This is a genomic window from Enterococcus ratti, from assembly GCF_001886195.1.
Classification (GTDB): Bacteria; Bacillota; Bacilli; order Lactobacillales; family Enterococcaceae; genus Enterococcus_B; species Enterococcus_B ratti.
This window is the reverse complement of sequence record NZ_JXLB01000003.1, coordinates 57,672-115,342: the sequence shown is the minus strand read 5'-3', so window position 1 is coordinate 115,342 and position 57,671 is coordinate 57,672. Positions and strand designations below refer to the sequence as shown.

The 57,671-nt window shown below is 32.7% G+C and carries 53 protein-coding genes and 7 pseudogenes (2 of these 60 cut by a window edge); 52 read left to right on the top strand and 8 right to left on the bottom strand.

Annotated features, from left to right (window positions below):
* Together RV14_RS02250 and RV14_RS12175 are read left to right on the top strand one after the other, a co-directional pair.
* Positions 1 to 179: the end of a ZIP family metal transporter gene (locus tag RV14_RS02250; protein ID WP_071854706.1), read on the top strand. 640 nt of this gene lie to the left of the window's left edge; only the last 179 of its 819 coding nucleotides appear in the window; the start codon falls outside the window, past its left edge; the stop codon is at positions 177 to 179.
* Positions 180 to 945: 766 nt separating this feature from the next.
* A complete protein-coding gene (locus tag RV14_RS12175) occupies positions 946 to 1,086 on the top strand; it encodes a hypothetical protein (RefSeq protein ID WP_167359831.1) in 141 nt (46 codons plus the stop codon).
* A gap of 474 nt (positions 1,087 to 1,560) precedes the next feature.
* Here RV14_RS12175 and RV14_RS12395 read toward each other — a convergent pair whose 3' ends face one another.
* Positions 1,561 to 1,845, bottom strand: a complete 285-nt coding sequence (locus RV14_RS12395) for a hypothetical protein (protein ID WP_245785438.1) — start codon at positions 1,843 to 1,845, stop codon at positions 1,561 to 1,563.
* Positions 1,846 to 2,497: 652 nt separating this feature from the next.
* Between RV14_RS12395 and RV14_RS02235 the strand changes: the two genes are divergently transcribed.
* The 15 genes and pseudogenes from RV14_RS02235 (at position 2,498) to RV14_RS02170 (ending at position 15,940) form a co-directional block, all read left to right on the top strand.
* Entirely contained in the window at positions 2,498 to 3,940 is a 1,443-nt protein-coding gene (locus RV14_RS02235; protein WP_071854704.1) for an AcpB/EbpR/MafR family transcriptional regulator, read from the top strand.
* 452 nt (positions 3,941 to 4,392) lie between these two features.
* Positions 4,393 to 4,473 (top strand): annotated as a pseudogene (locus RV14_RS12975) (Cof-type HAD-IIB family hydrolase); the annotation flags it as partial.
* Positions 4,474 to 4,480: 7 nt separating this feature from the next.
* Positions 4,481 to 4,762, top strand: a complete 282-nt coding sequence (locus RV14_RS12530; protein WP_071854703.1) for a 3,4-dihydroxy-2-butanone-4-phosphate synthase — start codon at positions 4,481 to 4,483, stop codon at positions 4,760 to 4,762.
* Positions 4,763 to 4,797: 35 nt separating this feature from the next.
* A pseudogene (locus RV14_RS12890) lies at positions 4,798 to 5,322 on the top strand (GTP cyclohydrolase II).
* A pseudogene (ribH, locus tag RV14_RS02215) lies at positions 5,309 to 5,754 on the top strand (6,7-dimethyl-8-ribityllumazine synthase). Before RV14_RS12890 ends, ribH begins: the two co-directional pseudogenes overlap by 14 nt.
* Before the next feature lie 917 nt (positions 5,755 to 6,671).
* A complete protein-coding gene (locus RV14_RS02210) occupies positions 6,672 to 7,481 on the top strand; it encodes a toll/interleukin-1 receptor domain-containing protein (RefSeq protein ID WP_071854700.1) in 810 nt (269 codons plus the stop codon).
* Between the two features lie 439 nt (positions 7,482 to 7,920).
* Positions 7,921 to 9,141 carry a TRAFs-binding domain-containing protein gene (locus tag RV14_RS02205; RefSeq protein WP_071854699.1) on the top strand — a complete coding sequence of 407 codons (1,221 nt, stop codon included), beginning with the start codon at positions 7,921 to 7,923 and terminating at the stop codon, positions 9,139 to 9,141.
* A gap of 517 nt (positions 9,142 to 9,658) precedes the next feature.
* Positions 9,659 to 9,829: a hypothetical protein gene (locus RV14_RS12970; protein WP_167359830.1), complete on the top strand. Its 171-nt coding sequence runs from the start codon at positions 9,659 to 9,661 to the stop codon at positions 9,827 to 9,829.
* A 505-nt stretch (positions 9,830 to 10,334) separates the two neighbouring features.
* Positions 10,335 to 11,294 (top strand): AAA family ATPase, encoded by a 960-nt coding sequence (locus tag RV14_RS02200; RefSeq protein ID WP_071854698.1) that lies wholly within the window; start codon positions 10,335 to 10,337, stop codon positions 11,292 to 11,294.
* Positions 11,295 to 11,812: 518 nt separating this feature from the next.
* Positions 11,813 to 13,801, top strand: a complete 1,989-nt coding sequence (locus RV14_RS02195) for a S8 family peptidase (RefSeq protein WP_245785437.1) — start codon at positions 11,813 to 11,815, stop codon at positions 13,799 to 13,801.
* Between the two features lie 356 nt (positions 13,802 to 14,157).
* On the top strand, positions 14,158 to 14,676 hold the full coding sequence (locus RV14_RS02190) for a Cys-Gln thioester bond-forming surface protein (RefSeq protein ID WP_071854697.1): 519 nt from the start codon (positions 14,158 to 14,160) through the stop codon (positions 14,674 to 14,676).
* Positions 14,616 to 15,233: pseudogene (locus RV14_RS02185) on the top strand (replication initiation factor domain-containing protein); the annotation flags it as partial. The gene RV14_RS02190 and the pseudogene RV14_RS02185, both read left to right, overlap by 61 nt.
* Positions 15,230 to 15,523, top strand: coding sequence for a hypothetical protein (locus tag RV14_RS02180; RefSeq protein WP_071854696.1), 294 nt, complete (start codon positions 15,230 to 15,232; stop codon positions 15,521 to 15,523). The pseudogene RV14_RS02185 and the gene RV14_RS02180, both read left to right, overlap by 4 nt.
* Before the next feature lie 64 nt (positions 15,524 to 15,587).
* On the top strand, positions 15,588 to 15,722 hold the full coding sequence (locus RV14_RS02175; protein WP_071854695.1) for a DUF3789 domain-containing protein: 135 nt from the start codon (positions 15,588 to 15,590) through the stop codon (positions 15,720 to 15,722).
* Positions 15,719 to 15,940: a hypothetical protein gene (locus RV14_RS02170; RefSeq protein ID WP_071854694.1), complete on the top strand. Its 222-nt coding sequence runs from the start codon at positions 15,719 to 15,721 to the stop codon at positions 15,938 to 15,940. Before RV14_RS02175 ends, RV14_RS02170 begins: the two co-directional genes overlap by 4 nt.
* A 208-nt stretch (positions 15,941 to 16,148) precedes the next feature.
* Here the strand turns inward: RV14_RS02170 and RV14_RS12160 are convergent, their stop codons facing one another.
* Entirely contained in the window at positions 16,149 to 16,325 is a 177-nt protein-coding gene (locus RV14_RS12160) for a hypothetical protein (RefSeq protein ID WP_167359829.1), read from the bottom strand.
* A 103-nt stretch (positions 16,326 to 16,428) separates the two neighbouring features.
* Between RV14_RS12160 and RV14_RS02165 the strand changes: the two genes are divergently transcribed.
* From RV14_RS02165 to RV14_RS02135, 7 genes and pseudogenes are all read left to right on the top strand, one after another.
* Positions 16,429 to 16,929, top strand: a complete 501-nt coding sequence (locus RV14_RS02165) for an antirestriction protein ArdA (protein ID WP_071854693.1) — start codon at positions 16,429 to 16,431, stop codon at positions 16,927 to 16,929.
* Positions 16,930 to 16,979: 50 nt separating this feature from the next.
* Complete coding sequence (locus tag RV14_RS02160; RefSeq protein ID WP_071854692.1) at positions 16,980 to 17,504, top strand: GNAT family N-acetyltransferase; 525 nt, start codon at positions 16,980 to 16,982, stop codon at positions 17,502 to 17,504.
* Between the two features lie 65 nt (positions 17,505 to 17,569).
* A complete protein-coding gene (locus RV14_RS02155) occupies positions 17,570 to 17,965 on the top strand; it encodes a conjugal transfer protein (RefSeq protein ID WP_071854691.1) in 396 nt (131 codons plus the stop codon).
* A pseudogene (gene tcpF, locus RV14_RS02150) lies at positions 17,949 to 20,398 on the top strand (conjugal transfer ATPase TcpF). The gene RV14_RS02155 and the pseudogene tcpF overlap by 17 nt, the downstream one beginning before the upstream one ends.
* Positions 20,398 to 22,644 (top strand): CD3337/EF1877 family mobilome membrane protein, encoded by a 2,247-nt coding sequence (locus RV14_RS02145; protein ID WP_071854690.1) that lies wholly within the window; start codon positions 20,398 to 20,400, stop codon positions 22,642 to 22,644. Before tcpF ends, RV14_RS02145 begins: the two are co-directional and overlap by 1 nt.
* Positions 22,641 to 23,645 carry a bifunctional lytic transglycosylase/C40 family peptidase gene (locus tag RV14_RS02140; protein ID WP_071854689.1) on the top strand — a complete coding sequence of 335 codons (1,005 nt, stop codon included), beginning with the start codon at positions 22,641 to 22,643 and terminating at the stop codon, positions 23,643 to 23,645. The genes RV14_RS02145 and RV14_RS02140 overlap by 4 nt, the downstream gene beginning before the upstream one ends.
* Positions 23,646 to 23,661: 16 nt before the next feature.
* A pseudogene (locus RV14_RS02135) lies at positions 23,662 to 24,577 on the top strand (conjugal transfer protein).
* A gap of 429 nt (positions 24,578 to 25,006) precedes the next feature.
* Here the strand turns inward: RV14_RS02135 and RV14_RS02130 are convergent.
* Together RV14_RS02130 and RV14_RS02125 are read right to left on the bottom strand one after the other, a co-directional pair.
* Entirely contained in the window at positions 25,007 to 26,029 is a 1,023-nt protein-coding gene (locus RV14_RS02130) for a lanthionine synthetase LanC family protein (protein ID WP_071854687.1), read from the bottom strand.
* Positions 26,030 to 26,055: 26 nt separating this feature from the next.
* Positions 26,056 to 28,503 (bottom strand): lantibiotic dehydratase, encoded by a 2,448-nt coding sequence (locus tag RV14_RS02125; RefSeq protein ID WP_245785442.1) that lies wholly within the window; start codon positions 28,501 to 28,503, stop codon positions 26,056 to 26,058.
* Here RV14_RS02125 and RV14_RS02120 point away from each other — a divergent pair.
* From RV14_RS02120 to RV14_RS02060, 13 genes and pseudogenes are all read left to right on the top strand, one after another.
* A complete protein-coding gene (locus RV14_RS02120) occupies positions 28,430 to 28,849 on the top strand; it encodes a helix-turn-helix transcriptional regulator (protein ID WP_143139721.1) in 420 nt (139 codons plus the stop codon). The genes RV14_RS02125 and RV14_RS02120 overlap by 74 nt on opposite strands.
* A gap of 112 nt (positions 28,850 to 28,961) precedes the next feature.
* Positions 28,962 to 29,195 carry a hypothetical protein gene (locus tag RV14_RS02115; protein ID WP_071854684.1) on the top strand — a complete coding sequence of 78 codons (234 nt, stop codon included), beginning with the start codon at positions 28,962 to 28,964 and terminating at the stop codon, positions 29,193 to 29,195.
* A gap of 65 nt (positions 29,196 to 29,260) precedes the next feature.
* Complete coding sequence (locus RV14_RS02110) at positions 29,261 to 29,473, top strand: hypothetical protein (protein WP_071854683.1); 213 nt, start codon at positions 29,261 to 29,263, stop codon at positions 29,471 to 29,473.
* A 20-nt stretch (positions 29,474 to 29,493) separates the two neighbouring features.
* On the top strand, positions 29,494 to 30,468 hold the full coding sequence (locus RV14_RS02105) for a nucleotide disphospho-sugar-binding domain-containing protein (RefSeq protein ID WP_071854682.1): 975 nt from the start codon (positions 29,494 to 29,496) through the stop codon (positions 30,466 to 30,468).
* Between the two features lie 33 nt (positions 30,469 to 30,501).
* Positions 30,502 to 31,230 carry a flavodoxin family protein gene (locus RV14_RS02100; protein WP_071854681.1) on the top strand — a complete coding sequence of 243 codons (729 nt, stop codon included), beginning with the start codon at positions 30,502 to 30,504 and terminating at the stop codon, positions 31,228 to 31,230.
* A gap of 5 nt (positions 31,231 to 31,235) precedes the next feature.
* Positions 31,236 to 33,326 carry a peptidase domain-containing ABC transporter gene (locus RV14_RS02095; RefSeq protein WP_071854680.1) on the top strand — a complete coding sequence of 697 codons (2,091 nt, stop codon included), beginning with the start codon at positions 31,236 to 31,238 and terminating at the stop codon, positions 33,324 to 33,326.
* Positions 33,301 to 34,131 carry an HAD hydrolase family protein gene (locus RV14_RS02090; RefSeq protein ID WP_071854679.1) on the top strand — a complete coding sequence of 277 codons (831 nt, stop codon included), beginning with the start codon at positions 33,301 to 33,303 and terminating at the stop codon, positions 34,129 to 34,131. Before RV14_RS02095 ends, RV14_RS02090 begins: the two co-directional genes overlap by 26 nt.
* 103 nt (positions 34,132 to 34,234) lie before the next feature.
* A complete protein-coding gene (locus tag RV14_RS02085; RefSeq protein WP_425429248.1) occupies positions 34,235 to 34,519 on the top strand; it encodes a PadR family transcriptional regulator in 285 nt (94 codons plus the stop codon).
* Positions 34,512 to 35,093, top strand: a complete 582-nt coding sequence (locus RV14_RS02080) for a DUF2812 domain-containing protein (RefSeq protein WP_071854677.1) — start codon at positions 34,512 to 34,514, stop codon at positions 35,091 to 35,093. The genes RV14_RS02085 and RV14_RS02080 overlap by 8 nt, the downstream gene beginning before the upstream one ends.
* Positions 35,094 to 35,559: 466 nt before the next feature.
* The gene (locus RV14_RS02075; protein WP_281245790.1) at positions 35,560 to 35,961 is read left to right on the top strand and encodes a sigma-70 family RNA polymerase sigma factor; all 402 of its coding nucleotides are present in this window, start codon (positions 35,560 to 35,562) and stop codon (positions 35,959 to 35,961) included.
* Positions 35,951 to 36,181 carry a helix-turn-helix domain-containing protein gene (locus tag RV14_RS02070; protein WP_071854676.1) on the top strand — a complete coding sequence of 77 codons (231 nt, stop codon included), beginning with the start codon at positions 35,951 to 35,953 and terminating at the stop codon, positions 36,179 to 36,181. Before RV14_RS02075 ends, RV14_RS02070 begins: the two co-directional genes overlap by 11 nt.
* A 464-nt stretch (positions 36,182 to 36,645) precedes the next feature.
* Entirely contained in the window at positions 36,646 to 36,867 is a 222-nt protein-coding gene (locus RV14_RS02065; protein WP_071854675.1) for a DUF3173 domain-containing protein, read from the top strand.
* 4 nt (positions 36,868 to 36,871) lie between these two features.
* Positions 36,872 to 38,109 (top strand): annotated as a pseudogene (locus RV14_RS02060) (tyrosine-type recombinase/integrase).
* 506 nt (positions 38,110 to 38,615) lie between these two features.
* Here RV14_RS02060 and RV14_RS02050 read toward each other — a convergent pair.
* Positions 38,616 to 40,244, bottom strand: coding sequence for an ABC transporter transmembrane domain-containing protein (locus tag RV14_RS02050; protein WP_071854673.1), 1,629 nt, complete (start codon positions 40,242 to 40,244; stop codon positions 38,616 to 38,618).
* 60 nt (positions 40,245 to 40,304) lie between these two features.
* On the opposite strand from RV14_RS02050, the gene RV14_RS02045 reads away from it, so the two are divergent.
* Together RV14_RS02045 and RV14_RS02035 are read left to right on the top strand one after the other, a co-directional pair.
* On the top strand, positions 40,305 to 41,351 hold the full coding sequence (locus tag RV14_RS02045) for a radical SAM protein (RefSeq protein ID WP_143139720.1): 1,047 nt from the start codon (positions 40,305 to 40,307) through the stop codon (positions 41,349 to 41,351).
* Between the two features lie 16 nt (positions 41,352 to 41,367).
* A complete protein-coding gene (locus tag RV14_RS02035; RefSeq protein WP_071854671.1) occupies positions 41,368 to 41,799 on the top strand; it encodes a hypothetical protein in 432 nt (143 codons plus the stop codon).
* A gap of 69 nt (positions 41,800 to 41,868) precedes the next feature.
* Here RV14_RS02035 and RV14_RS02030 read toward each other — a convergent pair whose 3' ends face one another.
* Positions 41,869 to 42,486 (bottom strand): helix-turn-helix domain-containing protein, encoded by a 618-nt coding sequence (locus RV14_RS02030; protein WP_071854670.1) that lies wholly within the window; start codon positions 42,484 to 42,486, stop codon positions 41,869 to 41,871.
* 133 nt (positions 42,487 to 42,619) lie between these two features.
* On the opposite strand from RV14_RS02030, the gene RV14_RS02025 reads away from it, so the two are divergent.
* The 5 genes from RV14_RS02025 to RV14_RS02005 all read left to right on the top strand — a co-directional run bounded on the left by RV14_RS02025 (position 42,620) and on the right by RV14_RS02005 (position 46,200).
* The gene (locus RV14_RS02025) at positions 42,620 to 43,084 is read left to right on the top strand and encodes a hypothetical protein (protein ID WP_071854669.1); all 465 of its coding nucleotides are present in this window, start codon (positions 42,620 to 42,622) and stop codon (positions 43,082 to 43,084) included.
* A gap of 215 nt (positions 43,085 to 43,299) precedes the next feature.
* Entirely contained in the window at positions 43,300 to 44,205 is a 906-nt protein-coding gene (locus RV14_RS02020) for a replication initiation factor domain-containing protein (protein WP_245785436.1), read from the top strand.
* Between the two features lie 249 nt (positions 44,206 to 44,454).
* The gene (locus RV14_RS02015) at positions 44,455 to 44,673 is read left to right on the top strand and encodes a DUF3173 domain-containing protein (protein WP_071854668.1); all 219 of its coding nucleotides are present in this window, start codon (positions 44,455 to 44,457) and stop codon (positions 44,671 to 44,673) included.
* Positions 44,657 to 45,844: a site-specific integrase gene (locus RV14_RS02010; RefSeq protein ID WP_071854667.1), complete on the top strand. Its 1,188-nt coding sequence runs from the start codon at positions 44,657 to 44,659 to the stop codon at positions 45,842 to 45,844. The genes RV14_RS02015 and RV14_RS02010 overlap by 17 nt, the downstream gene beginning before the upstream one ends.
* Positions 45,844 to 46,200 carry a hypothetical protein gene (locus tag RV14_RS02005; protein WP_071854666.1) on the top strand — a complete coding sequence of 119 codons (357 nt, stop codon included), beginning with the start codon at positions 45,844 to 45,846 and terminating at the stop codon, positions 46,198 to 46,200. Before RV14_RS02010 ends, RV14_RS02005 begins: the two co-directional genes overlap by 1 nt.
* 267 nt (positions 46,201 to 46,467) lie before the next feature.
* On the opposite strand, the gene guaA is transcribed toward RV14_RS02005, so the two are convergent.
* The gene (guaA, locus tag RV14_RS02000; protein ID WP_071854665.1) at positions 46,468 to 48,033 is read right to left on the bottom strand and encodes a glutamine-hydrolyzing GMP synthase; all 1,566 of its coding nucleotides are present in this window, start codon (positions 48,031 to 48,033) and stop codon (positions 46,468 to 46,470) included.
* Between the two features lie 57 nt (positions 48,034 to 48,090).
* Positions 48,091 to 49,014, bottom strand: coding sequence for a type I pantothenate kinase (gene coaA, locus RV14_RS01995; RefSeq protein ID WP_071854664.1), 924 nt, complete (start codon positions 49,012 to 49,014; stop codon positions 48,091 to 48,093).
* A gap of 687 nt (positions 49,015 to 49,701) precedes the next feature.
* Between coaA and RV14_RS01985 the strand changes: the two genes are divergently transcribed.
* The 8 genes from RV14_RS01985 to RV14_RS01950 all read left to right on the top strand — a co-directional run.
* Complete coding sequence (locus RV14_RS01985) at positions 49,702 to 50,307, top strand: class I SAM-dependent methyltransferase (protein WP_071854742.1); 606 nt, start codon at positions 49,702 to 49,704, stop codon at positions 50,305 to 50,307.
* Between the two features lie 63 nt (positions 50,308 to 50,370).
* Positions 50,371 to 52,275 (top strand): hypothetical protein, encoded by a 1,905-nt coding sequence (locus tag RV14_RS01980; RefSeq protein ID WP_071854663.1) that lies wholly within the window; start codon positions 50,371 to 50,373, stop codon positions 52,273 to 52,275.
* Between the two features lie 213 nt (positions 52,276 to 52,488).
* Positions 52,489 to 53,505 (top strand): LacI family DNA-binding transcriptional regulator, encoded by a 1,017-nt coding sequence (locus tag RV14_RS01975; protein WP_071854662.1) that lies wholly within the window; start codon positions 52,489 to 52,491, stop codon positions 53,503 to 53,505.
* A gap of 139 nt (positions 53,506 to 53,644) precedes the next feature.
* Entirely contained in the window at positions 53,645 to 54,946 is a 1,302-nt protein-coding gene (locus RV14_RS01970; protein WP_071854661.1) for a pyrimidine-nucleoside phosphorylase, read from the top strand.
* Positions 54,947 to 54,960: 14 nt separating this feature from the next.
* Positions 54,961 to 55,623 (top strand): deoxyribose-phosphate aldolase, encoded by a 663-nt coding sequence (gene deoC / locus RV14_RS01965; RefSeq protein ID WP_071854660.1) that lies wholly within the window; start codon positions 54,961 to 54,963, stop codon positions 55,621 to 55,623.
* 23 nt (positions 55,624 to 55,646) lie between these two features.
* Positions 55,647 to 56,045 (top strand): cytidine deaminase, encoded by a 399-nt coding sequence (locus RV14_RS01960; protein WP_071854659.1) that lies wholly within the window; start codon positions 55,647 to 55,649, stop codon positions 56,043 to 56,045.
* A gap of 67 nt (positions 56,046 to 56,112) precedes the next feature.
* Entirely contained in the window at positions 56,113 to 57,192 is a 1,080-nt protein-coding gene (locus tag RV14_RS01955) for a BMP family lipoprotein (RefSeq protein WP_071854658.1), read from the top strand.
* A 282-nt stretch (positions 57,193 to 57,474) separates the two neighbouring features.
* Positions 57,475 to 57,671: the 5' end (the start) of an ABC transporter ATP-binding protein gene (locus tag RV14_RS01950; RefSeq protein ID WP_071854657.1), read on the top strand. 1,366 nt of this gene lie beyond the right edge of the window; 197 of the gene's 1,563 nt are visible here — the first part of the coding sequence; its start codon is at positions 57,475 to 57,477; its stop codon lies off the right edge, out of view.

The window sequence follows — 57,671 nt, the reverse complement described above, 5'->3', positions numbered from 1 at the left end:
GAGTAACTCTCTTACTGCCGTATGCTTTAGCATTTGCAGCTGGTGCAATGATTTATGTGGTAGTTGAAGAGCTGATTCCGGAGGCACAACAAATGTTATCAAGTAAACGACATTTTGCAGTGTTTGGTGTGATGTTGGGTTTCATCATTATGATGATTTTAGATGTTGCATTAGGTTAAATATAAAATGATATATCATTTTTAAATTCTTAAAAAAATCGAAGAGCAGATCAAGATGTAACGATGTCTTGGTCTGCTTTTGGATGATGTAAGATTAATAAGGTTTTCTATAATGACGTCTGTTGCTATTAGAGATTGTACGAATAAGCCAGATTACAATAGCTAGAGGAAGCAGTATTTTGATTGTTAACCATAAAATGCTGTTTAAAATTCCTACAAAAAAGCTGATAGAAAAACTAGCTACAACCAATATCAGGAGGATCATAAGTAAATTTACAAAAAAATTTTTTTGCCTCATAGAGACCCCTCATTTCATTTTTATTTTTTTCCGTCGTCTCTGTGTCTGTTCTTTTTAAAAATGTACAGTCTAATATTTATTTGACTAGAGAAAACGAAGTTTAAAGCGAATCATTGTGTTAAGTATAGCAATCGATAGAATATGTTACATCCAACCATAGACTGATTTCATTGCTGTTTTTTTCGGTAATAGAGGAAATAAAGAACAACGAATGGTTAAAAACTTTTACTGAGATATTTAATAAATAGCCGAACGAATCTGATAGAGATATAATTAATTCTTGCTTTTTAGTATAATAAGCATTCTTTTGATGACTGACTTCTTAGTTTGTTGTAGAGTCTACTAAAATCATTCATTTGAAGGTGCAAAATCTCAATGAAGCTAATCAAATAAACGAAAAATTAAGAAAAATATAAAGAAAAAATAGTCGAAATCCTAGAGGAAAATAGACTGCAAAGAGGGAGATTAATGCTAGATAGAAAAAATTTGTCTGTGGGGATGACAACAAGTATTGTAACGACTTTGATTTATTTAGATCAAAATCAATGTGGCTTAACGGTTGTTTTATTATCGATACTCGTTCCATTCTTTGCCGCACTAAAAAAATAAAAATTTTTATTTAAATCCAGTTTTTCAAAAGAATCATTGATAATCTGGATTTTTTTGATTTGTTTAATGAACTTATTTTCTAAATTTTGATCTTCTTGATGCTTTAAAATTGGTTAATGAGAGCAAAATAAGAAGATATACGCCAATAATGTATAAATATTAAATATTTCCAAAAAGGTAAAAAAAAATAAATTTAAAATAACTGAAAATGTTATTTTTATCGTTTTAAATAACGTTCGTACTCTTCGAATTCGCTAGATAAAAAAATAGTTCAAAGTTAATAGGAGAAAGAATGGAACTTAAGAGACTATGTTAAAATATTTGATAATTTTTTATCAAAAAACAAGTGAAAAGGTAGAATCAATGTATAGCTGGTTAATTCTTTTATTAAGACATCAAAAAGTTAGCGAAGACTTATATACCTCTAGTGGGTATATAAGTCTTCGCTAATTATTTACAGGGTTTGTCAGAAAATTAATTTTTTTTATAGGCAAAATAGTGTGTCTCTTTTTTTGCTAAACCAAATGAATCAGAAAGTTGAAGGTTCTGTGGAGAAAATTGGATAGCTGGAATTGAAAATATCTGTTTTTTCTTATCTAAAACAGAAATAGAAAAGTTAATTGTTTCTTGGTCTTCATTGAGTAGGGTAATAGAAGGCTGGTCGTCAAATTTTAATTTTATTATTTGATAAAAACCTAGAAAATCAAGTTTTTCTCCTTCAATTTTCAATAGTTCCTCTTTTGTTGGAACATATTCCATTTTTGGTTCAACCGTACTTTGCATTTCAGCTTTTGAAGTAACGTCTTTTACAGGAGACGTTAAAGACTCAATAATAAAAAATCAAGTAATTATACTTAAGAAACTGCTAACCATAATAATTGCTTTCTTCATCTCCAACACTCCTATTAAACAGTTATGATGTAAAAAAGTACATTTGTGATAAACATAGTTTTTTGACTTGAAAAAATGATATAATACATAATTTTTTTATTTGTTATTAATAAATAACTTTATTGATAGTATAATTTTAAATGAATAAAAAATAAAGTAGAATATACTTTGCTTTTGATAGTATTTTATTAATAATAAAAAAACTGATCTGATTTTTTTTAGGATATTATTTTAGTTATTTTTAATGTTAAAATATTATATTTTTAAACTAATTAATTTTAGTGAAAGTAAGTATTTAAAAGAGATATTCTTTCATTACAGAGAGTAGTTTATATAAAGTAAGTAAGAATTAATAATTTCTCATTCTAGTATTTTTCATACTCATTTTTACAGATTTTTGAAAAAAAGATTCTAAGAAACAAAAAAACTTCTTTAAAATGAATAGTAGAAGTATTTAACTAGATAAAAGTTATTTGACGTGCTTTTTTTTGTGGTTAGATAAAAAGAGGGGAGGAAGTAAATGTTAGATATTTTATCGAAAAAAATGAAACGACAATTACTTCTGTTAGAGTTGCTTTTTGAAGGGGAAACTTATCGCTTTCAAGATTTAGAACATCGATTAAATTGTTCTTCAAAAACACTAAGAAATGATTTAATGGATATCGATTCTTATGCAAAAGAAATTAAAATTCATACGGATCGAGAAAATGGAATATTTGCAGAAATTGCTCCTCATGTGACGGAAGAATACATTTATCGAATTATTATGAATGAGGCGATTGAATATCATTTTTTAGAATCAATCGTATTAAATAAATACACAAATTACTTAGAATTGGCAGAAAAATTATTTATTTCAGAAAGTACACTACGGCGAATGGTTAATCGAATTAATTTTGCTTTGAAACCATACCATTTAAGAATTCGAGGTTTAATTCGATTAACAGGAGAAAAGCAAATGATTGAAAAGTTAACAATTCATCTGTTATTAGAAAAGCATGTTTGTTTAGAAGAAGCATTCAACAAAGAGATTTGTCAAAAAAGTCGCTGGTTGCTCTCAGAATACATACGAAAAAATAGTTTTCAAGAAGTTACAACGGTTCTTGATCACCGAAAACATAAGCAACTATTATTTTTTATTGCAACAAAACTTTATCAATTAGAAAATGAAAAATTATTTAAAGAAAAAGAACATAAAAAAACATTATCTGTTGAATCAAATGAAAAAATAAATTTTTCTTCCAATAAAATTGATGAAGAAAATGAAAAATATTTAGTAAATTTTCTTTTTGAACAGCCGTTTATCCGCTCTATTTTAAAGCCAGAAAAGAATAATCGACAAAAGAAAAGTTGGTTAATAGAAATAGCTTGTGTATTAATTGATTATTTGGAAACCAAATATCAAATGGTGTGCGAAGATCGACAAGAAGTTCTCTATAAAGTAATGAATGATAATGACTATATGGAAAAATTATCATTTATTTTATATGATAAACACCATCAATTTTTAAAACAAATTCTTCCAGAAATAGAAGTTATCCAAATGGGCTTGAAAAAAGAGTTAAAAAATAAACATCTAGAAAATTTGGTGAAACGAATGAAAAATGATGAATTTATTCGTAAGTTAATCGCTTTGGTATTGGTTTGTTGGCCTGCTTTGCTAAAAAAAATTGAAATGAGTAAACAAGTGAGAGCTTTAATTGTAACGAATTCGAAAGAATATGCGAATTATATTGTTGAAAATCTTGAGTTATATTTAGGAGGACGTTATCGTTTTGTAGTAACCCATACACCGCTAGTTACAGAACAAATGATTCATAAAGAAAAGTATGATTGTATTGTGTCGAATACGATGTTAACTAGTCAATTCAATATACCAACGTTTGGGATTTCAATTTATCCTAAAACAAGAGAAATCCAAAACTTAATCTTTTTTTATCAGCAATCAAAGAAGACAACATAAAAAACATTATTTGGATAGTAAAGATACGAAAATAATACATAAAATAAAGTTAATAAAAAAGCATGTAAATGAAATCGATTCTGCAATGGTGATCGTTTCGTTTGCATTTTTTTAAGTCATTAAGTAATCATAACTTGAAAAGATGAATGAATTTTTTGCCCTTTTTCATAAAAGAAAAAGCTAGTTAAACAAACTCTTTTTATGCAACTTTATATATCCCTTGGGTAAAAAAGTCCTTAATCTTGCAAGAGAAATGAATCCATGATGTTTTAGAATTTACTTATTCAATAATACAGTGTTCAGTTTAACCTTTATATGTACATGTTAAAATATCTTAGGAAGCGTTTTTTTTATTTATGATGATAATATAACAAAAAAGAATGAAAAAAAATAAAATGGTGGAAAATCCTTATAATATTAAGTTAGTTGCAGTAGATATGGATGGAACATTTCTGAGAAGTGGTTATTGTGAACGAAGAACTGTAAGTGATGAATTTTTGAAATTAACAAACATTTACTATCACAAGCTCGAATAGGTAGATGATTTTTTACAAGTTGAAGACTCTATTATCTTTAGAAGAAATGACCACTCATAATACAGAAGCGGTGATAGATTTAGCAAAACTAGTGAACAGCGTAGAAGCTGCTTATATCTGCAAAATTCTTTATAAAGATGGTACTATGGCTAGAATGCCTGACCTAACAAAGTTATCTAAACAATGGCAACTTCTCTTAATTACTATTGATGAATTAGTAGAATTTTTAAAAGAAAATAGTCATCCAACGGTTAATTTACCGACAAGTTATGGTGAGTTCAAATAGTCAATTTATGAAAATGAAAAAAACTTGAATATTTATTGTTAGCAAAAGGTGATATTTGTAATAATTCACACCCTTTGTTGGTTCGTATTCATTCTGAATGTTTGATTGGTGACGTGTTCGGTTCTTAACGGTGTGATTGCGGGGAGCAGCTCTATGAAGCAATGAAAAAGAGAAGAAGAAGGTAGGTTTTGGAGCCGTTCTTTATCTATGTGAAGAGGGGCCGAGGGATAGGCTTAAGAAATAAGTTAAAAGCTTGTCAACTTCAAGAATAAGGATTGGACCCATATCAAGCTAACGTAGAATTAGGATTTTCTTCAGATGAACGCAACTATCAATTTACAGCAGATATTTTAAAGCCAATTGGTGCAACAATCATTCGTCTAATGACAAATAATCCAGAAAAAATAAGTGACCTACAACAAGTTGGAATTGATGCAGTCGAACGTATACCAATAGAAACGTCTCCTCAAAAAGAAAATCAAGGATATTTAAAGATTAAAAAAATAAGTTTTATCATTATTTATCAGTATAAAAAGAGAGCAAAAGATGACAATTTTTGAAGGGAATTATTGTTTAAAGGATACTCGTATAGAGTTATTATTGCTCGATTTAATGAATTTATTAATCAAAAATTATTGCAAGGAATAATAGATAATTTAGCAAGGCTTGGAATAAATGAAGAGCAACTTGATATTTATTGGGTATCGGGAGCTTTTGAAATTCCTATTATTACAAAAAATTAGTAGCAGGAAAAAAGTATGATGGCTTACTTACTTTAGGTACTGTTATTAGAGGCGCTACTACTCATTATGAGTTAGTAACAAATGAAGTAGCAAAAGGAGTGGCACATATTAATCTTAAATCAGATATTCCTGTTTAACTACTGAAACCATTGAACAAGCAATACAAGCAATAAAAAGATCAGGACAAAAGCTGGAAATAAAGGGAGTGAAGCGGTACAAGGATTAATAGAAATGGTGTCTCTTTTGTAGCAAATGAAAGACGTTAGCAAAAAGGTTTTCCTTTGATGTAGCGTCTTTTTTTAGTTATTGTTTTTTTCTTTTCAATAAATTAAGATGCTGTGTTAGAAGGAATTAAAATGAGTGCGATCTATTAAAAATATTTCTATTGAACAAATATTTATCGTAAGTGTTGTAGTTCAAAATAGTTAAAAAGTATTGAATATATTAAGTCTAGCTGTTAATAATGGAGTGATTTTTATTTAGAGAAGAAAATAGAACGTGCACCTTTTTTATAAGTAACGATATTTATAAGTGTCGTTTGTATTTGTTGGATGGTATAAATTAAGATTTATTTTACATAAATGTGCTAACTTACTTTGAATAATAGTCTAGTTAGAAACTAGATGATGGATCATATTGAAGCCTCTTTTTAAATCGGAGGGTAACGTCTAAAAATCTGGTGAATTTTTTCTTAAAAAAAGAAATTTTAAGTAAAATGGGGATGTATACGTAAAAATTATGTTAATTCAGTGAATAACTTTTTTCAGGAATCAAGGCAAATTATGAATCAAAGAAATGAAAAGATAGAGAACCATCTTTTTTTGTTATTTAAAAATGTAGCTGTTTAAAAGGATCGATTTAATGAATGATAGGTAACATTTAGAGCTTCCTTTTTTAATTGAAAAAAACATTAAATTTTGTTATATAAAATGATGGGTAAAAATAAGGATTCAATGTTGGTATAAAGCTGTTTCTTATATTTTAAGTATGGATAAAATAGAAATAATTTTTAGTCAATAAACAAAAAAGTATTCCTTATACTTGTCTATAGAATCTTTCTTTAAATGGTTCAAAGGGAATAACTAGTTTCTTTATGTTAGTGTAAAGAAACTAGCTGTATGTTATAATATGAATAAAAAATGGGATAAAAGAAAGGCAGGTTGTCAATGTTTCGAAATATATTCACTCCACAGAAAAAACAATCGATATTTTTGAGTCACAATTCTGTAGATAAACAATATGGAAATGTTTTAAGAGAATTAATGGTATCTATTGGGATTCTTAATTCAGATATAGTTTATACGTCCCATGAAAAAAATAAAATCCCTATTGGAGAAAATATTTATGATTATTTAGGAGACAGAATTGAGAAAAGTAACATTGTTTTATTTTTGCTTTCAGAATCCTATTTTAAGAGCGTAGTTTGTCTTAATGAGATGGGGGCTTCATGGGTGACGAAAAATGAATATTATATGTTTTTTATACCGGGATTTGATAGAAATTTAAAAGCATTTATGGATTGTTGCATTAATCAAAAAAAAATGGGCATTGTTTTAAATGGTGATAACAGTTGCAAAGAAGGATTGCGAGAATTTGTCAAAGAATTATCTTTAAAAATGAAAGTAGATGTGCCTGTTGAAGTTTTATATGACGAAGTTGAAAAAAGCTGTGAGTTGTTAAGAAAATTAACTCCGTCAAATGCTACTTATGTAGCTTCTATAACTGACATTATTAAATATACAGACTATATTTTTTGTAAGATTGATATTTTAATTCCGACGGGAGAAAGTTTTCATGCAGAAGAAAGTCACTGGTTACAACTATATTATAGATTTATTCCGATTGCTCAGGATATAACCATTGGATCAAGAGTAAAATTCAAAGTGAAAGCGATAACTGACTTTGAAGTTGAAAAGTATGGAAACTATAATTTTAGAAATGTGTATGTTTATCCAGATTTCATAAATTTAATTTGAATGAAAATGATGCAAAGATGCCTTATTTAAAAGATTATAGGTTTAGTAATTAGTCATTTTGGAGCTATCAAAAGTATTATGACATGATTAAAAAATGACTTGAGGCTAGTTCATTATTTAGGTGATCGAATTACTCGATATGGGAAGATTGTTCCTTTGATTTTTTGATGGGTAGGGAATTATTTAAAAGAAAACTAACAAGAAAAATTAGTGGTTGCTATGCATTTCTTGTAGCTGTAAGGATGTATACTAACGAGAATAAATGATCGACTATGAATAGAGGAAGTAATGAGATTGGATCCGATAAGTGGGGTAAAAACTTGGGAAGCGAACGAATGCCTCTAAAAATTGCCAATAATGCGAATGTTTTGGTTAATTGGAGTTAATCGGACTAATAATGCTATTGAAATTATGTGAAATAACTATGTGGAGGATAGAAATGAAACAGAAAGTATGCTTTGTTGCGATGGGATTTGGAAAAAAGATGGATTATCAAAATTCCAAAGAAATTGATTTAGATAGGATATATATTAAAGTTATAAAGCCGTTATTTGAAGAAGAGTTGTCAGAATATAAATTAATCAGAGCAGATGAAATAGCTGGCTCTTCAATTATCGATGTGAGTATGTATGCTTTATTATTAAATGCTGACTTAGTTATTGCTGATTTAACGACGCTCAATCCTAACGCTATTTATGAATTAGGGGTACGTCATGCCGTTAGACCTTTTTCAACTATTATGATGGTTCAAAATGATAATAAAATTCCTTTTGATTTAGAGCATTTGCGCTACCTTACATATGAAGAGATCGGAGAAGAATTAGACGAGAATGAAGCAAATAAAATAAAAAGTAACCTAAAAAATTTTATAAAATCAAGTGAAGAGAATATAGTAGATAGCCCGTTATATACTTATTTACCAAAGACAGAACCTCCAAAAATTAGTGAAGAAGAGTATAATAAGTTTATTCAAAATGCAAAAGAAAGTAATGAGACTATTACGAAATTGTTAAATGCAGCAAGAGAGTATATGAAAGTAGGTAACTTCAAGAAAGCTATCTCAAGGTGGCAAAAATTAAGACAAGTACTGCCTAATAATGAATATGTTGTCCAACAATTGGCGTTATCAATGTATAAATCAAAATCACCGAATGAAACAAAAGCTTTAGAAAATGGTTTAGATGTCATTAAAGAATTAAACCCACAAAAATCTCTAGATTTAGAAACTTTAGGGATTACAGGAGCGATATACAAAAATCTCTATAGATTAAATCATAATTTTGATTATTTGGACGAGGCGATAAAACTTTATAAGAAAGGATACGTTATTAAACAAGATTATTACAATGGAGAGAACTATGCCAACTGCTTAGTTTTAAAAACAGAGCAACAAAACATTACAAAGGAAACAAAGAGATATTTGCAATATGAAAGTGAAAAAGTATATTCAGAAGTTATTTCTATCATAGAAACAAGTTTATTGGAAGAAGAGAAAGATTATTGGATGTACGCAACACTTTCTATAGCTTATTTCTATTTAAATAATCAAGAAAATTATAAGAAACATCAAAAAAATTTTTTTGATAGGATAGAAGCCAATTGGGAAAAGAATACTTACAGAAGAACAATAGAGGAGCTTAAAAGAATAAAAATGAATTAAATTTCAGTATAAGGTGAATTATTTCATAGGTAGAAAAGGTACGCTTTTTTCCTATCTTATCTAGTTGTTTATTTTTGTACTAGTTCTGTCATATTAATGCAAGTAGTCGTGTTGGCATATAATAAATAATTAGATGAAATTAAAAAGCACGTATATACTTGTGTGAATTGATATAATTTTTGCATGTGGAAACATCATGAGGAAAAATTAATTTTTTGGAAAAAGTTTGAATAAATTCTTAGATATCAGTCAAGGATTTAACTAAAGAAAAAAATTTGTAAAAAATGACCAGAAAAAACACCAAATCAACGTTAATGATTTGTTTGTACTAAAAAAATAAATAAAAGTGAGTTAAAATGATAGAAAATATCAATTGTGCCTAATATTTAGATATTTTTACTTATAAAGAAAATAAAAATATGAAAGATGCAGCCATTGCTGGTGTTCATATAATTCGAATACACGGTTTGAGACATTTTCGTGCTTTGCTCTTTATTAGTAGGGAGATGAATACTTATTGGTAAAGGATCGCTTAGGACATGAGGATATTCAAGCCACTTTAGGCACTTATGGGCATTTATATCCCAACACGAATTTTACAGTTGCGGAATCTTTAAATAATTATATAAAGATTGACTTACCAGAAGAGAGCCTAGTAAAAGATGTTAAAAATCAATATAAGAAATAAAAGGAATAACTGTGATAAAAGTGTGATAATGAAAAAATAAACAGCCCAAAAACATTGATTTAACAACGTTTGTTGGCTGTTTTTTATTATTCCCACTCTTTTTTCAGAGTGCAGAGTATAAATCAAAATGCAGTAAAATTAAGGGATTTAAAATTAGATAAAACCATATAAAACACAAAATAAAAAGAAAAAAGTGCAAAAACGGTGCAATGGCATTACATCTGGATCAGCATTTCTATTAAAAACAAAATTCTAGATTTCGATATTCTTAGGAAGACGTTCAGATTTTGGACGTCTTTTTATTCAGAAATCTATTTGAAATTAATAATGTATAAGCAATGTGATTTGAACTAAAAACTACACTAAAATCAAATAAGATAGTTTCTACTTTTTCCCGTTGCTTTGAACCTTCTAATCAAGTTAAAAAGTATAGTTTGACTTTGATTTCTTATGATAATACAATTAAGTTGGTGACATAAAGTTCAAGTTAAGGGAGGGAATGGTTATGGCGACTGCCGATCAAATAAAGAATTTGATTAAAGCTCATTTAGATGGAAATGATGAGAAGTTCAAAACTGCTGTGCTACAAATTGCAGCATACGAAGCAAAAAAGAACCATACAACCCTTGCCCGTGATTTAAAGAAGTTAATTGATAAACCTAAAATATCTCGTTCAAATGTTGTTTCACTGAATCAAAAAAATCCGATGCTGCACATGACGTTTCCTGATAGGAAGCTAACTGACTTAATAGTATCTGATGAAATCAAAGAACGAATTACTAGAATATTATCCGAGTATAGAAACAAAAACAAATTGAGAAACTATGGTTTAGATAATAGAAGGAAAATACTAATAGAAGGACCTCCTGGAACAGGAAAAACTTTTACAGCTTCAATAATTGCTGCGGAGCTAGACATTCCCCTCTATACAATACAAGTTGACAAATTAGTAACTAAGTTTATGGGAGAAACTAGCACTAAGCTAAGACAAGTATTTGAGTCTATTGAAAACAATACCGGGGTTTATTTTTTCGATGAATTTGATGCAATTGGAGCAGATAGAAGTCTTGATAATGAAGTTGGAGAAATGAGAAGGATTTTAAATTCATTTTTACAATTTATAGAGCAAGATACTTCTGAAAGTATAATTATTGCAGCTACAAACAATCAAAAATTACTGGATCAAGCTCTATTTCGTAGATTTGATGATGTACTACATTATTCACTTCCAACCGCTGATGAGATTCAAAAAATTTATAAATATAAGTTATCTATTTATCAGAAAAATTTTAGAATCTCGAAAAAACTTATCGTTTCTTCTTTAAATTTAAGCCAAGCAGAATTATTAAGGATTTGTGACGACGCAATAAAAGAATCTATTCTGAAAGATGAAATAATTACTGAAACTCATCTAATCAATTTAGTAAATGAAAGACTTAAAATTTATTCTACTAAGGAGGCGTAAAGTTGGCGATTGGAAAAAAGAATATTTTTTTGAATAACACAAATTCTACGTTTGACTATGTTAGTCCAAAACGAATGGGCGGTCTGAGTATACCTCAGCGTCCAAATTTTAAAAGTCATGGAGAATTTATTCAGTAAAAATTAAAAGCTGCTTATGAAAGATCAAATGTTCAAAAACAAACAGCTGCAATTAAATATCGTTCTGGAACATATTTACAATTCACGAGCGCTACTGGCTACGATTTAGCTTTACAAAAATTAGAAAACAGAACAAAAGGAATAAGGCTACTTAATGTTCAAGAGCAACTTTCATCCGAAGAAGGAGAAGAAGATAAGAAAATAATTAAGGCTACTGTATATGTTCCGGAAGGAAATGAAACCTTTTTTATTGATAGATTCAATGACTATATTAATGAGACAACGAAATCGGGAAAACCTAAAAATAACGATTTGGTTAGTAGTATTGAAGATGTTTCTCTAGCTATTTTGGATTCTTTTTGGATAGGTGATTTAGAAAGCATGCCGAAAGAAGAAGCAAAATGGTGTGAAGTCTGGCTTCGATATGAAGGTGTCTCTAACGAAGAAAATTATAATAATAACAAAAAAAATTCCGTTGAAAACTTGATATCTTGTTGTGAAAACATAGGTATTCTTATTGGCGAAAATGAGATAGTTTTTCCAGAGAGAATTATTAAACTAATTTATGCTAATAAGGCACAACTTCAATCCTTACTTTCAAGTTGTGATTACATTGCTGAGTTTAGAAGATCTCCCGAAAAAATAAATTTCTTCAATAGTATGTCTGGGGTGGAACAACAAGAGTGGGTGGATGACTTGATTGATAGGACATCTTTTATTGATAGCAAAGTTACAGTATGTGTATTAGACACAGGGCTGGCTTCAAAGCACCCACTTTTGTCTCCTGCCATTTTATCAGAAAATTCTATTCAGGCTGTAGATAGTAGTTGGGGCAGTTATGATCATGATGGTCATGGTACAGAAATGGCTGGAGTAGCTTTATATAATGACCTCAAAGAAAAATTTGTTTCAAATGATCCAATAATGATAAATCATAAAATCGAATCTGTGAAAATTTTACCTACACATGGAGAAAATGCAAAAGAATTATATGGTGCCATTACTGAGAACGCTGTATTATTAGCGGAAATTGAAAATCCAGATGCATCAAGAGTCCTTTGTATGGCAATTACAACTTCTGAGTATAATACAGATGACGGTAGCCCCACCTCATGGTCAGCGGCAATAGATAGCTTAACCTCTGGTGCAGAAGGAAATGGAAATAGACGTCTCTTTTTGATCAGTGGAGGAAACGTACATCCCCTTGAACTAATGAATTCTCCATATCCAGATATAAATACTATACGTGGGGTAGAAAATCCAGGACAATCGTGGAATGCCATAACCGTAGGTGCGTATTGTGATTCTGTTGAAATTGATTCAGCTGATTTTTCCGAATACATTCCAGTTGCTGATGTGGGAGAGCTTTCTCCGTACAGTTCAACTTCTCTCAGTTGGAAAAAAGACTGGCCAATTAAACCAGAGATTGTTCTTGATGGAGGAAACATGATAACTAACGGGTTTGATTATGATATATGTGAAGATTTGTCTACACTTACAACAAATCGAGATTTTCTAAACAAACCCTTATCTACTATTTGGGGAACAAGTTCAGCAACAGCGCAAGCTTCTTGGATGGCTTCTCAATTATATAATGAATATCCTAATATATGGCCTGAAACTGTTAGAGCATTGCTCATACATTCTGCAAGCTGGACTCCTAAAATGATTGAACAGTTCTGTAAAGAAGATAAAAAAAGTAAAGGAAGACGGCAACTTCTTCGCACCTGTGGTTACGGAATTCCTAATTTACAAAAAGCTATAGAGTGTGCTAATAATTCTGTTAATTTAATTATTCAGGAGAAAATACAGCCATTTACAAAAAAGAGTATGAATGAAATGCATATCCATGAAATTCCATGGCCAAAAGAAGTTTTAAAATCTTTGGGTGAAATAGATGCAAAAATAAAAGTGACTCTTTCATATTTCATTGAACCTGGACCTGGTGAAATAGGTTGGAAAAATAGATATAGATATCCCTCAGCGGGTCTAAGATTTGATGTTATAAATAGTAATGAGACTTTAGATGATTTTAAAAAGAGAGTGAACACAAAAATGCGTGGGGAAGACCCTAAAGATAATGGCGATGGCAGTAGTCGCAACTGGCATCTTGGCACTAATAATAGAGATGTTGGTTCAATTCATTCTGATTTTTGCTCAGTATCAGCCATAGACCTATGTGACGCAAATTATATAGCAGTATATCCTGTTATAGGCTGGTGGCGTGAGAGAGACTATCTTAAAAAATACAATCAAAAGATGAATTATTCTTTAGTTGTTTCTATAGAAACGCCAGAAACAAATATAGACCTCTATACGCCAATTGTTACTCAAATCAAACAAGAAATTACCGTAGATATTACAACTTGATGAGTTGATTTAATAGCATTTGGTGCTGTATGAAAAGGATAAAAACACTATAAAATGAAATAGTTCTTCGCCAAAATCTTTAATTTGAGCCATTTCTATTTTATGAGGAAGTTTTTTTCTTTCAAAAAATACACGTGCTCATGCTCTGGTAAATGGGTACAGCACTAAAGGAATATTCTATAGAGTAGTTCTATGTATTTGCCCATACACTGTATTTAAAAAAGATCAATTTTTATCTTCAAAAACTTAATATTCATAGAAAGGCGTTCATTCATATGAGCGTCTTTCTTAATGAAATGAAAGGAAAATGATATGAAATCAAAAACGAACATTCTAATAGATCCTTAAGGGTGCTGATGGTCTGCGTGACTTTTATCAGCACCCTTTTTACTTCCTCAATTCCTACCTTTGCCAGTTCATTAAGCCTAGATGAGCCGACCAATTATTATTACACGGGGATTAGCCCTAACACTGGCTATGCCATGACTCATAACATCTACGTGCTGAAAATGGACGGAAAAAAGGTTTTCTGTATTGAATCTGGCATCGTAGCGAATGGCGGCGAAGGCTATACGCCGGAAACGTATATCAATGCCAAAAAAGATAAGCTTTCAAAAATTGCTTATTACGGGTATACAATGACTAGTCAAAGTCACTACGATTATGCCGTCACGCAAGCCATGATTTGGGAAGAATTAGGTGATCAACTCCAAACCACAACAATCCCAAATTATCAACAACGTAAAGCAGAAATCATGGCATTAGTGAATCGGCATGACACTTTACCTTCTTGGAATGGTCAAACGGTGACCGTCAAAGCGAAGAATGTATCTCGCTTTTTCGCAGCTTTAAATACTATCGCAGTGGTGAATTAGTCCACCGTGACGAAAAGGCGGACATGGGCAATACCCTATATGTGGGTTCATTAAAATCAGAAGTGTACTTCTGCATTTATGAAAAAGACTACGAGCAATACGCTAAAAATAATATTCCCTTAGAAAAGGCAGAAGTTAAAAACCGCTTTGAGATTCGCTTGAAAAACGAACGAGCAAGTCATGCGGTCATTGATTTATTGACCCGTCAAGATGTCGAAAAAACTGCCTTTGAAATTATCAATCGCTATATTCGTTTTGTCGATAGAGACGAAAATAAGCGTCGTAGTGCTTGGTCAATGAACCAACAATGGGCATTTTTTATCGGCAAAGATCGCGGTACCCTGCGTTTAACGACTGAACCAGAGCCGTATACGTTTGAGCGCACGCTAAACTGGTTGCGTCATCAAGTCGCCCCAACGCTGAAAATGATCGGCACAATCGACCAATTAAATCAAACAGCCATCTTATCTGAATTGATCCATGAAGCTAAGCTAACCGAAAAGCATGAAAAACTGATCGAACAACAGTATTTAACCCGTGAAGATGTGATTCTATGAGTAGCCGTTTAACGGAAGAACTTGCCGCTCTCGGCTTTCTTTGTGGAATAGAAATGATTGTCTATAGTCAGAATACCGGAGCATATACGATGTTGATCATTGAAGGAAGTCGTGCAGAAAATGAATCGCTCTATCGCTATGATTTTTACAAACAGACCTTTTACCCACATGGTTTAAACAACGTTACTGTATATGGTGAAAAGCTAACAGCCCCACAATTGTTAAGGCGTGTGAAGCAGTATTTGAAAAACCGCAAACACTATTTAGAAAAACAAGCACCATTTAAATAGCAGGATATACCGTGACTTCAAGTATCAGAGGTCGCTTTTTTTAATGAAAGGAGGATTCTTATTGATGTGGTTAGTGTTTAATCGATTCTTACTGATTGGACTTGGTGTCGCCATCGGCATAACAATCATGTGCTTATTTCAAGTCAGCAAACAAGCAGACGAACAAATGACTCAGATGAAACGGAGGAATGAAGAATGAATTTTGGACAAAATTTATATAACTGGTTTTTAAGTAATGCCCAATCACTGGTATTGCTAGCAATCGTAGTGATTGGCTTGTACTTAGGTTTTAAACGTGAGTTTTCTAAACTCATTGATTTTGTGATTATTGCACTGATTGCGGTTGGTTTGGTCTTTAATGCAGGTGGCGTGAAAGATGTGTTACTCAACTTATTCAATCGAATTATTGGGGCTTAATAGATATTCTTGATGATTAGATTAAAGTACTAATCTCGAGGTTTAACACTTAAAAAGTAGAAAGAAAGAGCCTTTGTTAAGCTCTTTCTTTTTCAAATACTAGATCAGTGGTTGCAAGCTTTTCAGGTATCACTGTGACAAAGCAATATCCTTTTTTTACAAACTCGTTGATATTTTTGCCCGAAAAAATCTTTCATTTTTAAAATTATTAGTTCGCTTTTAAAGAAGTCTTATGAGTGAGTCGATAAAGTGTGGCAACAATTAATAGTCCTGTTGTCATACCAGAAACAAAATCTATGAAATTCCCTGAAAATGGAACAAGTGACCTGCGGCTTAAAATAAACAAAAGAAGCGCAAAGAAAAACAAACGATTTGATTTATTCATTATTTAACCTCCATTTTTAATTGTTATAACTAATTATACACCCATTGATTAAGTAACAAGATAATTTTTTTTGAGGATAATTTAAAATAAGGAGGGTTTTTAAATGGAAATGCAAGTTTATATTGCTAATTTAGGCAAGTATAACGAAGGCGAACTAATTGGTGCTTGGTTTACACCTCCCATTGATTATGAAGACATGTCAGAACGAATCGGCTTAAATGAAGAATACGAAGAATATGCCATTCATGATTATGAACTCCCTTTTGAGATTAGCGAATACACACCAATCAGTGAAATTAACCGCCTATGTGAAATGATCGAAGAAATAGAAGGCACACCGATCTATGATGAACTAAGTGAAATTCAAGGTATGTGGTTCAATTCTGTAGAAGAATTGTTGGAACACACCGACGATATCATTTGTTATACCGATTGTGATTCTATGGAAGATGTGGCTGCTTATTACATTGAAGAAACAGGCGCACTTGGAGAAGTACCAGCAGCCCTACAAAACTATATTGACTATCAATCTCTAGGACGTGATATGGAAATTGAAGGTAATTTTTTAGTGACTTCTCACGGCGTATTCGAGTACTATAATTAGTATGGAGTCTTTTATAATTTAAAAGAGGTGATTTTATTAATAAAAAAAGTATGTTTTCAGATGAGTATGTTTCACTTTTTCCAGAAAATTGGTATTCAACTGTAGATCCTATCGTAGAATTGATAGATAAAAATGGTGCTCTAGAGTTTAGCTTTAAAGTGGATGATGATGAATTAATAGAATCCTATAAACTTAAAAATTATGATGGTCTTCCTAACGAGGAGATTTTGGGTTATTGCTTTCCTTCAGTTAAGTACACACATTTGAGATTTGGATATATTTCAATTTCCCCAGAATTTAGGAATAAAGGGATTAGCTCATATATTATGACAAAAATAATTTTGACTGTTATTTCCGAGTATCCTCAAAAAAATTTTTTAATTGATCTAAAAAATACTTCAAGTGAAATAACTAATCCATTGAAATTATACTCATCTCTTTTGATAAAGGAAAACGGAAAATGGCAATATAGATTTTTTTCAATTAGAACTAGATCATTAGACATAGAGAAGTTAACCTATCACCTATACAAAAAGAAAAAGCAACTAGAGTCTCATTTTAATCGCGATAAATAATCGATAAGGAACAATCCTATAACATAGATTGTTCTTTTTCATTTTTCGAGAAAGGACATGATGAAATGAAAAAAATCAGAAGTTATACCAGTATTTGGTCTGTAGAAAAAGTACTTTATGCCATCAATGATTTACAGTTGCCGTTTCCCATTACCTTTACACAAATGACGTGGTTTGTGGTGTCATTACTGGTGGTGATCCTCTTTGGAAATGTACCACCTCTGTCTTTCATTGACGGGGCATTACTAAAATACGTAGGACTACCAGCAGCTCTGACATGGTTTATGAGTCAAAAAACATTTGATGGGAAAAAGCCTTATGGTTTCTTAAAATCAATCCTCAGTTATTGGCTTCGTGTCAAGGTCACTTATGCTGGAAAAACAGTGAAACTACAAAATCAGAAACTAAATGAAGCCATTACAATCGTTAGGAGTGAAATGTATTATGGCGTATCCAATTAAATATATTGAAGACAATTTAGTGTTCAATCATGACGGCGAATGTTTTGCTTACTATGAGCTGATTCCCTATAATTACAGCTTTTTAAGTCCGGATGAGAAATACCAGGTGCATGATAACTTTCGTCAGTTAATCGCTCAGAATCGCGACGGCAAATCCATGCTTTACAACTAGCGACAGAAGCCAGTATCCGAGCCACACAAGAACGGTCAAAAGCCGAGGTCACTGGACGATTAAAAGAGATCACCTACAATAAAATAGATGAACAAACCGAAGCGTTAGTTTCTATGATTGGTGACAATCAAGTAAACTATCGCTTTTTTATTGGCTTTAAACTACTTTTGACGGAACAAGAACTTTCCCTTAAAACTGTGCAGGCTAGTATCACAACCGCTTTTTTAGACTTCTTAAATGGTGTTAATCACAAATTAATGGGTGATTTTGTTTCGATGCCTAAAGCAGAGATTGATCGTTTTGCGAAAATGGAAAAAATTTTAGCGAGTAAAATTTCTCGCCGCTTTAAAGCCCGTGCCTTAGATAAAAATGATTTTGGTTATCTCATTGAACATCTTTATGGCAATCAAGGAACCCCCTTTGAAGAGTATGATTATCATTTGCCTAAGCGGTATCGGGATAAAGAAGTGCTCGTAAAGAAATACGATCTATTGAAACCAACACGCTGTCTCATCGAAGAAAAACAGCGCTACTTGAAGCTGGAACATGAAGACAGTATTACCTATGCTGCTTACTTTACCATTAACTCAATTGTTGGTGAGTTGGATTTTCCAAGTAGTGAAATCTTTTATTACCAGCAACAACAATTTACCTTTCCGATAGATACCAGCATGAATGTGGAAATTGTAGCAAACAAGAAAGCCTTGACGACGGTTCGCAATAAGAAAAAGGAACTTAAGGACTTAGATAGTCACGCATGGGAAAGTGACAATGAAACCAGCACCAATGTAGTAGATGCCTTGGAATCAGTCAATGAACTAGAAGCAACCTTAGACCAAAGCAAAGAAGCCATGTATAAATTGAGTTATGTGGTACGTGTGACTGCGAAAGACCTGGACGAATTGAAACGGCGTTGTGATGAAGTCAAAGACTTTTACGACGATTTGAGTATTAAATTGGTTCGTCCGTTTGGTGATATGCTGGGCTTACATGGCGAATTTATCCCAGCTTCTAAACGCTATATCAATGATTATATTCAGTATGTGACTTCGGATTTTTTGGCTGGACTTGGTTTTGGAGCGACACAAATGCTTGGGGAAAATGAAGGGATTTATGTCGGCTATAATCTCGATACTGGACGAAATGTGTATCTAAAACCAAACCTTGCCAGTCAAGGTGTGAAAGGTTCTGTGACGAATGCCCTTGCGGCGGCTTTCCTTGGCTCCCTTGGCGGCGGAAAATCATTCTCTAATAATATGCTAGTTTACTATGCCGTGCTCTTCGGTGGTCAAGCCGTGATCGTTGATCCAAAAGCCGAACGTGGGAATTGGAAAGACACTTTACCGGAAATTGCCCATGAAATTAATATCGTTAATTTAACAAGCGAAGAAAAGAATAAGGGATTGCTTGATCCCTATGTCATTTTAAAACGCAAGAAAGATGCCGAAAGTTTAGCGATTGATATTTTAACGTTCCTAACTGGTATCTCCAGCCGTGACAGTGAAAAGTTTCCAGTTTTAAGAAAAGCGATTCGAGCAGTAACGCAAAGCAAGCAACGTGGTTTATTACGAGTGATTGACAAATTACGTGAAGAAAACACACCGATTAGTCAGAATATCGCCGATCATATCGAAAGCTTCGTGGATTATGATTTTGCCCAATTACTCTTTAGTGACGGTACTGTGAAGCAATCGATCAGTCTAGAAAAGCAGTTGAATATTATTCAAGTAGCCGATTTAGTCTTACCAGATTCAGACACTGGTTTTGAAGAATATACCACAATGGAATTGTTGAGTGTCGCCATGTTGATCGTGATTAGCACCTTTGCCTTAGACTTTATTCACTCTGACCGTTCTATTTTTAAAATTGTTGACCTTGACGAAGCATGGAGCTTCTTACAAGTTGCACAAGGAAAGACCCTCTCCATGAAGCTAGTCCGTGCTGGACGAGCGATGAATGCGGGGGTCTATTTTGTTACCCAAAATGCCGGAGATTTACTAGATGAAAAAATGAAGAATAATATTGGGTTGAAGTTTGCCTTTCGCTCAACTGACTTAGTGGAAATCAAGAAAACGCTGGAATTTTTCGGCGTTGATTCCGAAGATGAAACCAATCAGAAGCGCCTACGTGACTTAGAAAACGGGCAATGTTTAATGTCTGATATTTATGGTCGAGTTGGTGTGGTTCAGTTCCACCCGATCTTTGAAGAACTCTTACACGCCTTTGACACACGTCCGCCAATCCGAAAAGAGGTGGACTAATGAAGCGTCATGAAAAAGTGGTTCGTTACTCTACTATAGCAGTGATTGGAGTTGCAACAGTTGTTTTTATCCTTGTCAGTATTGGAACAGCAGCCCATGCAGCTGGATTAGTGGATGATACCATCAACACCGCCAATGAGTATTCCAAATATGGACTGGAAAACTATCAGCTCGATTTCTATGTCGATAATTCTTGGGGCTGGTTACCGTGGAATTGGTCAGATGGGCTCGGAAAATCAGTCATGTATGGTTTATACGCCATTACGAATTTCATCTGGACAATCTCTTTGTATTTATCCAACGCCACTGGTTACTTAATTCAAGAAGCTTACCAGTTAGATTTTATCAGTGATACTGCGAATGCGATTGGAAAAAACATGCAGACTCTTGCTGGGATCACTCAAAATGGTTTTTCCAGTTCGGGTTTTTATGTTGGGTTCCTGTTGCTCTTTATTTTAGTTCTAGGAATCTATGTCACTTATACTGGCTTAATCAAACGAGAAACTACAAAAGCTATTCAAGCCATTATGAATTTCTTGGTAGTCTTTCTTTTGTCCGCATCCTTTATTGCTTATGCGCCGAGTTATATTGAAAAGATCAATGATTTTTCTAAGGACATCAGCACTGCTAGCCTTGAAGTTGGCACCAAAATCGTTTTACCGAATAGCAGTAGTCAAGGCAAAGACAGCGTAGATATGATTCGGGATAGTTTGTTTGCGATCCAAGTCAAACAACCATGGCTACTTTTACAGTATGGGGCAACGGATATAGACGAAGCCAGAACAGAAAAATTGTTGTCTGTGAGTCCTAATACGAATAATGGCAAAGACCGTGAAACAGTAGTCATTGATGAAATTGAAAACCAAGACAATGCCAATCTATCACTTGCCAAAGTCATAAATCGGTTAGGCACAGTTTTCTTTTTAGTTGTGTTTAATATTGGGATTTCTATTTTTGTTTTCTTGTTAACTGGCATGATGATTTTTTCCCAAGTGCTCTTTATCATTTTTGCCATGTTCCTCCCCATTAGTTTTCTATTAAGTATGATCCCTAGTTTTGATGGCATGGGGAAACGTGCCATTACAAAATTATTTAATGTGATCATGACTCGCGCTGGTTTAACCTTAGTGGTCACGGTAGCCTTTAGTATTTCTTCTATGCTTTACTCACTAGCTGGTTCCGCACCTTTCTTTATGACCATGTTTTTGCAGGTTGTTACCTTTGCCGGCATTTATTTTAAGCTAGGTGATATTATGAATTTGTTTGCTTTACAAAGCAACGATTCCCAAGGCATGGGCAGGCAGCTACTTAGAAGACCGCGTATGTTTATGACCCGTCAAAGTCGCCGACTTCAACGTACTATGCGGCAAGTCCTGCATGGAAATGCCCGCCAAGCAACAATGAAAGCTGCGATCAACGGAACACAACCAAAAAACAATCCAGCGATCCATGAGCGTGAGAATCAAAATAGCCGGAATACAACTACCCAACCGAATCATTCCGATAATAAACCGAAATCGAACAATCTTGGGGCAAAAACAGGGGCAGCCGTTGGCAATGTGCTTGATATAAAAAATCGAGCATTCAACAAGGCAACCGAACTAAAAGACACGATCAAAGACGCACCAACCAATGCGAAATATGCCCTCTATCAAGGACAACGTGAGTTAGTGCGGAATGCTACTGATTTTTCATCAACCCTAAATGACACCAGAACGCAAAAGCAAACCGAACGAGAACAGCAGCGACACCAGCGACAAGCAATCATTGCCCAACGACGATTAGAGATGGAAAAAGCCAAACAAGCAAGGCGGCAACCAGAACAACCGGTTAATACTGTGCCAAAAGAACAACCAATAAACCCAGCACACAAGCGACCCATGACATCTAGTCCAGCTAACCTAGCACCAGTACTGAAACCAAGCAATGTTCTAAATAAAACGGCAAAAGCTTCCGTAAATCTTAGACCAACTGTTAATCCTGTCGAACCTAAAAAACCGTTCGCCTTACCGGAACCTGCAAAACGTCTAGCGCTAGCAGAACCGAAGCTACCAAGACCTGCAACAAACAAGACGCCTACACCAGCAGAACCAAACATACAAAGAACAACCACGGTATCCAAAAATAACGCTCCAATGAGCAACACACAATACCTATCATCACAAAAGCAACAAACGGTAACGAAAAAACAATCTACAAATAAAACGAAAAAGAGACAAAAGAACAAACCGAGGACAAAACCATGAAAGCCCGTTATATAGCTATTGTGGGTATCGTCTGCTCGTTGTTCTTTAGCTTGTTATTGTTCTTTGTGGTGATTGCGGCAGATTCCGAGGATAGCACGGCTAGTAAAAATTTTGAATCTGGTGGTTTAAACGTGTCAGCGGAAGTCTTAAAACATAAATCAATGGTGGAAAAATACTGTAAGGAATTTGGAATTAAGGAATACGTGAATACCATTTTAGCCATTATGCAAGTGGAATCAGGTGGTACTGCGGTGGATGTTATGCAAAGTAGTGAATCATTGGGCTTGGAGCCGAATAGCCTTAGTACCGAAGATTCTATTAAACAAGGCTGCAAGTATTTTAGTGAGTTATTAGCTACTGCTGAAAAACTTGGATGTGATTCCGATTCAGCCATACAAAGCTATAACTATGGCGGTGGGTTTCTAAATTATGTAGCTGGTCATGGCAAAAAGTATTCCTATGAACTGGCAGAAAGTTTTTCTAAGGAGAAATCGAGTGGAAAAAAAGTGGATTATCCAAACCCAATTGCCATTCCCATCAATGGAGGCTGGCGCTATGCATATGGCAATCAATTTTATATTTTGCTGGTAAAACAATACTTAACCCCTGCCCACTTTGATAATGAGACGGTACAAACCATTATGGACGAAGCTCTAAAATATGAAGGCTTCCCTTATGTCTTTGGCGGTTCCTCACCAAGTACTAGTTTCGATTGTTCTGGATTGGTGCAATGGTGTTACGCCAAAGCTGGCATTCAACTCCCACGCGTAGCCCAAGCGCAATATGACGCAACCACCCATATCCCTTTATCCGAAGCTAAAGCCGGTGATTTAGTCTTTTTCCATTCTACCTATAACGCCGGTTCGTATGTCACTCACGTAGGTATAGTTGTTAACAGTAATCGGATGTATAACGCGGGCGATCCAATTGGCTATGCCGATTTAACAGACAGTTATTGGCAAGCCCATTTGATTGGAGCAGGTCGGATTATTCCTAATTAAGAGAGGATTAGATGAAATGAAAAAAATAAAAATTGAACGAACAAAAGAGCAATCGAAACCCAAAAAACAAAAGAAAAGACCTACGATTAACGTAGGTCTTTTCTTTTGTTTTTTGGGTTGTATTGATTGGCAGTGTCAGTTTCGGTATTTATAAGAATTTTACAGCCATCGATCGGCACACGGTTCATGAAAAAGAAGTGATTGAAACAAAGCTAGTGGATACGAACCGGATTGAAAGCTTTGTGGCGGCTTTTGCGACGGATTTTTATACGTGGCAACAAGACCAAGCTGCCATTGATCGTAGAAATGAGCAATTAAAGAACTACCTTACCGAAGAGCTGCAACAACTCAATCTGGAAATGGTGCGTTCTGATATTCCCACAAGCGCCACCGTTCAGCGTGTTCAAATTTGGCAAGTGACGCAAGAAAAGCAGCGGGACTTTCGTGTTGTCTTTTCAGTGACCCAACAATTAACTGAAAATGAAAAGAGAACGCTCCTTCTTTCTACATACAATGTATTGGTGCATATGGATAAAAACGGTAATTTAGTAATTACGAAGAACCCTACCATGGATAGTGAACCGAAAAAATCGGACTATCAGCCCAAGCAAGTGGAAAGTGATGGTACAGTGGATGCCAGTCAAACAGCAGAGATCAATAGTTTTCTTGAAACATTCTTTAAGCTTTATCCAACGGCAACCGAAAGAGAGCTGGCTTATTATGTCAGTAATGATGCTTTGTCAGTCATACAAAAGAATTATGTATTTGCGGAACTAATAAACCCAATATACTCTAAAAAAGGCAAACAAATAAATATTGCGGTGACTGTGAAATATTTAGATCAAGAAACTAAGACTACACATCTTGCACAATATGAACTAATTCTTAAGAAGCAAGATAATTGGAAGATCATAAAGCAAAGAAACTATTAATAACAACACCATCATTCATATCAAAACGATGACCACTCTGATCATCGTTTTGATATTTTAAATTTTTTCAATCAATTTACGAAAAAACTCATTGTTTGTAAATTTATTGATAATTTAACCTCTAAAAAAGTTTTTATGATGGTTTTTTACTATAGTAGATTGCCTATACTTTTTAATTAATATTATTTGTTTGTTTTAAGATTAAAATGTATATAATATTATCTTCTTTATGTGTTGTTTTACTTGCGACTATAAAAAATAAGGATGCATTATGAATATGAACCTACTAATTCAATTCTATTTCATTGTTAGAGTTTTCAAAAATCCTAAAACCTTCTTGTTCAATTTGTATGAGTGAGTGATAAGGTAACTGATAATCTGTTTTGACTTAAAATTCAATCATTTGATAATGTTTTTTTGTCGTTCGTTCTAGTTCAACAGAAGGATTCTCTCGAACAATAAACTTCTCTTCTGTTTCTCGATACAAAAATTGACAATCCACTTAGAGCATATTCCATCTAAAAAAGAATAATTTTTTTGTTCATTGAAAACGTAATTATAATTTTCTTTATTTGTTACATAACTATCGGTTTTTAAAAGTAGATTCATGTAATCTATAGATGCCTTTCCATGGCAAAAATAAGGATCAACAATGCTATTAATAGGGTATGATTTTATATAGTTTATTAAATCATTTTTTACAAATGTAGTCGAGTCTGTTTGAATAGCCTTACTAGCATTAATTAATGCACTTTTTAATCCAATAGAGCCATAACACCATGAAAATTGATTAAAAGGAAAGAAAACAGCTTTTTTGTTAGATACTTTCGCAGGAATTTTTTCTCCACTGAAGCAGCATAAGAAATCTGAAAGATTTTTTATTATATAATGAGTGTTCGGTGAATTGTATCCTGATAAAGTTGAAATACATAATGATGATAAGATTCCAGCTAAACCATGAGACATGCTTAAATTAAATTCACCTTTCTCATAATTCACAAAATCTTTTAAAATAGATGATTCAAGTCTAATTATTATATTTTTAACTGTTCTATGTTTTTGAATAGAGTCAGGGCTACTAATGGCATACGACAAAATTCCGGATAATCCGTTAATTACTTCACAATCTTGTAATGTATAATTTTTTTTAGTTATTATATTGTTATCGATTGTTTTTAAAATATTCGAATGAATTTCATTTTCTTCCAAGTCTGAAAGTATGTCTTTATTTGCAAGGCTTACAAAACCTAAGAAAGCTAACCTTTCAAAACTCCCTAATCCAGAAAAATAGGCCTCTGGTTTGAGTAGTAATTTGTTCAAAATTCTTCTCCTTATGCCTTCATCAATTCCTAAAATACCACTACATAAGGCAATTGAACCCCAATCTGTGAATCTTTTTTTTGAAAGCAACTGACGGCATATTTGTTCGAATTCATAACTAATATCGGTCATCATTTTCATTCCTTAAAGTAAGATGATTATTTATCTAAATAATGTTTTTTCGCCTTTAATATATTTTTGATATAGAAATACATTCTATTTTCTGAAATTAGATCAATACCCATAACACGATTACAGAACATATGAAATTGACTCTGTACTATCGAGGAGTACTCTTGCTCAGAAATGGCTTTAGTAGCGAGTTGCTTAAGTAAATCTTTGCTATATTTAGCGTAGTCTCCGCTTTGACTATCCAATATGTTGAAAAGCGATGTAAGAGCTGGAGTGGAACGTGTGCATTCCCAATTATTTTTTTTGCTAAAGAATTTAAGAAATTGATTTTTAAATTCCCTGAAATCTTTTGAGAAGATTTTCTTATTAACGTTAACAAAGAAGGAGTCTAATATGGTTGGTGGAATCTCAAATTTTTCGATTATATATATAATTGAAAAAGCGATTTTGAAATCTATAGTAAATTGGGAATCTGAATCTTCAAGAATTGCATATGCTAAGTCTGTACTATGCATGAAAAAAGTTTCGGCAGAATCGATATTATTGAGACCACCATATCTTTCAATTTCTCGATCATAGACATCGAAAGTGATCATTGTATCGTTAAATTTATTTATAGTGTTTGAAATTTTTTTAAGATATGATAGCAGTTCTTTGTGACAATCTATATTTGTGAGTTTAAATCTAAATCTTAGGTGTGTCCCAATTTCATCTGAAAAATTAACAAAATGAAATTTAGTTATTATTTTCTTTTCTAACAGTTTTTTAGTAAGAGGGCGTATAATCCTTAAATTAATTTCTGAAAGTTCATCTTTAGTACCATATATTTTTAAATATACCCACTCACTAAATAAATTCTTGTATCGTTCTTTGGTATCAATTCCTACAGATTGAGCTACTTTATTTACAATTTTTGTTTTGCTTAAATGTTGTATTTCATCTGTACTTTGCTTAAATTGAAATGGAATAACAAATTCGATTGGACGTTTTTGTTTGGATAATTCAGGATCAGTCGCAGCAAATAATGTGATGTTGTTCTTGTGTTCTAACTCTGAATTAATAATTTGAAAATGATCTGGATTTTCTAAATCTATAAGCAATCGATTGTCAATTTCTTGCAAATGTACAAATCTAGGAACATTCATTTTTTTTAATTGTTTCAATAGTTCCCTTTTATTTTTTTCTTTAAAGGAATCAAATTGTAATGTCCACTTTTCTTTCAAGATTGTTATACCATCAACTTTGAGTTGCGGACAGTATAAAAATTTTTCTCCAATATGACGAAGATGCGATACCCCATAAACGATATTTTTATCATTGGATAAAAGAAAGAGCATTCTATATAGATCTGGGCAGATATTTGGATTTATCATACTACCGGATTCAAATATTGCCTTTTTGCCATCAGAAATATTGAATAAGCAAATTCTATTATCTTCGATACCAACTGCCAAATCGGCTAAACAAATTTCTGGATGGTTACCATTAGCGTAACCTAATGATAATTTTTTCGAGTGAAATTGGTGTTTAGATTGAATATTATTTACTTTTGAATTTATATGATTTATAGAAAAATCAAAAATAGATAAGTTATCATTATTTTCTGAAAGATGAATCTGATTTGAGATTTTTTTTACTACTTCTTCTTTTTCTAAATATAAAAATCTACCTGCGTATTTTGCTACGTGAACAGAACCAATATTTGGTAATATTTCCAAATCGCCGTCTTGTGCAAAAGCTAACTCAAAAGAGTGAGATTTTGGATAATCTTTAGGTATTCCCATAGTTGCTTTCTTTAATTTCTCTGTAGTGAATGATACTTCATTTCTCTTCTGCATCACCGCCAGTTGAATTTCATTTTCTAAATATGTGTTTAAAACTAGATTAGTATCACTCTCCTCATATTCTGGAAATCCAATTCCAGTATCTTTTTCAATTATTTCAATCAATGGTATATAGCGATCAAAACCATATTTCTCGATGAACTTATTCCTATAGTTAATAAGGGAAGATGGTTCTTCTATGCAAGCTGTTAGTTCTTCAAAAAATGAAACGAATGATGGTGAAATTACATCTTGTATATCTAAATCTATTTGGCCGGAATTGATTTTTAAATCAATTTTTAAAGGGTTTTTACTATCAAACATTTTTTTCATTGCAAAATGAATGGATTTCAAAAGTTTTTCTCCTTCGCCAATAGGTAATTTTTCATAATTGTTAATCATAGTTTTAAGCGCCTTAACTTTTTCAAAGTAGATTCTAGTTACATAGTCCTTTTGGAGTACTGTATATAAGTGACTTGAATAGTTAGTTGTATCAGCAGATGGACGTATTTCAGAATAAATAAACTCATAATTGACTAATTTGTATAGTATATCAAGAATTTTTAGTGGGGGAATATTGTTTCCTGAGTTCATCCTGACACTATTAAATATTTCTCTTAGGGTGAGATCTTCTTCAACAAGTTTAAAAATAAAGTCAATTAATTTAGTCTTTTTAATTCCGATGGAAGAAGTTTTATTAATACCAGCAATCTTCTTCTTATTCAATTGGGATATATTACGAGTAGAAGATATATGTTCTGTATTTCACGTAAGTAAGTCTGTTCTAGAAAAAAGATTCAGTGAGAAGTTTGGAATAGGAGTTATTGCCTACTATAAGTCTTTAAAAATAAAAAAGGCACAGCAGCTTTTAAAAAATAGTAATCTACAAATTAGAGAAATCAGTCAACAAATGGGATTTTGTAATGCTTCACAATTTGCTCAAGTTTTTAAAAAACATACTGGAATTAGTCCAAAAGAGTTTAGATGGTTGAAGTAACTTACAATAAGTATTATGAATTTTTCTGATTATAGTTAATACGAGCCTAATCTATTAAGCTATGTAGGGATAATTCCCTTAACATAAATAAATTTTGAAAGGAGGGCTTATTATGAAAGAGAACTATCAAGATTTTAATGTTGAAGACTTTCAATTAGATGAAGTTTTTGACGACGATGTTTTCATGGAGTTGAACGGAGGCTATTCAAATCAATGGGCATCTACATCTCCAACATTCAATTCTTACACAGCAAATTGGGGAAGTGTAGGAGCAGCAATGTCAGCATTGGTAAGTAAAGGTCCAGGAAAGCCATCAAATACTTACACAGAATTGAAATGTTGCTAATGACTTAGTAGGCGAGAAGTACTTACTTCTCGTCTGTTATTTTAAAGAATAAGAGGTTGAGAAGCATGAATATTGTTCTATTTACTCATTCTAGTCCAAGTCATATAACAAGTATAAAAAACTTTGTCAAAGCCTTATCAGATACAGAAAATAATATCTATATTTTCGTTGATAAACATTATGTTGGGGACTTAGGGGATAAAGTGTACTATAAAATTTATCCTGCTGAAATAGATAAAAAAAAAACAGTCAAATTCTTTCAAACCCTTATCATCTGAGACTTTATCAAGGTGATTTTTTGAACAATACCGAAAACGATTTAATTGAACGGATAATTGGGCCATTCAAATATGTTGTTGAAGGAGCTATGAATTATATAGAAGCTATCGAAAAGGATGTTCTGACAATAAACCCAGATTTAATAATCAGAGATTCTTGTGTCTTGTTTGGAAGATATTTTTCAGAAAAGTTAAATGTTCCACTTATAGGATATACATCCTCACCTTGTGTCACAGAGAAATATACTATTGAAAATTTTAGTGAAGTTCTAAGAGTAAATAATTGTTTAGATACAAAGATTATTAAAAAAGTAACGAAACATATGGTTGAAATATCTAAAAAGATTGCAAAAAAACCATTTAGTTTTCAATATTTAACAGATCCAGACGATGATTTTAATTTCACATTTGGAAGTCCCAATTTAAATTTCTATAGTGAGAAGGATGACTATACATTTGTAAAACCATCAATTTTTGAGCGACAGGATGTTATTCCTGTAAAATCACATCGTGACAAAATACTTGTAGCCTCTGGGAATCTCATCGTGTTTCCACTAATTTTTTATAACTATTTAATTAATGCGGTTAAATATTTAGATATATCAACTTTTATTTCCCTGAAATATGCTGGTATTCACGAACTTTCAATTAACGACCTGCCTGAAAACGTAAAGATAGTTGAACGCGTGAAGCAAAAAGATTATCTCCCTGAGTGTTACGCATTTGTATCTCATGGAGGGTTTAATAGTGTACTAGAAAGCATCTTTTATGAAGTGCCGCTATTGATTTATCCTCAATCTAGTGATCAGTTTATTATTTCTGAACGAATACAAGAATTAAAGCTAGGTTATGCAATTGAAGAAACAGAAATTTCAACTTCTTATTTAAGAGAGAAACTTGAATCGATGTGTAATAAAAAAAATACAGATTATTGTGAAAAAGTTAGGAATGAGAAAAAAACATTAGAGAATTATGCCTTGATTCGTCAGAAGTAGTAGAAAAAATATTACAAATAAGGAGGTAATATTTTGAGAAAAGTATTTGTATTCATAGGTAGTAATCATGGTAAGAATTCAGTGACCAAGGAGATTGTAAATTTACTTAAAGAGAACATTTCTAACATTTCAGATATTGAACTTGATTGGAACATTTATACTTCATCAGATCAAGCAATTATTCCTTGTAAAGGCTGTAATAATTGCTTTATACGCGGAAAATGTCCTCTTGATAAAAATGATTGCATGTGGGCATTAAAAAGAGATATGTTAAAGTCTGATTTAATTATTTTTGCCTCCCCAGTTTATTTGAAGCATGTATCAGGTAGTATGAAAAACTTTCTTGATAGAATTGCATATTGGACGCATCTTTTCCCATTAGCGGGAAAGATGGGAGTTCCGTTAGTCACATCAAGTGGAAGTGGGATTCAAGAATCTATTGCGTACTTATCAGATATTATGACTTATTTTGGTTTAGACATTATTAGTGGTTTGGGAGTTGCATCTCCTAAAAAAGAAAACGAGATTGAAAATACCAAAAACCAAATCATAAGGACTTCTGTTCATATAATTAAGTATCTTAAAGAAAATGATGTTGCAAAAAGTAATCTTCGATTAGAAAATACATTTCAATTAATGAAGAGACATTATCATGAATTAAATAATTCTGGAGATAATACAGAAGAGCTCAAGTATTGGAAGAAAAGTGGACTGTTTTATTCAGATACTTTTCAAGATTTTATTGATATGAGTGTGGAGTGATCGAATTGAGGAAATTTAAATTTGTCAGACAAACCGGAAATTGGGATTGTGCTCCAGCGTGTTTGAGTATGGTTAGCTTATATTATGGAAGAGAGATTTCATTAAATTATTTAAGTAAGCTTTGTAAAACTGATTTGAGTGGAACTAATGTAAAGCAGCTTAAGGTGGCGTGTCAAGAGATCGAATTTTTTGCTTCTTGGAAAAAAGAATCAAATATAGAGAAAATTCAAAATAATTTACCGGTAATATTAATGTTAAATGGGATTAACAATCAATATCATTTTGTTGTTCTTTTTAAAGTGAAAAACGGAAAATGTATTATTGGAAATCCAGCGACAAAGATAGAGAAGCTCAATATTGACACAATACAAAAAGAATATTCAGGATATACACTTTTTTTGAAACCGCAAACAAAAGATGGATTCATTGATAGAGAAAAAAAGTTTTCTTTAAGTCAGCAAGTTTATGAAATGACAACCAAGTATAAATTAAGAATTACAATAGTTTTTGCATTTTCTGTCTTGATAACAACATTAGGAATACTCTCGGCAAAATTTTATACAGTTCTTTTTAATCAAATTATTCCCACTGGAAATAATATCTTGTTGTGGTCCTCAGTAGTGGGAATTCTAACTATCACATTAGGAAAAATTATATTCGAATTAATTAGGCAATTTATGATACTTAAACTTAGTCAGATAATTGATATACAGATTGTTAGTAAAGCTTATGAAAAGATAATTCATCTTCCACTAAAATATTTTTTTGTAAGAAGTGGAGGAGAGATTCTTTCAAGAATAGACGATACTTCTCATGTAAGGGAGCTAATATCACAAACATTTGTTACAAGTATCATGGATATCATCTTGATGATCGGTGGAGGTTTTGCTATCTATTTTAATAATCCTATTTTATTCTTTTCAACATTTCTTCCTATCTCACTTTATGTACTCACATATAAAATATTTAATAGAGTATTCAAGAGATACAATGAGGAAATTATGGAAAAGAATGCGATTCAAAATAGTCTTACAATAGAAGTTATTGAATCCATCGAAGATATGAAAACTCTTAACCAAGAATCTTATTTTCTTGAAAAACTTAAGCAAAAGTATTTTGAGCTAACTGATTGCAGTAGGAGATATGGACAAATAATTAGTCTCCAGCAAACAATTCAAAGTGGAATCAGAGAATTTTATCAACTAGGAATTTATATAGTCGGTGCTATTTTGATTATGAAAAAAATGTGGAGTACAGGTGAATTGATTGCTTTCTTATCACTACTTCCATATTTTGTAGATCCTGTCGAAAGATTGGTTCAAGTTCAAGGAAAGCTTAATTCAGCATTTGTAGCTGCAAACAGAGTTTCTGAATTTTTTTTAACTCCAGAAGAAAATAGAAAGGGTTTAATAGTTGATCAAGAAAAAATAGTACTTTCTTTAAACCAACTTTCATATGAGCATAATATGAAAAAGGTTTTTGAATCCGTAACTTGTGAATTTAAAGTTGGAAAGATTTTTGGTATTACTGGAGTGAGTGGTATAGGCAAAACTACATTAGCAAAAATTTTGGCTGGCTTATATGATGATTATGGTGGGAGTGTGAAATTAAATACTCGAGAACTCAAGAATATTGGGAAAGATAGTCTGAGAGAAAAAATTGTGTATGTAGGTCAAAACGCACACTTATTTTCAGTTAGCGTAATGGAAAATCTTGTTTTGGGGCGATCAATTGAAGAATCAAAAGTAAGAGAACTATGTGAACAAATAAATCTTGATAAGGTTATTGAAAATTTACCATTGAAGTACAGCACTCTCATACAAGAAAATGGGAAAAATTTTTCAAGTGGACAAAGGCAAAGATTTGTTCTTGCTAGAGCTGTTTTGGGAAATCCTCAAATTTTGATTTTAGACGAAACAACGGCTAACTTAGATGTTGTTTCAGAGAGAAGTATATTAACTTACTTAAATTATCTGAAAGAATATACGATAGTTATTTTTATCACCCATCGTCAAAGTGCATTGGTAAATTGCGATATTATATATGAACTATCAAAGGAGGGTCTCGTTCATGTTAAAAAAGATAAGAGTGAGTAAACCCTATATTTTTATTTTTGATTTTGATGGTACAATTTCAAAAACTGGAAGTCTGGATCAATCTGGGTTTAGTTTATTCAACTATCTAGATAAAAATAATCAAATGTATATCATAAATTCTGGTAGAAGTGTTTACTTCTTAAAAAGTGTTTTTCCTAAAAAGGAATTTAAGTGCCTCATCGGATTATCTGGAAATAACGGTTCGGAATTAGAGTTATTTGGAAATTATTTTTCGGCTACATTGGAGTTGGATAATTTAAAAAAAATAGTTCAGTTTAGCAAAAAGAATAAATTCTTGATGAAATTTCATACGGCAAATAACAGCTATTTTTTAGATTTGCAAAGCAAATCTTATCAAGGATTTATAGAATATATTCTCTTAAAACAAAAGAAATATGTATGTGATGAGCAAGGAATCAGAGAATTTTATCTTAATCCTGTCTATAAAAATACGATTGAACAAAATACTATCATGGTGGAGTTATTTTCACTAAATGGCTTTGCTCCATCAGTACTTCACTCAGTTGAATGCGCTAATATCACACCGTTATCAACTTGGAGATGTTTGCTGCAAGCGAAAGGAATAAATAAGGGGCACATTATGGAATTACTAAATATTATGTACTCTGATATAAAATTTATGTCGTTTGGAGACGATTTAAATGATATACTTATGTTTGAAAAGTCTGAACATGCCTTCGTTAATTGTGAATCAACTTGGATGCCCAATAAAGATAAATATTCTTTATTTGAGTACGGAAAAATAGAAGAAGTGATTAGAACAATATTGATTAAACCAAAATAGTCAGTTATACTATATATAGTATAACTGACTATTTTGGTTTAGAGGAGGTGCCACCATTAAAAGTTCTCAAAATTCACTAACTGAAACAACATTTCTTATTCTGTTGTCCTTAGTTGCCCCTAAGCATGGTTACAATGTTATTCAAGAAATCAAAGAATGGACTTCTGGTGAAGTGATTTTAGCTGCGGGTACTATGTATTCTGCGTTAGAGAATCTCTTGAAAAAAGGTTGGATTGTAGCTATTGAAAGTGACGACAAAAGAAGAAAAATTTATGAGCTAACAGAACAAGGGGTTGAAGTTGTTTCAAAAGATTATAATCGTATGCTACGAAATGTTGAACTGTATCAAAACGTTGTATCAAAAAAAGGAGGAAGGAACAATGTATAAAGTAAGAATGTGGATGACATTAGAAAACGAAGAAAGGTTCATCAATAAGTATTCGAAAAGAGGATATTTGTTAAATTATATTGCGCCCTTCCGGTTAATGCCACCACTTGAATTCAGGGTTTACAAATTTAATGTAAGTAAAGAAAATAATAGCATTTATAAAATTGATAATCGAACGTTCAAAAATGGGGCAGATGAACAAGAATATATGCAATTGATGAGAGATGATGGCTGGCACTTCTTTGAAAATAACTATACGTTTAATAATTGGTACAGAAATTATTATTGGTATCGTGAAAGAGTCAGTGGAGATGAGGATATCTACTCAGATGAGGAAAGTAAACTGGAAGCTAATAACAGAATGTTTTCCCACCTTCTAATGTTTGCGGTATTATTATTATTATTTAGTGTGGTTTTTCCTATATCTAATACAAATTCAGCAAATTCTAGACAAACGATTGTAGGAATGATTTTAAGCAATTGGTATCTTTTGGGATTATTGCTTATTACCACTATTTCGTTAATTGGAAAAATCGTTATTTTTTTCCGAAGAAAGAAAATAAGCTCTATTTAGGTGATTCAATTTCATAACTATCGGTCTTCGCCAAGCCACTGTTTTTTAAGAAACAAAAACAATCATATAATAAAAGGAGGTCACTTTCTTACATCGTTAATAGTTATTTGGATTAAAAATAAAATCAATAATTCGATGAGTAAAAAATTTTTAGTTTCGAATCTTACTTGCCCTCCTGTTTACTTTAATAGGAGGGACTTTTTTATGTTAGATAAACAAGAAGATAAAAAAATAGTTTGTGAATTAGGAAGAGTTCCAATTGTTAAACAATGGAATGTAACACAAATAATTTGAGATACACATTTTTGCTGTAAAGCTTAAGTGTGTATTTTTTTAGCTTTTTTTGAGATTTATCGAATTTTTCACCTTCTTTCATCGTGATAGTAGTAAGCAAAGATAGCTACACTCTTAGCGAAAAGGAAGGAGGTGACACTTTATGGGGAAAAATTTCGATTATCAAAAATAGATTGAACATCAATTTGATAATTTTTGCAAAACTGTTTTGCGTAATTACGCACGAGATCTTTATGAACAAAACAATCGGCGAAATGAATATCTTGTTTCATTAGAATCACTTTCTCTTGCGGAGCTCAGTAAAATAAGCTTCTTTGATCTTTATGATTCAGATTATTTATGGTTTGTAGTCAAGGGTTACGAGATTAAAATTAGAGACATTTGGCTTGCCCAAGCGATAGGGGCTTTAACCCAACCTAAGCAAGACATCATTCTTTTGTCGTATTTTTTAGAAATGAAAAGTAAGGACATTGCAATTCTAATGAATCTTGCTGAAAGTACCGTTCATTATCATAAAAAAAGAGCACTGAAAGAATTACGCAAATTTATAGAGGAACATACAAATGAAGAGTAAATCAACTATATTACCGTTTTCGGTGATCGTTTTAGCTACTCATGGTGATATCGCAGCAATCAATCGAATGTTGAAGCATTTTGAGCAGTACATTATCCGACTTTCGCAAGTTACTGTAATTGACGATTATGGTGTGCCACATCTACAAGTTGAAGACGAAATCAAGCGTTCGCTTGAAACAAAGCTTATTACGGCTATCTTCAAGTTTGAATTATCTTAATATTCCTCCATGTATCAATATTTGGTACATGGAGAATCTCTAACAGTAGTTTGTCTATCAAAGCTTATAAAGTGGGTTATGAACTTTGATAGGCAAATAAGCCGAATTATTCTTTGACAATTAAATATCACATACTTAAATACGTTCAGTGTTTAGCGAGCTAAATCGAAAATGCGCCACGATGTTTTTAGAAAATGAAGACTAGCGAATAACATTTGACGGTTACTTTGAGGTGGAACTCAAACGCCATGACCTAAATATTGGAATAATGATACACACGCACTATATAAATAAGCGTCTCTCATAGGAATGAGGGTGGTGGAAATCCAGTGAAGTTGTACCAACAACTGTTTAAGTGTGTTTAAACCCCGAAACATTAGAATTTGATGTATGTCAATAGTTTATTTGGTATAATCATAGGTGAATATTGAAGTTTTCCTAGCCTATGATGGAAAGGAGTAGGTATGATAACAGTCACGAAGAAAGACTTAGTCAAGCTAGGATATGGAAATTCTTTTTCAGCAGATATTATCAAAAAAGCGAAGGAATTAATGATCGCAAAAGGTCATACGTATTACCAATCCAGAAAATTGGATAGAGTCCCTCGTGAAGCTGTCGAAGAACTTCTAGGAATTAAGTTTTTAGATGAAAATAGGTCTGATTTGTTTTTGCACGGTAAGGAGTAAAAACATGGCAAAAGACCCAATCAAAAAAGCGAAGAATGGTATGTATTATTTTCGAGCGAATCTTGGTTATGATGGAAATGGTAAGAAAATTCAAAAATATCAAAGTGGCTTCAAAACGAAAAAAGAAGCCAAAGAAGAATATTTCAAACTGTTACTAATGAAACCTGATGAATTGGCTATGGCAGAAGATAAAATGCTGTTCAAGGCTTATATCGAAGAGTTATTTCTTCCTTGGTACCGTACTAAGGTCAAAGAGCGAACCTACAATAATCGCTTGAATACTGTTCTAAAACACTTTCCCTACTTTTATAAATTAGCAGTATGCGATATTGAACCGATTCATGTTCAAAAATGGCAGTTAAAGCTTTCTAAGAATTTACAACCGTCTTATGTAAGAGCGATTCAAGGTCTGTTTTCTTTAGCCATGGATCGAGCAGTAGTATTGGGGCTTGCTGTAACAAACCCCTCAAAGATTGTTGGCAATGTAAAAAAGCAAAAACAGAAAGTGGATTTTTGGACTAAGGAAGAATTTGAAAAAGTGATTTCTTTGATTTATAAGGAAGACTTTTATCAACATTTTCTGTTCATTTCTTTGTGGTTCTTGTTTATGACTGGTATGCGGATTGGTGAAGCAACTGCTATTCAATGGGAAGATCTTGACTTTGAAACAGGTGTTTTATCCATTACCAAGACGCTCTATTATAAGAATCAGTCAGAATATTATTTTACAGAACCCAAAACGCAAGCAAGTATTCGACAAATTGTCCTTGACAAAACGACCTTAGTTTTATTGAAAGCTTGGAAAAATGTCCAGCAGAAAGTGATTAAAACAAGTTATGTGATGAGCTATAACGGCATTCCGACACAAAAACATACCATTTCATATGCGATTGATCGTTATGCTAAAAAGGCAGGTGTCCACCGTATCCGAATACATGCCTTGCGGCATTCTCATGCGTCTTTACTCATTCAGATGGGGGAGACCCTTTGATTATCAAAGAACGTCTAGGACATGAAGATATTGAAACCACACTAGGTACCTATGGTCATCTTTATCCAAACAGTAACTTCCAAGTTGCCGATAAGCTAAATGGCGTGATTGATTTTGAACCAACCAAACAAAACTTAGACAGTTCTCCTAGGAATCAGTTCACCGTGAACTATTTAAGAAGAGATGAAAACAAAAAGTGCAATGAAAGTGCAATGGAAAAAGAAAAAGAGCTAAAAACCCTTGAAATATAAGGGTTCCTAGCTCTCCGAGGACTATTCCCACTCAAAAGCAAACTACTTTGACAAGCGGGGAAAGAGTTGTTTTAATGCTGTTTTAGATGAATTTAAATTAGTTTAAAGTAGACATATTCTTGTAGACTGTTATCAAAGTGTTATCATTTGAAGAATGAGTACATTTACTAATTAACCACTAATTCGTAAAGGAAATTTGAAGAATATAACTAAAATCAAAAAAACTAGAAACAAAATTATCAGGATAATATAAAAAATTTTCCCGTAGAAGCTTTCATTATTGATTGTCCAACCATTGATATTTTGAATCCAAATTGGAGTATACTTGGCTGTGATTTTATCATTTTTTCCAGATTTAAGAACTTTTATTAGTGAATAAATTAGTATACCACATGTAATTATGGCATATGGGATTGGAGGTAATATTTTTTGTTGATATAGAATGGTACAAATGGCTAAGACCAAAATTCCTATCCACATTTTTTTTACGCTAAGTTTCATTTTAACTACTCCTTCGCTACAATTTCTTTATCATCTATAGTATAACATCTGTTGACTAACATTTCATTTGTGAAGTGATGGTCAACAATGATAATTGAGATGTTAGGGAACTCTATTCGGATATTTTTTATAATAGAATCTACTTTTTGTTGTGAAATATTTGAAAAAATTTCATCTAATATAAGTAGATCTGGTTTTTTTATTAGAGCACGGACTATCCTTAATGCCTGTGCTTGTCCAGCGCTAATACTATTATTTAGAGAATCTCTTTGAAAATCGAAAGTTTCGATGTGGGTATCTATTCCTACGATATCAAAGAAATAGTTTAAATCAATTTTGTAAGAATTCAGTATTTCCATTTCGTGATAAAAATCTTTTAACACAAATTTTTGTTGGTTATCTATATATATAATATGTTGGGCTATTGTAGATGCATCAAGTTCGGATATTAAGGTGTTTTGGAAAAAAATGTTTCCAGAAAAGTTTTTATATAAACCAGCAATTGATTTTAAAAATAAGGATTTTCCTGTACCATTATCACCATCTAGTAAAACTATTTCACCTTTATCTACATAGAAATTTTCACTATTTAGCAATAATTGATTAGCTGTATTTTTTAAGGTCATTTTTTCGATATATAACTCGTGGTTATTGTTTTTTGAGCTATCAGATTTCTGTATGTTTTTTGAGAGGCATTCAGTATCATTAGTTACAGAAGTGATTCTTTGTTCAAAAATTTCTGATGATTTAAATAGGACTAGCAAGTTTATTAGGCTTGTTAATGGCGTAAATAGACTCATAGCATAACCATTGAAAGCAATTAGTTCTCCAATACTTAACTGATTGTGTATAACAAAAAATATACCTACAAAAAAAGGTAGAAAAGAGGCTACAACAATGATTGTACCCGATATAATATTAAAGAAAGCTTGAAGGCTTAAAATCTGTTTGTTTATTGTTTTGTTTTCTGTATTGACAGTTTTAAATTCATGACGAACATTATCAAAATATGAATAGATGTGTATAGGGACTAAACTAGTCATAAAATGAGTTAATGATGAGAGTAATTGACCTCTTTTGTTTTGAGCAATGCTGTTCATTTTTTTTATTTTTTCTCCCATAAAAAGAGTCCAAATAATATATAAAGGTATAAAAATTATACATAGAAGAGCAAGCTTAATATTTAGAAAGAATAATATAACTAAGTAACTGACTATTAGAATAATACTAGTAAAAAATGTAGATATTATAGTTAGATAATTATTAGATAAATTCTCTACATCGCTTGTCATAAGTGTTTGTATCAATCCTAATTGATTATTGTTTACATAAGTATTTTCAATGGATTTTTGAAATATTTTTTCGCGCATTGAAAAAATAAAATTTTGGAAAAAGTTAGCATTTTGAATAGAACTAATCCATCCTAATAGTATTTGGGTAACGATAATTAAAATAAAAGAAGCTATTATAGGTAAAATTAAATCATAATTTTTTTGAGTTAATATATTATCAATAATTACTTTAGAAAAATAAGGTAATGGGACTTTTACCAAAGAAAGTAGTATCAAATTTAATGATAATAGAAATAGCTTGATTTTATTTTTTTTTGCGTAAGCTATAAAAAGTGTACTCATTTTTAGAAATCCTCCTTTTTTATAAAAAAATAATTGATAAATTATTCACAATATTGTAACATGAAATTATCTTATAGAAAAGCGGTGATTAAAATAAATAACCTTATATCTCCTAGTAGCTTAGGTATAATAACGACGTATAAATGTACGGCTAGTTGTGAAGACTGTTGTTTTTCTTGTTCTCCAAATCACAAGCAAATGCTTTCATTAGAAGGGATAAAAAAAATAATTGATGAAGCAGCAGAATTTGATTCGTTAAGTATGATTGTCTGGACAGGTGGAGAAGCTACGCTACTCAGAAACAATTTGCTTGAAGGAATTTCGTATGCTAATTCTAAAAATTTAAAATCTCGTGTTATCAGTAATGCTTATTGGGCAAAAGATATAGAAACTGCAAAAGAGTACCTTTGTAAACTTAAGGAAGCAGGAATGGTAGAATTAAATGTTTCTACAGGAGATAATCACCAACAATATATATCTATAGATAAAGTTCTTAATGCAGTATATGCTTCAGTAAGCGAGCGTTTAAGTACTGCTATCACGATTGAATTAACTAAAAATAGTAAATTCTCGCAAAAAAATTTAGAAAGCCCCCCTACATTTCAACGAATTAAAAATGAAGGTCTGGATAAATATTTAGAAATTTTGAGTTCACCTTGGGTATCTTTAAAAAATGATGAAAAATATAAATATGATGAAATTGAAGATTCAGAAATAGAAAATGGGTGTGATAATCTATTTAATTATTTAGCTGTGGATTCATATAACCGAATATATTCTTGTTGTGGTATAACTGTTCGTAGAATTAAACAGTTAAATATTGGTAATTTAAAAAAGGATAAATTGGTTGAAAGTTACCAGTTGCAAGAAAAAGATATCTTGAAAAAATGGTTATATGTTTCTGGACCAATAAAAATCATCCATCAAGTCCATAAATGGAACCCAGAAATTGTACTACCTGAGTTTGCACATTATTGTCAATTTTGTGACTATATTTATAATAATAAAAATGTTTTGCAGACAATTTCAGAAAATATTAGTACCATTGAACCTGAGATTAATCAAATGTTTTCTGATAAAATTGAGTTTAATTCTTTGTTTAAGTAAAAGAGGGCAATCAGAAATGGATAAGAACAATTACATGTATTCGAAACTGTTAGATTTATCAAAATCATCTGATTTTCAAAGAGCTTGTGAAAATGAAGATTTAGAAAGTTTGGAATCTGTTTTACTCAATGCTAATATATTAAAGAAGGTTAGTATTAGTAAATCTGAAGATTCTTTGAATGGTCAAAATCCACAACCAGAACCTAGAGTAGCGATAGCCGTAGTAGAATTAGTGGTGGCTGGCTATGTAGGAGCGATTGTGGTTACTGTAATTATTGGTAAAAACAAAGATACTGGTGAATTAGAAACAGCTAACTTTGAATTGAAATCACCAATGGTTAAAAATATTGTAGCTTTGATTAGTAAGTTTGGTTCTGCTAATTTTGTGAAAAAAGCAGTAGAATATTTTCAATCAATTGAGCGCACTACGGTACAACCTATAGCATAATTTAGAGTTGACAATAATGTGGTTTTAATAGAGCAGGTAACCAATTGAAGGTTATCTGCTTTTTATAATTTAGTACAATAAGTCATCATCATTATCAAAATAGTCATTATTTTCTATGACTGAAAAATCACCCATTCGAATAGCTCGGAATCCTGTAGCATATTCATCAAATCTTTTTTCTATTTGTTTTTCTGCAATTTCTAATTCTCTAGATATTTTTGCATCAAACATTAGTTCAATCAAGTTTATTTTCTCTTCTTTGGATATATTAAGAGTCCCTCTAAGTATAGTATTCAATTCTTCGTCTGTAATACCGTTTTCAACACGTCTTTTAAATTCGATTTTGTCATAAATTAAGCCTGCAATATCAATTCCTTCTAATTCTCGATAATACGTACCATTTTCTTCCATGTATGCCAAGTAGTCTGCGATTTGTATTTTTCTTTTAGCATCTTCATCGGCATCGATTATCTTTTCTAATGATAAACCTAGAGCAGTTGCTATAGCTTCCATAGTTACTGAATTTGGTATGGTATTCTTATTTTCGTAATTTTGAATAGTTTTAGCGGATACGCCAATAATTTGAGCTAACTTTTTTTGTGACATATTTAATTCCAAACGTTTGTTCCGCATATTTTCACTGAAATTATTGAGAATAGTTGTATAGTTGACATGATTATTTGTCATTTTTTACTAACTCCTTTTCGAGGAAAAAAATTGCTCTATAATCTTTTTAGAGGAAGTTTTTTTCCTCTGTATATTATTATACAAAATACTTTTCTCTTTGTGAAGAGGGAACTGTTAGAAGGGAGGCATTAAAATGTTTGAAGCGGAAGAAGTTATCAAACGAGTAGATGGTTTGAATAATATATCAACTCTTCATAGATGGCGAAAAATGGTAGAGGAGTTATGCGGGATTTCGTTTGAACAAAGAACAGTTCAAGTAGGAAAAACAAGTTATACCAAAATTTATCAATTTTCAGAAGCAGACGTGGGACATTTTCAAGAAGTATCTATACTTCGAAATAAAGGTCAACCAATTAAAGACGCAATTATTAAAGTGTTTGAAGAAGAAAAGACTCCTGAACAGAATAAAACGCTCATTGATAATTTAATAGAGATGATGGAAAGATTGAATGAAAATTTTGCTAAGCTATCGAAAGAATCTTTGCTTTTGAAAGCACAGGTACAGTCAATTATGCGAGAAAATTATCAATTACAAGGACGTATTGAGGAGTTAGAAATGGGAAAGATGGATAAACCATTTCAAAAGAAAAAATCCTGACAGACTTCCCTACAAGACTTGGGCTTGCCATCAGGGCAAAGCACAATAGACTTGTAGTAGGAATGATGGCAGGAGGAGTTTCGCTTGCGAAACGAGTTCACAGTGCCTTCTAATAGCACTGTGTCAATCACCATAATAGTGTGACAAACCTTTGTTATATCGAGGTTTTGAGGTGGGAATTACCTGCACGTTTTTTAGTCATCGGAGGTGGTGTTTTGAAAAGCCGAGAAAATATTACGGCAAAGATTGACTGGTTACAGGTAGTATTTCACTGTTCAGTTAGTGAAGTGATGGAAATTGCGTTACAAATTGATTCTGCTTGCTTCTTGGCTGAAAATGGACGTGTAAAACATAAAGATTATGATATTTGTTACACATATGGTTCAATTAAAATTTTTACCGAAGAGTATCCGAAGAATGGAAGTGAAGAATGTTATCTTGTTTTAAGTGGAGATGGTTGTACTGTTTATGAACGGTTGCTTAATGCAATGAATTTTTCGTGGAAGGAGTTCTTCAAGTGTTTATTTTGTTATTTTGACAATAGATTTTCGATTAAACGATTAGATATTGCATTAGATGATAGAAATGAAATACCTTATTTTACTGTAAAGCAATTAATTTCAAAATGTGAGAAAAATATGTATTACTCAAAAAATCGAAAACATGATTTATATGAAAGTAATTTTCAAGGGACGAAAAAAAGTCGAACATTATATATCGGAAAACGTAAATCAGACTTGATGTTTCGAATTTATGATAAAGATATGGAGACTGCAAAAGAAAAAAAGTGTTCACTAGAAGAAATAGGGTCGTGGAAACGACTTGAACTTGAATTGAAACGGAATGTAGCTCATGTGATGGCGCAAATGATTGCATATGAGAAAAAGTCGTTAGAAGAACTTGTAAGAGCTGTTGTAAAAGAAGAATTGACGTTTTATGCAGATGATACTTGTAAAAAAGTATGGAGAACGTGGGAACGTTACTTAGGAAAGATTGTTCCTATTCATATTCCAAGGGTCTATGAAGTTACAGGCTTACTAAATACAGAGCAATGGTTATTGTTTGGTGGGGGTGTTGCAGGGATTAAAGCTTTTCGATTTCTAGCAGAAAATAATGGCTAGGACATTTGCAAAATTTGGATAGCATTACAGACACCGTAGAATATAGTAGACCACTAGCTAAAAAAATGGTAGATCATTTAATTGACATCGGGAGAACTGATTTATTAGAAGTTGTATATGAAAATACAAAAAAAGAGCTTAAAAAAGAATCTGATAACCTGATTCCTCTAAGCCCTACTTAAAACTCGACACTTTAAGTATAGCATAGGCGAATAGGGTAATCAATGGACACGATTGGAGTGAGAACGATTGATTACTGTTACAAAAGATGATTTGTTTGCCTTAGGTTTTGGTAAAAGTCAATCGCAAACGATTATTCGATTAGCTAAACATTACATGGTACAAGAAGGTTATGACTATTATAGTAGCCGAAGATTAGGACGTGTACCCGTTCATGCGGTAGAAAGCATTTTAGGAGTATCACTTGATATTCAAGAAGGTGTTGAATTGCATGGCAAATGTATATAAGGATAAGAAAAAAGGTACTTATTATTATGTTGCGAGTTTAGGATTTGATGATGTTACAGGGAAACGAATCCAAAAAATGAAACGTGGTTTTAGAACAAGAAAAGAAGCACTACAGGCTTATAACGAAGTGATGAATGATTACGGTCGTTTAGCCTTTAAAACAAATAGTAGTATGAGTTATAAGGAATACTTTGAGTCAATTTTCCTCCCTTGGTATAAAGGGAGGGTAAAAGAACGAACGTATAATAATCGCTTGTCTTCTATGAAACTTTATTTTCAGCCATTCTATAAGAAAAAGGTTTCAGAAATTACACCTATTCTCATTCAAAAATGGCAAAATGACCTCACTGGAAAAATTAGTAATGCGTATATAAGGAATATTTATGGGCTATTTTCAATGAGTTTGGAACGAGCTCACAAGTTAGGAATGATTCCTAACAATCCTGCAAAAGTGGTGGGGAATGTTAAAAAAATAAAATCTGATGTTGATTTTTGGACGAAGGAAGAGTTTGAAAGGATTTTATCTACTTTTGATAGGACGAATTACTATGAACATTTTTCGTTTATTACGTTGTGGCTGTTTTTTATGACAGGAATGAGGTTTGGAGAAGCGCAAGCTTTACAATGGGAAACGGATATTGATTTTGATGATAAAACATTAAATGTGAATAAATCAATGTTTTATCAAAATACAGAAATGTTTTATTTTATAGAACCAAAGACGAGGGCAAGTAAACGAATTATTGCATTAGATAAAACAACAATTGAATACTTAAAAGAGTGGAAAGAGATTCAAACGAAAAACTTAGGGGATGTTCCGTACTTACTTTCTTATAATGGTATGCCAACGAATAAACATACGGTTAGACATATTATTAGAAGGCATTCAGAATTGGCAAAGGTTCATTCTATTAGAATTCATGGATTACGGCATTCTCATGCCTCATTACTCATTTCAATGGGAGAAAACCCACTAATCATTAAAGATAGGTTGGGGCATGAGGACATTAAGACAACGCTCGGAACATATGGTCATTTATATCCAAATATGAATAGAGATGTTGCAACGAAACTTACACATGTTTTGCAATGGGAGAAAGATGACTCAATTCAAGAACAAAAGAAAGTTTTTCAAGGAAATCAATATATTAAGAAAGAAGGAAAAAAATAATGGCGGAATTTAAAATGAGAGATTTTGATTTAGTAGGACAACTAGGAAGAGATTTATTGTTGGTAGAAGTAGCACCTAAACCAAAATATGAGAAGAATGAAGCGACTGGAAGAAATGAACGAACAGGAGAAATTGATGGTTACACTTATGAAGTGTTGATGAAAGATAAGAAATATAAAAGTATTCGGGTATCTGTTCAAAGTGATAATCCAGTTATTACACAATCAGAACTGGATAAATCAGGAGAAACATTTGTCAGTTTTGAGGGAATAAGTTGTAACCCGTATGTATCAAATGGATTCATTGCTTTATCGTTTAAGGCGGAAAGTGTACAGATTAAAAAGAAAGCAGTATAACAAGTGCGAGAGGTAATCCATTAGGGGTGCCTCTTTTTTTAGCAAACAGATAGAATTAAAACAATTGTACTTGATTTTTTGTAAAGAAATGTTTTTTATTTCTTTATGAAAAAACGAGTTTAGCAAACGGTAGTGCGGTAGGTGTTAAGTAAGGTAATGAAGTTATAGAAAAAAATAAGTGTAGATAAACTGTTATCAAAATGTTATCAGGGGATAGAAAAAAGCGTCTAAACCCTTAATAAATAAAGGATTTAGATGCTTTCCGTTCTATTCCCACTCTACTGTTGCAGGGGGTTTGCTTGTAATGTCATACACGATACGATTGACGTGAGCAACTTCGTTAACGATGCGTACAGAAATTTTTTGTAAGACATCCCATGGGATACGTGCGAAGTCGGCAGTCATACCGTCAATTGAAGTAACAGCACGGATACCAACAGTATAATCATAAGTACGTCCATCACCCATTACACCTACAGAGCGGATACCTGGTAAGACGGTGAAGTATTGCCAAATATCGCGGTCTAAACCAGCAGCAGCGATTTCTTCACGCAAAATAGCGTCAGATTCACGTACGATTTCTAGTTTTTCTTCGTTAATTTCTCCTAAAACGCGTATACCTAAACCGGGTCCAGGGAAAGGTTGGCGCCAAACGATTGAATCTGGCATTCCTAGTTGTGTCCCTAATTCACGTACTTCGTCCTTAAATAGTGTGTTCAAAGGTTCAATTAATTGAAATTGCATATCTTCTGGTAGTCCCCCCACGTTATGGTGAGATTTGATCGTCTGAGCAGTTTCCGTTCCACTTTCTATCACATCAGTATAAAGTGTTCCTTGGGCTAAGAAAGCAATTCCTTCTTCTCCCGCTAATTTTGTTGCTTCATCATCAAAAACATACACAAATTCATTACCAATGATTTTACGTTTTTGTTCAGGATCAGAAACACCAGCTAACTTGTCTAAGAAACGTTTTCTTGCATCCACTTTGATAATATTTAGACCAAATTTCCCGCCTAAACTTTCCATTACTTGGTCTGCTTCACCTTTACGTAATAGACCGTGGTCAACAAAGATGGAAGTTAGTTGATCGCCGATTGCTTTTTGTAAAAGAACACCAACGACACTAGAATCAACTCCGCCTGAAAGTCCTAGCAATACTTTTTTGTCACCGACTTGCTCACGTATTTTTTCGATTTGCATGTCAATAAAATTATTCATTGTCCAGTTTCCTTCACAATGGCATATATCAAAGGCAAAATGACGCAACAACTCAATTCCGTATTCGGAATGGCGAACTTCTGCATGAAATTGGATTCCATAGAAATTGCGATTAGTATCTTGAATGGCTGCGATTGGGCAATCTTTACTTGTAGCAACAGTTTCAAAACCTTCTGGTACTTGTGTTACTAAATCTCCGTGACTCATCCAAACTGTTTGATGGACAGGTGTGTCGTTGAATAATATCGCTTTATCACTAGTTATTTGTAATTGCGCTTTTCCGTATTCGCGATTTTTTGCTGGTTCAACTTTGCCACCTAGTTTATACGTAATCAACTGCATGCCGTAGCAAATGCCCAATACAGGAATCCCTAGATTAAAAATCTCTGGATCAATACCAAAAGCATTTTCATCGTATACACTATTTGGTCCACCAGAAAGAATGATCCCTTTTGGATTCATGGCTTTGACTTCTTCAGAAGAAATGCGGTGGCTTAATAATTCAGAAAAAACTCCTAAATCACGGATGCGTCGTGTAATCAATTGGTTATATTGGCTACCATAATCTAATACGATAATCTTTTCAACGTTTGTCATATCGGCAACGTTTGTCACATTTATTACCCCTATCCTTTAAATTTTATCTCAAAATAGAAAAACTATTTTAAAATGCTAATATTTTCGCATAAAAATTGAATCAATAATATGATTTTCAATTTTATGGAGAATTATATCCGCTCTGCTGCGAGTAGGCAAGATATATTCCTTTAAATTTTTCAAATTCACATTTTTCCATACGTCTTTTGCCATTTTAAAAGCATCATCGCGATCACCGATGGCAAATTGATAATAATAATTTTGCGGATTTTGAAAGGCCGTGTCAAGTAAGGCCCCAAAACGATCCAAGTACCATTTTTCAATAAGTGATGAATCAGCATCAACATAAACAGAAAAATCAAAAAAGTCGCTAACATAGATTTGTTGATTTGCTGGGAGTTGAAGAGTATTAATTCCTTCAACGATTAGGATGTCAGGTTGTTCGATCAATTCATATTTTCCTGGAATAATGTCATAAACGTCGTGCGAATAAACAGGTACTTGAATTTCTTCTTGTCCGGATTTTACTCGATTAAGAAAATCAATCAACATTTCCATATTATAACTTTCTGGAAACCCTTTACGATTCATGATTCCGCGTTCTTTTAATGTTTTATTAGGATATAAAAAACCATCTGTCGTAATTAACTCAACATTCCTACGTTTAAATGTCCGAGATAAAATGGTTTGTAACAAGCGAGCAGTTGTGCTTTTTCCAACAGCAACACTTCCAGCAATTCCGATAATAAATGGCGACATCTCTACATATTTATGAAGAAACAGTCCTTTACTTAAGGAAAGTGACTCAAATTCTTTCATATATAGATAGATCAAATGAGCGAGAGGGACGTAGATATCCCGGACATCTTGCATTGAAATACGGTCATTTAAACTTTTGATATTATCTAATTCATCTTGGGTTAAGGGTGCCTGCCCATTTCGATAAAATTCACGCCATTCTTCTCTTGCAATACGGTAGTAGTTCATTGGATCATTCATAATAGCCTCCTGCATTCTCCCATCAATGGAATCATTTTAACACAAAAAAGGCTTAAACCCTACTACATAAAAAAGAATAGATGAAATCTCTTATTTTAAATCTTTTATTTTTTGATAAATGAATAACGATGCAATTAAATGAAAAATAAAAGTTTTATAAAAAACATATAAATAACGATTTAATAAGTTTATAATGCTATAATTTTTTGTCTTATTAGCTTTTTATAAATTTAAAAAAACACAGTGATATTGTTGCATATATATAGACAAAAAGATAAACTTAAGAAACAAGAAACAAGAAACAAGAAACAAGAAACAAGAAACAAGAAACAAGAAACAAGAAACAAGAAACAAGAAACAAGAAACAAGAAACAAGAAACAAGAAACAAGAAACAAGAAACAAGAAACAAGAAACAAGAAACAAGAAACAAGAAACAAGAAACAAGAAACAAGAAACAAGAAACAAGAAACAAGAAACAAGAAACAAGAAACAAGAAACAAGAAACAAGAAACAAGAAACAAGAAACAAGAAACAAGAAACAAGAAACAAGAAACAAGAAACAAGAAACAAGAAACAAGAAACAAGAAACAAGAAACAAGAAACAAGAAACAAGAAACAAGAAACAAGAAACAAGAAACAAGAAACAAGAAACAAGAAACAAGAAACAAGTAAAAAGGATGAAGTATATGACTAACCATTATTATGCGCAAAATCCGACGACTGATCACGATTTTGAACAATGGACGTTTGAATTAAAAGGGAACAACTTCCAATTTGTAACAGATTCAGGAGTGTTTTCACGTGAAACAGTTGATTTTGGTTCTCGAGTATTGATTGATACATTTGATTGGAACGAGATACCAGCAAAGGGAAAAATTTTAGATGTTGGTTGTGGGTATGGTCCGATTGGATTAGCTATTGCATTTGCAAGTCAACGTTTTGTTGAGATGGTTGATATTAACTTTCGGGCTGTGGAATTAGCACAAGGAAATGCAAAGCGCAATGGAATTGAATGGGTTGATATACACCAATCTAACATTTATGAGGGAGTGCATGAAGAAACTTATGCAGCGATTGTTAGTAATCCACCTATTCGCGCTGGTAAAAAAGTAGTGCATGAAATTTTAACAAAAGCATTTCCTAGGTTAGAAAAAGGAGGAACGTTAACCATCGTCATCCAAAAAAAACAAGGTGCGCCTAGTGCTCAAAACAAGATGAAAGAGGTTTTTGGAAATGCAGCGATTGTCAAAAAAGAGAAAGGGTACTACATTATTAAAAGCGTAAAAGAATAAGTACTGATTAGTGACTAATTTAGCTAAAAAATCAAATAAAATAGAAAATAGCGAGGAAAAATGATGGAAACACTAAAGGTTTTTACTACTGAAGAAATTTTAACAATGCCAATTTTTAGCTCAGAAAATGTATTAAACTTTTTAAAAAAAGATAACAAAGAATTGGCTGATAAGTTTGTTGTTTTAGAAAAAAAGCTAGAGGAAGATTTCCAAGAAAATAAAAGAAAGAGGGCACAAGAAAACAATTTGCCAAATAGAATACAAAATTCTAAAGCTTCGCCATTAACCATTGAATTATTGGATCTTTTAGAGGAACTGAAGCACAATGGATTGTATCATTATCGAACAGCGTTAGCTTCTAAATATAAGCCTAAATTGCCTTGGGATGATCAGAATAATTTCGAACGTTTAATTAAAGGAACAGATATTGAGGATAAGTTTCAAGACTTTCTTAATGTGAATCCTTTTATAAAATTAAAACTGCATAAAAAAAATCAGAATATGTTTACCCAAGTGAAGAATGCCTATGAGAGGCAAAACCCTCAACTATTAACTTCTGTCTGTCAGAAGGTGCTAGCCGAGCTAACGGATTTTTCTTCAAATGAAAAAGAAAAAATCGTACAAGAACTAATCAATCATACTTTTCCAAATAAAGAAGGTCTTCGCAAGTATATTCAGGAGGAGATAGAAAAGACTCCTACAGCTATTATAAGTAAGCTTTATAAAAGAAAGCAGAATTTATATAAGGATTTTATTAGCGTTACAAGTCCAGCTGATTTTTATAAAGTAAAGCTACTTCAAGAAAAAATCAATCAAACAAATTTAGAGGGGGCAGAAAAACAAGCGCTTATTCGTGAGCTACAAAGACGTACAGAAAAATTTGATAATGGACGGGTAATAGTAGAACATGTTTTGAGGAACCTTAAGAATACAAACGAAACGTTATACAAAGAGTTTAAAGATGATTCTAAAATATCTCCGGATTTAAAGATGAAGATGAAAGAGGAGGAAACTTTAGATTATTTGTCAGAAAATTTATTAAAGATGGAATTAAAGAAACGCCAAAAGGTTTATGAGAAAATAGATAGATACAAAGAAATAGTGCGACAAGAAGGATTGATTGATGCTATCGTACATAGAATTGAAGCAGATAAAAAAGAAAATACAGAAATAAAACGAGTTCTTATATCTGAGATAAAGGACTTAACGTTAAAAAATCAGGAGTCGCCTCTTTCGATCTTTAAGAAAGAATATATTTTGAAGAAATATCTTGAGCAGGAACTAAGAGGAATGATGAAGCAAGAACAAGGGGAAAATGTAAAAGAATATGAAGGGTTATTTTCTTCAATAAATGAAATTAAACATGAGGCAAACCAAGAAGAATATACAGCTGCGGTTAATCAAATACATAAGTACAAAAAATTAATCAATGAGAATCAATTTAATGAAATTATTGAAAGGAATATAAAAAACAATGAGGTGATTTTCTCAAAAAATAAAGAGTGTTTTATAGCAGAGTTAAAAGATAGTAGTTTAGCAGGCACGATAAAAGAAAGTGGACAAGTCGATAAAATGGAGATAGAGAAAAAAAACTTATGTGCAGTAATTTTTAAATCTTATTTTCAAGACGCTAAGGAAAATGCTTTAATTAAAATAGAAGAATATGAGCAAAACTTTTTTAAAAATCCTTTGGAAGTATCCAAACTGAAAAAACAAATTGAACAAGATCAAGAAATACCGCAACAAATGCGAACCTCACTTGTTAAAAAGTTAGAAAAACACATGAGCAATATGGCAATAGGAGCTACACAGGTCGTAAAAAATAAGACATTACCTACCTTAGAGAAGCCATACAAAAAGAATGAGGATTCACTTCAATACAAATTAAAAGCAGCCAATCGTATTGCTCAAACACAAAGTTGTGACAAAGAGCCAGCGGATAGAAAAGTTTCGGAGTTAAGCAGATAAGTAGCAAGGTCTTCGTAGCAAATTTTTTACGAATCCATAAAAAATAAATGACTCAGGAAACGTTTCAGTAATAATTAACTGAAATGTTTTTTGAGGTTGATCATCTTTGAGCATTTGGAAAAGTAGCTCTTCTTTCAGACTTTTTTCTATCTATTCTTTTTAAGGTGCTTTTGGTAAACTGAAAAAGAATTTAACTATAAAGGGGGAAAAAAAGTGAAACTAACAATCCGAGATATTGCAGAAATGGCAGGTGTTTCCGTTACAACTGTCTCACAAATTTTAAATAATAAAGGAAGCCGCTTTAGTGATAAAACCCGTAAAAAAGTGTTGAGTATCGTTAACGAATACCATTATAAACCGGATTATTTTGCATCAAATGTAATCAATCGTCATTCTAAAACAATTGGAATGATTGTTCCAGACGTGACAGACTTTTTCTTTTCCAAATTGATCGAAGGCGTTGAAAGTTATTTGAATCCGTTGGGGTATGTCATCATGCTTTGTAATTCTCGCCATAGTCAAGAAAATGAAATCAAGTACTTAGAAGAACTTTCTCATCGTTCAGTAGATGGTATTTTGTTAGCAACTCCTCATGTTTTACCAGATGAATATTCTTTAGATAGTGGCTTTTATCAAAATATGCCGATTATTTTAATCGATCGAGGACTAAATACACGTGATAATGGGCGCTTACTCGTTAAAGAATATGAAGGAGCCTATCGGGCAGTTTCTTTCTTTATTGAAAACGGACACAAAAAAATAGGAATGCTTAAAGAAACAACAGGTTATTATCAATTAGAAGAACGCTTCAATGGTTACCGACATGCCTTAAAAGATCACGGAATTCCTTTTAGTGGTAAATATGTGGAGCAAGGAGAGTTAAATGTACAAGGTGGATATGAAGCTTCTAAAAAGTTATTAAAACATAAAGATCTTACTGCAATTTTTTGCGGAAATGATGCGATGGCGATTGGCTGTTATCAAGCGATTGATGAAGTAGGGAAAAAAATTCCTGAGGATATCTCGGTAATAGGTTTTGATGGATTGAAGCTATCAGAGTATATGATTCCTAAATTAACAACAGTAAAACAACCAAGTTCTGACATTGGTTTTTATGCGGCACGTTTTTTGATTGATGCCATTGAATTCCCCCAACGTAAAGTTCCGAACAAAGTTTTTGAAACAAAATTAATTATTCGTGAGAGCATAAAAGTATTGACAAATGAGTAACTCGGCGTTATATTGCTTATGTAAGTGGTTACAGGAGCGTAGATATGCTTTTTTTATTTAAGTAAACCAGTTTACTAAAGTGGTTTACCTTTTTTGAAATTCCTGTATAATACCGAATGAAGACAAGGAGGATCAGACAATGCGAATGGTAGATCTGATTGAAAAAAAACGTGATGGAAAGGCGTTATCAACGAAAGAGATTAATTATATTATTACAAACTATACAAATGGTGAAATTCCAGATTATCAAATTAGTGCGTTGTTGATGGCGATCTTTTATCAAGACATGACTGATCAAGAGATTACTGACTTAACCCTTGCCATTGCGCATTCAGGAGATGTTATTGATTTAAGTCCGTTAGATGGAGTGAAAGTTGACAAACATTCTACTGGCGGTGTAGGGGACACGACGACGTTGATTTTAGCGCCCTTAGTGGCCAGCGTTGGGGTTACGGTTGCAAAAATGTCTGGCAGAGGTCTCGGCTATACAGGTGGTACGCTGGATAAATTAGAAGCTATTCCTGGATTTCAAATCGAAATTTCTGATGAAGAATTTATCCGTATGGTCAACGAAAGCAAAGTAGCTGTGATTGGTCAATCAGGCAATCTTGCTCCAGCAGATAAAAAACTTTATGCTTTGCGTGATGTTACTGCAACAGTTAATTCGATTCCTTTGATTGCTAGTTCGATTATGAGTAAAAAGATTGCAGCAGGAGCAGATGCCATTGTTTTAGATGTTACCATAGGCGATGGCGCGTTTATGAAAAATATTGAAGATGCGAGACGTTTAGCTAAGACAATGACTAGTATTGGAAAATTGGCTAATCGTCAAACGGTAGCTGTAATTTCAGATATGTCTGAACCTTTAGGTAAAGCGATTGGAAATAGTTTAGAAGTTGTTGAAGCTATTGATACTTTAAAAGGCAATGGACCAGAAGACTTGTTAGAAATGTGCTATGTTTTAGGAAGCCAAATGGTGGTGCTAGCAAATCAAGCAGCAACGATTGAAGCAGCAAGAGATTTGTTGAAAGAAGCATTGGAATCTGGAAAAGCTTTGAATAAATTTAAGGAAATGATCCAAAATCAAGGGGGGGATGTTTCTGTAGTTGATCATCCTGACAAGCTGTTGACAGCAAAATATGTGATGGAGTTGCCGGCAAAAGAAAATGGAATTGTTTCAAAACTTGCGGCCAATGAGCTTGGCATTGCAGCAATGATGTTAGGTGCAGGACGAAAAACAAAAGAAGAAAGTATTGATCATGCAGTAGGGCTTAAGTTAAATAAAAAAATTGGGGATGCTGTAAAAAAAGGGGAGTCGCTCTTAACTATCTATAGTAACAAAAAAGAAATTGCTTCTATTCAAGAATTGATTTATCAAAGTATAAGAATCAGTGATTTGGCTGAAGAGCCTACATTAATACATGATATTATTATTGAATAAAAGGAGAGCAAAAAATGGAATTAAATCGAATGATCGACCATACAATCTTAAAATCAGATGCTTCACGAGAAGACGTTATGCAAATTATCGAAGAAGCCAAAAAATTTCACTTTTATTCTGTTTGCATCAATCCAGTGTGGGTTGCTTTAGCAAAAGAACAATTAAAAGGCGAACCAGTAGCGGTATGTACGGTGATTGGCTTTCCTTTAGGGGCCAATACGGCTGAAACGAAGGCTTTTGAGACTGCAAATGCAATTGAAAATGGCGCCGATGAAGTAGACATGGTGATAAATGTTGGTGCACTGAAATCGAAACAATACGAAAGAGTACAAAAAGACATTGAAGCGGTTGTTGAAGCAGCGAAAGATCGAGCATTAGTTAAAGTAATTATTGAGACTGCTTTATTAAATGATGTTGAAATCGTAAAAGCTTGTGAGCTTGCAAAAGCTGCTGGAGCAGATTTTGTTAAAACTTCTACTGGTTTTTCGACTGGCGGAGCAAAGGCAGAAGATGTTCGTTTGATGCGTGAAACAGTTGGACCAGAAATGGGGGTTAAAGCATCTGGTGGAATTCATAGCGAAGATGAAGCCTTAGCTATGGTGGAAGCTGGTGCAACAAGGATTGGTACGAGTGCCGGAGTTTCAATTATGTCAGGAGCAATAGGCGAAAGTTATTAATTTTTAAGGGGAAGTAGAAGTATATGAAAGACGTAAAACAAGAATGGATCAACGTCGCAGTAGAAGCGTTGGATAAAGCATATGTTCCTTATTCACATTTTCCAGTGGGAGCATGCTTAGTAACAAAATCTGGAAAAATGTATCAAGGAATAAATATCGAAAATGCCTCATTTGGTTTAACTAATTGTGCTGAGCGTACAGCTTTTTTCAAAGCTGTTTCAGACGGCGAAAAAGAATTTATTCACTTAGTGATTGCTGGTCATACACCGGAGCCAATTTCTCCTTGTGGGGCTTGTCGTCAAGTAATGGTTGAATTTTGCGCACCGGACATGCCAGTGACTTTAGTAGGAGACAATGGCGTTGTTAAGACAATGACGGTGAAAGAATTGTTGCCCTATGCATTTACAGAAGAAGATTTATAACTCACATTCATTCAGTCAAGTTGACTGTTGAAAAATAAAACAATCACTTTTAGGAGGCTTTACAGAAATGAAAAAAGCAAAATTATTTGGTTTAGGTGCTGTAGCGTTATCTGCTGGGTTATTATTAGGTGCATGCGGCGGGTCAAATTCTACTAGTTCAACTGGTGGAAATAGTGGTTCAAAAACGGCAACTGCGGCGTTAATCACAGATACAGGCGGTGTTGATGACCGTTCATTCAACCAGTCAGCTTGGGAAGGTCTACAAGCTTGGGGGAAAAAGCATGATCTTTCACGCGGAAATAATGGGTTTCAATATTTTCAATCAGCAAATGAGTCGGATTACATTCCTAACATTGATCAAGCATTAAACGCAGGATTTAAAACAATTTTTGGTATTGGCTATAAATTAAAACCTGCGATTGAGGAACAGGCTGCTTCAAATACAGAAACAAACTTTGCGATTATTGATGATGTAATTGACGGAAAAAATAATGTTGTTTCTGCAACGTTTAAAGATAATGAAGCTTCTTACCTTGCAGGAATTGCTGCGGCCTATACAACAGAAACAGACACTGTTGGATTTATCGGCGGAGTGAAAGGGGAAGTGATCGACCGTTTTGATGCAGGATTTAAAGCAGGCGTAGACGCAGGAGCAAAAGCGTTAAATAAAAAAATCCATGTTTTGAATCAATATGCAGGAGATTTTGCTGCACCTGATAAGGGCCGCTCCATTGCTCAAGGAATGTATGCGCAAAATGCAGACATTATTTTCCATGCGTCCGGTGGTACTGGTAACGGTGTTTTCCAAGAAGCAAAATCACTAAACGAGTCAGGCGACAAAAAAGTTTGGGTTATCGGTGTTGACCGTGATCAGTCTGATGAAGGTGACTACACATTAAATGGTGAAAAGAAAAACTTTACTTTAACTTCTACATTAAAAGCAGTGGGAACTGTCGTAGAAGATTTAGCACAAAAATCAGCAGACGGAAAATTCCCAGGCGGTAAACACATTGTGTACGGATTGAAAGAAGATGGGGTTGGTATTACAGAAGGCCAACTTTCAGATAAAGCGAAAAAAGCAGTAAATGAAGCAAAAGAAAAAATTATTTCAGGTGAGATCAAAGTGCCAGAAACACCCGGGAAATAACCGTTTTTTCCTTTCTATAGCCTTGTTGGACGATTGTTTAACAAGGCTGTAGTTTAGTGAACAATAAAATGATTATTTCTTTATCAAGAAGCTGTCCTTAAGCATTAGTTCAAAAAATTAAAACAGGGGGACTCCCTTTTATTTCTCTTCGTGACTACACAAAAATGTTGCTTTTACAACCTCTTGGTAAGGGAATAATCCCCTGATGATTCACTCTGAAGTTTTAGTAGAGAATTATCATTAATCGTTGCTTAGATAGAAATCGTTAGGATGTGAAAAATTGTGGTTCAAGAAAATATTGTCATAGAAATGCGGAATATCACCAAACAGTTTGGTTCGTTCAAAGCAAATGGCAACATCAATTTACAAGTAAAAGCAGGAGAGATCCATGCGTTGCTTGGAGAAAACGGTGCTGGAAAATCAACCTTGATGAATGTACTTTCAGGTTTGTTGGAACCGACGTCAGGTGAAATTCTGAT

Bases quoted from the DNA above. Each gene is read 5' to 3' on its own strand.
- RV14_RS12175 (WP_167359831.1), top strand. From the start codon at position 946: ATGCTAGATAGAAAAAATTTGTCTGTGGGGATGACAACAAGTATTGTA.
- RV14_RS12395 (WP_245785438.1), bottom strand. From the start codon at position 1,845: ATGGAATATGTTCCAACAAAAGAGGAACTATTGAAAATTGAAGGAGAA.
- RV14_RS02235 (WP_071854704.1), top strand. From the start codon at position 2,498: ATGTTAGATATTTTATCGAAAAAAATGAAACGACAATTACTTCTGTTA.
- RV14_RS12530 (WP_071854703.1), top strand. From the start codon at position 4,481: ATGATTTTTTACAAGTTGAAGACTCTATTATCTTTAGAAGAAATGACC.
- RV14_RS02210 (WP_071854700.1), top strand. From the start codon at position 6,672: ATGTTTCGAAATATATTCACTCCACAGAAAAAACAATCGATATTTTTG.
- RV14_RS02205 (WP_071854699.1), top strand. From the start codon at position 7,921: ATGAAACAGAAAGTATGCTTTGTTGCGATGGGATTTGGAAAAAAGATG.
- RV14_RS02200 (WP_071854698.1), top strand. From the start codon at position 10,335: ATGGCGACTGCCGATCAAATAAAGAATTTGATTAAAGCTCATTTAGAT.
- RV14_RS02195 (WP_245785437.1), top strand. From the start codon at position 11,813: ATGCCGAAAGAAGAAGCAAAATGGTGTGAAGTCTGGCTTCGATATGAA.
- RV14_RS02190 (WP_071854697.1), top strand. From the start codon at position 14,158: ATGGTCTGCGTGACTTTTATCAGCACCCTTTTTACTTCCTCAATTCCT.
- RV14_RS02180 (WP_071854696.1), top strand. From the start codon at position 15,230: ATGAGTAGCCGTTTAACGGAAGAACTTGCCGCTCTCGGCTTTCTTTGT.
- RV14_RS02175 (WP_071854695.1), top strand. From the start codon at position 15,588: ATGTGGTTAGTGTTTAATCGATTCTTACTGATTGGACTTGGTGTCGCC.
- RV14_RS02170 (WP_071854694.1), top strand. From the start codon at position 15,719: ATGAATTTTGGACAAAATTTATATAACTGGTTTTTAAGTAATGCCCAA.
- RV14_RS12160 (WP_167359829.1), bottom strand. From the start codon at position 16,325: ATGAATAAATCAAATCGTTTGTTTTTCTTTGCGCTTCTTTTGTTTATT.
- RV14_RS02165 (WP_071854693.1), top strand. From the start codon at position 16,429: ATGGAAATGCAAGTTTATATTGCTAATTTAGGCAAGTATAACGAAGGC.
- RV14_RS02160 (WP_071854692.1), top strand. From the start codon at position 16,980: ATGTTTTCAGATGAGTATGTTTCACTTTTTCCAGAAAATTGGTATTCA.
- RV14_RS02155 (WP_071854691.1), top strand. From the start codon at position 17,570: ATGAAAAAAATCAGAAGTTATACCAGTATTTGGTCTGTAGAAAAAGTA.
- RV14_RS02145 (WP_071854690.1), top strand. From the start codon at position 20,398: ATGAAGCGTCATGAAAAAGTGGTTCGTTACTCTACTATAGCAGTGATT.
- RV14_RS02140 (WP_071854689.1), top strand. From the start codon at position 22,641: ATGAAAGCCCGTTATATAGCTATTGTGGGTATCGTCTGCTCGTTGTTC.
- RV14_RS02130 (WP_071854687.1), bottom strand. From the start codon at position 26,029: ATGACCGATATTAGTTATGAATTCGAACAAATATGCCGTCAGTTGCTT.
- RV14_RS02115 (WP_071854684.1), top strand. From the start codon at position 28,962: ATGAAAGAGAACTATCAAGATTTTAATGTTGAAGACTTTCAATTAGAT.
- RV14_RS02110 (WP_071854683.1), top strand. From the start codon at position 29,261: ATGAATATTGTTCTATTTACTCATTCTAGTCCAAGTCATATAACAAGT.
- RV14_RS02090 (WP_071854679.1), top strand. From the start codon at position 33,301: ATGTTAAAAAAGATAAGAGTGAGTAAACCCTATATTTTTATTTTTGAT.
- RV14_RS02080 (WP_071854677.1), top strand. From the start codon at position 34,512: ATGTATAAAGTAAGAATGTGGATGACATTAGAAAACGAAGAAAGGTTC.
- RV14_RS02070 (WP_071854676.1), top strand. From the start codon at position 35,951: ATGAAGAGTAAATCAACTATATTACCGTTTTCGGTGATCGTTTTAGCT.
- RV14_RS02065 (WP_071854675.1), top strand. From the start codon at position 36,646: ATGATAACAGTCACGAAGAAAGACTTAGTCAAGCTAGGATATGGAAAT.
- RV14_RS02050 (WP_071854673.1), bottom strand. From the start codon at position 40,244: ATGAGTACACTTTTTATAGCTTACGCAAAAAAAAATAAAATCAAGCTA.
- RV14_RS02045 (WP_143139720.1), top strand. From the start codon at position 40,305: ATGAAATTATCTTATAGAAAAGCGGTGATTAAAATAAATAACCTTATA.
- RV14_RS02035 (WP_071854671.1), top strand. From the start codon at position 41,368: ATGGATAAGAACAATTACATGTATTCGAAACTGTTAGATTTATCAAAA.
- RV14_RS02030 (WP_071854670.1), bottom strand. From the start codon at position 42,486: ATGACAAATAATCATGTCAACTATACAACTATTCTCAATAATTTCAGT.
- RV14_RS02025 (WP_071854669.1), top strand. From the start codon at position 42,620: ATGTTTGAAGCGGAAGAAGTTATCAAACGAGTAGATGGTTTGAATAAT.
- RV14_RS02010 (WP_071854667.1), top strand. From the start codon at position 44,657: ATGGCAAATGTATATAAGGATAAGAAAAAAGGTACTTATTATTATGTT.
- RV14_RS02005 (WP_071854666.1), top strand. From the start codon at position 45,844: ATGGCGGAATTTAAAATGAGAGATTTTGATTTAGTAGGACAACTAGGA.
- coaA (WP_071854664.1), bottom strand. From the start codon at position 49,014: ATGAATGATCCAATGAACTACTACCGTATTGCAAGAGAAGAATGGCGT.
- RV14_RS01985 (WP_071854742.1), top strand. From the start codon at position 49,702: ATGACTAACCATTATTATGCGCAAAATCCGACGACTGATCACGATTTT.
- RV14_RS01980 (WP_071854663.1), top strand. From the start codon at position 50,371: ATGGAAACACTAAAGGTTTTTACTACTGAAGAAATTTTAACAATGCCA.
- RV14_RS01970 (WP_071854661.1), top strand. From the start codon at position 53,645: ATGCGAATGGTAGATCTGATTGAAAAAAAACGTGATGGAAAGGCGTTA.
- deoC (WP_071854660.1), top strand. From the start codon at position 54,961: ATGGAATTAAATCGAATGATCGACCATACAATCTTAAAATCAGATGCT.
- RV14_RS01960 (WP_071854659.1), top strand. From the start codon at position 55,647: ATGAAAGACGTAAAACAAGAATGGATCAACGTCGCAGTAGAAGCGTTG.
- RV14_RS01955 (WP_071854658.1), top strand. From the start codon at position 56,113: ATGAAAAAAGCAAAATTATTTGGTTTAGGTGCTGTAGCGTTATCTGCT.